Annotated in this window: 64 protein-coding genes and 1 other RNA gene (1 of these 65 cut by a window edge); 34 read left to right on the top strand and 31 right to left on the bottom strand. The window is 30.5% G+C overall.

Annotated features, from left to right (window positions below; genetic code table 11):
• From FMM56_RS08695 to FMM56_RS03875, 8 genes are all read left to right on the top strand, one after another.
• Positions 1 to 815 carry the 3' portion of a hypothetical protein gene (locus FMM56_RS08695; RefSeq protein ID WP_190319015.1) on the top strand. The gene continues 19 nt to the left of window position 1, outside the view, so 815 of the gene's 834 nt are visible here — the last part of the coding sequence; its start codon lies off the left edge, out of view; its stop codon occupies positions 813 to 815.
• A 115-nt stretch (positions 816 to 930) separates the two neighbouring features.
• Positions 931 to 1,797 (top strand): substrate-binding domain-containing protein, encoded by an 867-nt coding sequence (locus FMM56_RS03905; protein ID WP_150140159.1) that lies wholly within the window; start codon positions 931 to 933, stop codon positions 1,795 to 1,797.
• 2 nt (positions 1,798 to 1,799) lie between these two features.
• On the top strand, positions 1,800 to 2,645 hold the full coding sequence (gene pstC, locus FMM56_RS03900; RefSeq protein ID WP_150140157.1) for a phosphate ABC transporter permease subunit PstC: 846 nt from the start codon (positions 1,800 to 1,802) through the stop codon (positions 2,643 to 2,645).
• The gene (pstA, locus tag FMM56_RS03895) at positions 2,642 to 3,469 is read left to right on the top strand and encodes a phosphate ABC transporter permease PstA (RefSeq protein WP_150140156.1); all 828 of its coding nucleotides are present in this window, start codon (positions 2,642 to 2,644) and stop codon (positions 3,467 to 3,469) included. The genes pstC and pstA overlap by 4 nt, the downstream gene beginning before the upstream one ends.
• Before the next feature lie 2 nt (positions 3,470 to 3,471).
• Positions 3,472 to 4,227, top strand: coding sequence for a phosphate ABC transporter ATP-binding protein PstB (gene pstB / locus FMM56_RS03890; protein WP_150140154.1), 756 nt, complete (start codon positions 3,472 to 3,474; stop codon positions 4,225 to 4,227).
• Positions 4,227 to 4,775 (top strand): PhoU domain-containing protein, encoded by a 549-nt coding sequence (locus tag FMM56_RS03885; protein WP_150140152.1) that lies wholly within the window; start codon positions 4,227 to 4,229, stop codon positions 4,773 to 4,775. Before pstB ends, FMM56_RS03885 begins: the two co-directional genes overlap by 1 nt.
• Before the next feature lie 31 nt (positions 4,776 to 4,806).
• Positions 4,807 to 5,469, top strand: coding sequence for a response regulator transcription factor (locus tag FMM56_RS03880; protein WP_150140150.1), 663 nt, complete (start codon positions 4,807 to 4,809; stop codon positions 5,467 to 5,469).
• A complete protein-coding gene (locus FMM56_RS03875) occupies positions 5,466 to 7,124 on the top strand; it encodes a sensor histidine kinase (RefSeq protein ID WP_150180368.1) in 1,659 nt (552 codons plus the stop codon). Before FMM56_RS03880 ends, FMM56_RS03875 begins: the two co-directional genes overlap by 4 nt.
• Here the strand turns inward: FMM56_RS03875 and FMM56_RS03870 are convergent.
• From FMM56_RS03870 to gltX, 11 genes are all read right to left on the bottom strand, one after another.
• A complete protein-coding gene (locus FMM56_RS03870; protein ID WP_150207841.1) occupies positions 7,113 to 8,147 on the bottom strand; it encodes an ATP-binding protein in 1,035 nt (344 codons plus the stop codon). The two genes, FMM56_RS03875 and FMM56_RS03870, sit on opposite strands and share 12 nt — an antisense overlap.
• Positions 8,148 to 8,906, bottom strand: coding sequence for a type I methionyl aminopeptidase (gene map / locus FMM56_RS03865; RefSeq protein ID WP_150140144.1), 759 nt, complete (start codon positions 8,904 to 8,906; stop codon positions 8,148 to 8,150). It abuts the gene before it with no gap.
• A 9-nt stretch (positions 8,907 to 8,915) separates the two neighbouring features.
• Complete coding sequence (murI, locus tag FMM56_RS03860) at positions 8,916 to 9,656, bottom strand: glutamate racemase (RefSeq protein WP_150207840.1); 741 nt, start codon at positions 9,654 to 9,656, stop codon at positions 8,916 to 8,918.
• Positions 9,656 to 10,138 (bottom strand): C40 family peptidase, encoded by a 483-nt coding sequence (locus FMM56_RS03855; protein WP_150140141.1) that lies wholly within the window; start codon positions 10,136 to 10,138, stop codon positions 9,656 to 9,658. Before FMM56_RS03855 ends, murI begins: the two co-directional genes overlap by 1 nt.
• Positions 10,139 to 10,160: 22 nt before the next feature.
• The gene (gene nhaA / locus FMM56_RS03850; protein ID WP_150140140.1) at positions 10,161 to 11,324 is read right to left on the bottom strand and encodes a Na+/H+ antiporter NhaA; all 1,164 of its coding nucleotides are present in this window, start codon (positions 11,322 to 11,324) and stop codon (positions 10,161 to 10,163) included.
• Positions 11,321 to 12,472, bottom strand: a complete 1,152-nt coding sequence (gene nhaA / locus FMM56_RS03845; RefSeq protein WP_150140138.1) for a Na+/H+ antiporter NhaA — start codon at positions 12,470 to 12,472, stop codon at positions 11,321 to 11,323. The genes nhaA (FMM56_RS03850) and nhaA (FMM56_RS03845) overlap by 4 nt, the downstream gene beginning before the upstream one ends.
• A 177-nt stretch (positions 12,473 to 12,649) precedes the next feature.
• Entirely contained in the window at positions 12,650 to 12,856 is a 207-nt protein-coding gene (locus tag FMM56_RS03840; protein WP_150207839.1) for a hypothetical protein, read from the bottom strand.
• 242 nt (positions 12,857 to 13,098) lie between these two features.
• On the bottom strand, positions 13,099 to 13,776 hold the full coding sequence (locus FMM56_RS03835) for an MqnA/MqnD/SBP family protein (protein ID WP_150207838.1): 678 nt from the start codon (positions 13,774 to 13,776) through the stop codon (positions 13,099 to 13,101).
• A gap of 1 nt (position 13,777) precedes the next feature.
• On the bottom strand, positions 13,778 to 14,407 hold the full coding sequence (gene upp / locus FMM56_RS03830) for a uracil phosphoribosyltransferase (protein WP_150140135.1): 630 nt from the start codon (positions 14,405 to 14,407) through the stop codon (positions 13,778 to 13,780).
• Positions 14,404 to 15,639 (bottom strand): malic enzyme-like NAD(P)-binding protein, encoded by a 1,236-nt coding sequence (locus FMM56_RS03825; RefSeq protein ID WP_150207837.1) that lies wholly within the window; start codon positions 15,637 to 15,639, stop codon positions 14,404 to 14,406. Before FMM56_RS03825 ends, upp begins: the two co-directional genes overlap by 4 nt.
• Positions 15,623 to 17,023, bottom strand: a complete 1,401-nt coding sequence (gene gltX, locus FMM56_RS03820) for a glutamate--tRNA ligase (protein ID WP_150140132.1) — start codon at positions 17,021 to 17,023, stop codon at positions 15,623 to 15,625. Before gltX ends, FMM56_RS03825 begins: the two co-directional genes overlap by 17 nt.
• A gap of 66 nt (positions 17,024 to 17,089) precedes the next feature.
• Here gltX and FMM56_RS03815 point away from each other — a divergent pair, with 66 nt between their 5' ends.
• The 5 genes from FMM56_RS03815 (at position 17,090) to FMM56_RS03795 (ending at position 20,638) form a co-directional block, all read left to right on the top strand.
• On the top strand, positions 17,090 to 17,911 hold the full coding sequence (locus FMM56_RS03815; RefSeq protein ID WP_150151541.1) for a hypothetical protein: 822 nt from the start codon (positions 17,090 to 17,092) through the stop codon (positions 17,909 to 17,911).
• 82 nt (positions 17,912 to 17,993) lie between these two features.
• Positions 17,994 to 18,254 (top strand): RNA-binding S4 domain-containing protein, encoded by a 261-nt coding sequence (locus FMM56_RS03810; RefSeq protein WP_150140130.1) that lies wholly within the window; start codon positions 17,994 to 17,996, stop codon positions 18,252 to 18,254.
• Positions 18,251 to 18,661: a tRNA (adenosine(37)-N6)-threonylcarbamoyltransferase complex ATPase subunit type 1 TsaE gene (gene tsaE, locus FMM56_RS03805; protein WP_150140129.1), complete on the top strand. Its 411-nt coding sequence runs from the start codon at positions 18,251 to 18,253 to the stop codon at positions 18,659 to 18,661. The genes FMM56_RS03810 and tsaE overlap by 4 nt, the downstream gene beginning before the upstream one ends.
• On the top strand, positions 18,654 to 19,382 hold the full coding sequence (gene lptB, locus FMM56_RS03800) for an LPS export ABC transporter ATP-binding protein (RefSeq protein WP_150140128.1): 729 nt from the start codon (positions 18,654 to 18,656) through the stop codon (positions 19,380 to 19,382). The genes tsaE and lptB overlap by 8 nt, the downstream gene beginning before the upstream one ends.
• Positions 19,382 to 20,638 carry an RNA polymerase factor sigma-54 gene (locus tag FMM56_RS03795; protein ID WP_150140127.1) on the top strand — a complete coding sequence of 419 codons (1,257 nt, stop codon included), beginning with the start codon at positions 19,382 to 19,384 and terminating at the stop codon, positions 20,636 to 20,638. Before lptB ends, FMM56_RS03795 begins: the two co-directional genes overlap by 1 nt.
• 108 nt (positions 20,639 to 20,746) lie before the next feature.
• Here the strand turns inward: FMM56_RS03795 and FMM56_RS08690 are convergent, their stop codons facing one another.
• From FMM56_RS08690 to nifJ, 9 genes are all read right to left on the bottom strand, one after another.
• Positions 20,747 to 20,908, bottom strand: coding sequence for a hypothetical protein (locus FMM56_RS08690; RefSeq protein WP_190317929.1), 162 nt, complete (start codon positions 20,906 to 20,908; stop codon positions 20,747 to 20,749).
• Positions 20,909 to 20,919: 11 nt separating this feature from the next.
• The gene (locus FMM56_RS03790) at positions 20,920 to 22,107 is read right to left on the bottom strand and encodes a type II secretion system F family protein (RefSeq protein ID WP_150140126.1); all 1,188 of its coding nucleotides are present in this window, start codon (positions 22,105 to 22,107) and stop codon (positions 20,920 to 20,922) included.
• Positions 22,104 to 23,708 carry a GspE/PulE family protein gene (locus tag FMM56_RS03785; RefSeq protein WP_150151538.1) on the bottom strand — a complete coding sequence of 535 codons (1,605 nt, stop codon included), beginning with the start codon at positions 23,706 to 23,708 and terminating at the stop codon, positions 22,104 to 22,106. The genes FMM56_RS03790 and FMM56_RS03785 overlap by 4 nt, the downstream gene beginning before the upstream one ends.
• The gene (locus FMM56_RS03780; RefSeq protein ID WP_150140124.1) at positions 23,705 to 24,319 is read right to left on the bottom strand and encodes a transformation system protein; all 615 of its coding nucleotides are present in this window, start codon (positions 24,317 to 24,319) and stop codon (positions 23,705 to 23,707) included. The genes FMM56_RS03785 and FMM56_RS03780 overlap by 4 nt, the downstream gene beginning before the upstream one ends.
• Positions 24,316 to 24,918 carry a hypothetical protein gene (locus FMM56_RS03775; RefSeq protein ID WP_150140123.1) on the bottom strand — a complete coding sequence of 201 codons (603 nt, stop codon included), beginning with the start codon at positions 24,916 to 24,918 and terminating at the stop codon, positions 24,316 to 24,318. The genes FMM56_RS03780 and FMM56_RS03775 overlap by 4 nt, the downstream gene beginning before the upstream one ends.
• Positions 24,919 to 24,931: 13 nt before the next feature.
• Entirely contained in the window at positions 24,932 to 25,561 is a 630-nt protein-coding gene (locus FMM56_RS03770; protein WP_150140122.1) for a hypothetical protein, read from the bottom strand.
• A gap of 83 nt (positions 25,562 to 25,644) precedes the next feature.
• Positions 25,645 to 27,054, bottom strand: coding sequence for a pilus (MSHA type) biogenesis protein MshL (gene mshL / locus FMM56_RS03765; protein ID WP_150207836.1), 1,410 nt, complete (start codon positions 27,052 to 27,054; stop codon positions 25,645 to 25,647).
• Positions 27,032 to 27,367, bottom strand: coding sequence for a transformation system protein (locus FMM56_RS03760; RefSeq protein ID WP_150140120.1), 336 nt, complete (start codon positions 27,365 to 27,367; stop codon positions 27,032 to 27,034). Before FMM56_RS03760 ends, mshL begins: the two co-directional genes overlap by 23 nt.
• On the bottom strand, positions 27,336 to 30,893 hold the full coding sequence (nifJ, locus tag FMM56_RS03755; protein ID WP_150140119.1) for a pyruvate:ferredoxin (flavodoxin) oxidoreductase: 3,558 nt from the start codon (positions 30,891 to 30,893) through the stop codon (positions 27,336 to 27,338). Before nifJ ends, FMM56_RS03760 begins: the two co-directional genes overlap by 32 nt.
• Before the next feature lie 224 nt (positions 30,894 to 31,117).
• Between nifJ and FMM56_RS08945 the strand changes: the two genes are divergently transcribed.
• From FMM56_RS08945 to FMM56_RS08930, 4 genes are all read left to right on the top strand, one after another.
• Entirely contained in the window at positions 31,118 to 31,327 is a 210-nt protein-coding gene (locus FMM56_RS08945) for a hypothetical protein (RefSeq protein WP_223810189.1), read from the top strand.
• A gap of 126 nt (positions 31,328 to 31,453) precedes the next feature.
• The gene (locus FMM56_RS08940; protein ID WP_223810441.1) at positions 31,454 to 31,705 is read left to right on the top strand and encodes a nucleotidyl transferase AbiEii/AbiGii toxin family protein; all 252 of its coding nucleotides are present in this window, start codon (positions 31,454 to 31,456) and stop codon (positions 31,703 to 31,705) included.
• Positions 31,702 to 31,923, top strand: a complete 222-nt coding sequence (locus FMM56_RS08935) for a nucleotidyl transferase AbiEii/AbiGii toxin family protein (RefSeq protein ID WP_223811466.1) — start codon at positions 31,702 to 31,704, stop codon at positions 31,921 to 31,923. Before FMM56_RS08940 ends, FMM56_RS08935 begins: the two co-directional genes overlap by 4 nt.
• A 28-nt stretch (positions 31,924 to 31,951) precedes the next feature.
• Positions 31,952 to 32,119, top strand: coding sequence for a hypothetical protein (locus FMM56_RS08930; RefSeq protein ID WP_223810182.1), 168 nt, complete (start codon positions 31,952 to 31,954; stop codon positions 32,117 to 32,119).
• A gap of 106 nt (positions 32,120 to 32,225) precedes the next feature.
• On the opposite strand, the gene FMM56_RS08680 is transcribed toward FMM56_RS08930, so the two are convergent.
• From FMM56_RS08680 to flgE, 5 genes are all read right to left on the bottom strand, one after another.
• The gene (locus FMM56_RS08680) at positions 32,226 to 32,369 is read right to left on the bottom strand and encodes a hypothetical protein (RefSeq protein WP_190319014.1); all 144 of its coding nucleotides are present in this window, start codon (positions 32,367 to 32,369) and stop codon (positions 32,226 to 32,228) included.
• A gap of 41 nt (positions 32,370 to 32,410) precedes the next feature.
• Positions 32,411 to 32,896: a Fic family protein gene (locus FMM56_RS08925; protein ID WP_223811470.1), complete on the bottom strand. Its 486-nt coding sequence runs from the start codon at positions 32,894 to 32,896 to the stop codon at positions 32,411 to 32,413.
• A 63-nt stretch (positions 32,897 to 32,959) separates the two neighbouring features.
• On the bottom strand, positions 32,960 to 33,106 hold the full coding sequence (locus FMM56_RS08920; protein WP_223811465.1) for a hypothetical protein: 147 nt from the start codon (positions 33,104 to 33,106) through the stop codon (positions 32,960 to 32,962).
• Positions 33,082 to 33,384 carry a hypothetical protein gene (locus tag FMM56_RS08915; protein WP_223811464.1) on the bottom strand — a complete coding sequence of 101 codons (303 nt, stop codon included), beginning with the start codon at positions 33,382 to 33,384 and terminating at the stop codon, positions 33,082 to 33,084. Before FMM56_RS08915 ends, FMM56_RS08920 begins: the two co-directional genes overlap by 25 nt.
• 241 nt (positions 33,385 to 33,625) lie before the next feature.
• Complete coding sequence (flgE, locus tag FMM56_RS03740; RefSeq protein ID WP_150207835.1) at positions 33,626 to 36,148, bottom strand: flagellar hook protein FlgE; 2,523 nt, start codon at positions 36,146 to 36,148, stop codon at positions 33,626 to 33,628.
• A 412-nt stretch (positions 36,149 to 36,560) separates the two neighbouring features.
• On the opposite strand from flgE, the gene FMM56_RS03735 reads away from it, so the two are divergent.
• From FMM56_RS03735 to FMM56_RS03725, 4 genes are all read left to right on the top strand, one after another.
• Positions 36,561 to 36,827 (top strand): hypothetical protein, encoded by a 267-nt coding sequence (locus FMM56_RS03735; protein WP_150207834.1) that lies wholly within the window; start codon positions 36,561 to 36,563, stop codon positions 36,825 to 36,827.
• Between the two features lie 8 nt (positions 36,828 to 36,835).
• Entirely contained in the window at positions 36,836 to 36,997 is a 162-nt protein-coding gene (locus tag FMM56_RS08675; protein ID WP_190319013.1) for a hypothetical protein, read from the top strand.
• 240 nt (positions 36,998 to 37,237) lie between these two features.
• Positions 37,238 to 38,200 (top strand): alpha/beta hydrolase, encoded by a 963-nt coding sequence (locus tag FMM56_RS03730; RefSeq protein ID WP_150207899.1) that lies wholly within the window; start codon positions 37,238 to 37,240, stop codon positions 38,198 to 38,200.
• A gap of 90 nt (positions 38,201 to 38,290) precedes the next feature.
• The gene (locus FMM56_RS03725) at positions 38,291 to 39,262 is read left to right on the top strand and encodes an aldo/keto reductase (RefSeq protein ID WP_150207897.1); all 972 of its coding nucleotides are present in this window, start codon (positions 38,291 to 38,293) and stop codon (positions 39,260 to 39,262) included.
• A 1-nt stretch (position 39,263) separates the two neighbouring features.
• On the opposite strand, the gene FMM56_RS03720 is transcribed toward FMM56_RS03725, so the two are convergent.
• Genes FMM56_RS03720 through FMM56_RS03710 form a run of 3 tightly spaced genes read right to left on the bottom strand, consistent with a single transcriptional unit; the run spans position 39,264 to position 42,754 of the window.
• Complete coding sequence (locus FMM56_RS03720) at positions 39,264 to 40,211, bottom strand: asparaginase (RefSeq protein ID WP_150140114.1); 948 nt, start codon at positions 40,209 to 40,211, stop codon at positions 39,264 to 39,266.
• A 3-nt stretch (positions 40,212 to 40,214) separates the two neighbouring features.
• The gene (locus FMM56_RS03715; RefSeq protein WP_150140113.1) at positions 40,215 to 42,122 is read right to left on the bottom strand and encodes a mechanosensitive ion channel domain-containing protein; all 1,908 of its coding nucleotides are present in this window, start codon (positions 42,120 to 42,122) and stop codon (positions 40,215 to 40,217) included.
• Positions 42,119 to 42,754 (bottom strand): carbonic anhydrase, encoded by a 636-nt coding sequence (locus tag FMM56_RS03710; protein ID WP_150140112.1) that lies wholly within the window; start codon positions 42,752 to 42,754, stop codon positions 42,119 to 42,121. The genes FMM56_RS03715 and FMM56_RS03710 overlap by 4 nt, the downstream gene beginning before the upstream one ends.
• 123 nt (positions 42,755 to 42,877) lie before the next feature.
• Here FMM56_RS03710 and FMM56_RS03705 point away from each other — a divergent pair, with 123 nt between their 5' ends.
• From FMM56_RS03705 to FMM56_RS03675, 7 genes are all read left to right on the top strand, one after another.
• A complete protein-coding gene (locus tag FMM56_RS03705) occupies positions 42,878 to 43,564 on the top strand; it encodes a Bax inhibitor-1/YccA family protein (protein WP_150140111.1) in 687 nt (228 codons plus the stop codon).
• Positions 43,565 to 43,668: 104 nt separating this feature from the next.
• Complete coding sequence (secG, locus tag FMM56_RS03700) at positions 43,669 to 44,043, top strand: preprotein translocase subunit SecG (protein ID WP_150140110.1); 375 nt, start codon at positions 43,669 to 43,671, stop codon at positions 44,041 to 44,043.
• Between the two features lie 2 nt (positions 44,044 to 44,045).
• Positions 44,046 to 44,603, top strand: coding sequence for a ribosome recycling factor (gene frr, locus FMM56_RS03695; protein WP_150151529.1), 558 nt, complete (start codon positions 44,046 to 44,048; stop codon positions 44,601 to 44,603).
• A 3-nt stretch (positions 44,604 to 44,606) separates the two neighbouring features.
• A complete protein-coding gene (pyrE, locus tag FMM56_RS03690; protein ID WP_150207833.1) occupies positions 44,607 to 45,218 on the top strand; it encodes an orotate phosphoribosyltransferase in 612 nt (203 codons plus the stop codon).
• Between the two features lie 5 nt (positions 45,219 to 45,223).
• Entirely contained in the window at positions 45,224 to 45,655 is a 432-nt protein-coding gene (locus FMM56_RS03685; RefSeq protein ID WP_150207895.1) for an RDD family protein, read from the top strand.
• Complete coding sequence (locus FMM56_RS03680; RefSeq protein WP_150140107.1) at positions 45,627 to 46,649, top strand: ribonucleotide-diphosphate reductase subunit beta; 1,023 nt, start codon at positions 45,627 to 45,629, stop codon at positions 46,647 to 46,649. Before FMM56_RS03685 ends, FMM56_RS03680 begins: the two co-directional genes overlap by 29 nt.
• Complete coding sequence (locus FMM56_RS03675; RefSeq protein ID WP_223810438.1) at positions 46,636 to 47,997, top strand: nicotinate phosphoribosyltransferase; 1,362 nt, start codon at positions 46,636 to 46,638, stop codon at positions 47,995 to 47,997. Before FMM56_RS03680 ends, FMM56_RS03675 begins: the two co-directional genes overlap by 14 nt.
• On the opposite strand, the gene gyrB is transcribed toward FMM56_RS03675, so the two are convergent.
• From gyrB to dnaA, 3 genes are all read right to left on the bottom strand, one after another.
• Positions 47,994 to 50,303 (bottom strand): DNA topoisomerase (ATP-hydrolyzing) subunit B, encoded by a 2,310-nt coding sequence (gyrB, locus tag FMM56_RS03670; RefSeq protein WP_150140106.1) that lies wholly within the window; start codon positions 50,301 to 50,303, stop codon positions 47,994 to 47,996. The genes FMM56_RS03675 and gyrB overlap by 4 nt on opposite strands.
• 12 nt (positions 50,304 to 50,315) lie before the next feature.
• Positions 50,316 to 51,383 carry a DNA polymerase III subunit beta gene (gene dnaN / locus FMM56_RS03665; protein WP_150140105.1) on the bottom strand — a complete coding sequence of 356 codons (1,068 nt, stop codon included), beginning with the start codon at positions 51,381 to 51,383 and terminating at the stop codon, positions 50,316 to 50,318.
• Positions 51,384 to 51,531: 148 nt separating this feature from the next.
• On the bottom strand, positions 51,532 to 52,863 hold the full coding sequence (dnaA, locus tag FMM56_RS03660) for a chromosomal replication initiator protein DnaA (protein WP_150207832.1): 1,332 nt from the start codon (positions 52,861 to 52,863) through the stop codon (positions 51,532 to 51,534).
• 120 nt (positions 52,864 to 52,983) lie between these two features.
• Between dnaA and ruvC the strand changes: the two genes are divergently transcribed.
• From ruvC to ffs, 6 genes are all read left to right on the top strand, one after another.
• Entirely contained in the window at positions 52,984 to 53,460 is a 477-nt protein-coding gene (ruvC, locus tag FMM56_RS03655) for a crossover junction endodeoxyribonuclease RuvC (RefSeq protein ID WP_150140103.1), read from the top strand.
• 82 nt (positions 53,461 to 53,542) lie between these two features.
• Complete coding sequence (gene rplM / locus FMM56_RS03650) at positions 53,543 to 53,968, top strand: 50S ribosomal protein L13 (RefSeq protein WP_150140102.1); 426 nt, start codon at positions 53,543 to 53,545, stop codon at positions 53,966 to 53,968.
• Between the two features lie 2 nt (positions 53,969 to 53,970).
• Positions 53,971 to 54,360 (top strand): 30S ribosomal protein S9, encoded by a 390-nt coding sequence (gene rpsI / locus FMM56_RS03645; protein WP_150140101.1) that lies wholly within the window; start codon positions 53,971 to 53,973, stop codon positions 54,358 to 54,360.
• A gap of 93 nt (positions 54,361 to 54,453) precedes the next feature.
• The gene (locus tag FMM56_RS03640; RefSeq protein WP_150207830.1) at positions 54,454 to 55,470 is read left to right on the top strand and encodes an OmpA family protein; all 1,017 of its coding nucleotides are present in this window, start codon (positions 54,454 to 54,456) and stop codon (positions 55,468 to 55,470) included.
• Entirely contained in the window at positions 55,470 to 56,108 is a 639-nt protein-coding gene (locus FMM56_RS03635; protein WP_150207828.1) for an HAD family hydrolase, read from the top strand. Before FMM56_RS03640 ends, FMM56_RS03635 begins: the two co-directional genes overlap by 1 nt.
• Positions 56,109 to 56,331: 223 nt before the next feature.
• Positions 56,332 to 56,422, top strand: an RNA gene (gene ffs, locus FMM56_RS03630) — signal recognition particle sRNA small type; the annotation flags it as partial.

Below are 56,422 nucleotides of genomic sequence, written 5' to 3'. Positions count from 1 at the left end.
CCATTGCTGATTATGATAATAATGGCAAGATAGAAAATAAAGAATTTTATAGCCTTAAAAATTCTGTTAAAGACGTGGCTAAAAATCAAAATTTGAGTAGATTTTATGAAGCTGTTACTTTAAAAAAGGCGATAAGTACACAAGGATATCAAGCTTCAAGCCCTTATAAAGAAAGCATAAGTATAAATGGAAACTTAGATAGTAGAACTAAGCAAGGAAGTTTTAATTATTCAAGTTCTAAACAAAGCCTTAGCCTTGATGATTTGATAAATGAAAGCATAAGAATGGATAAAAATCTAGACGGGACAATCACTCGTTTAGAATATGTAGCAAATGGACAAAGTGATGAAAAGGGCTATGAAGAATGGGCTACAAAGGCTTTATATGAACTTTTAGATGAAGATTCAAGAAAGAAAATTCAAACCTTAGTAGTTGACCACGACCATACTATAACACAAGCCTTTGATGGAATGTATTCAGAAGATATTAGAAATTATTATGATAGCAATGGTTTAAGAAATCTTAGTGGGGCAAGTGGTTTAGGCTTAGAAAATTTAGCATCTCAAACTGATAGAATCGAAACAGAAAAAATTGATAACATGTTAGATACTGATTTAGTTGATGAAAAAGATAGTTTAGTTAATGAATTCCCTGAATTTAAAACCTTAATAGAAAATAATGAAAATATAAGTAGAAGTGAGCTTTTAAAGCTTAGAGAGCAAAACAAGGCTAGTAAAGAATATACTAAAAATTCCCAAGACAATTTACAAACTCAATTTAATAAGGCTATGTTTCAAACTGATTTAAACATTTAAATTTTCTTTCAAAACACATTTTTTCAATCTTTAAATTTTACAAATTTTTTACTTTTTTAAGTTTTTAATTTTACAAGTTTTTTTTACACTTAATTCAAAATTTAAAGGAGAAAAAATGAAAGTTTTTGACAAAATCGTAGCCGCTTTATTTGCCGTGCTTGTTGTAAGTGCGTTAAGTGCTATTAGTTTAACTTCGATGAAGGCACATCAAAGTGAAAATATACAAATTATTTCAAGAGAAGAAGGTTCGGGCACAAGAGGGGCCTTTGTAGAACTTTTTGAAGTTTTTGAAAAGATTAATAATAAAAAAATAGACAAAATTGACCAAAAAGCAGAGATTACAAATTCAACTGCTGTTATGATAACAAGCGTTGCAAATAACGAATCAGCCATTGGTTATATATCGCTTGGCACACTAAATAACTCGGTTAAAGCCCTTTTAATAGATGATATAAGACCAAGTGTGGCTAATATAAAAAACAAAGAATACACCATAGCTCGCCCCTTTAATGTAGTAACCATAAAGGAAAATGCTTTAATTAATGATTTTTTAAATTTCACTAATTCCTTACAAGCACAAGAGATTATAACCAAGGCTGGATATATTCCTTATGAAAGTAAAGAATACACGCTTACAAAGCCTAGTGGCAAAATCGTTATAGCAGGGTCAAGTTCTATAAGTCCTCTTATTGAAAAGCTAAAAGAGGCTTATCTAAAAGAAAATAAAAATGCCACAATAGAAATTCAACAATCTGATTCTTCAACAGGCATAAATTTAACCCTACAAGGCATAGCAGATATAGGAATGGTAAGTAGAGAATTAAGTCAAAGCGAGTTAGCAAAGGGTTTAAATACTCATATTTTAGCAATTGATGGCATAGCTATAATTGTAAATGTAAAAAATAAGATCAACAATCTTTCAAAGGCTCAAATCAAGGCTATTTTTGAAGGCAAAATCACTAAATGGAGTGAGTTAAAATAAATATGAATTTTAAGGAAAAATTTTTTCAATTTTTATTTTTATTTAGTGCCTTTTTATGCGTTGTAGCACTTTGTTTAATATGCTTATTCTTAGTGCTAAATGCTGTTCCAAGCATAGCTAAAATAGGCTTTTTTGATTTTATATTTGGGTCAATTTGGCGTCCAAGTGCAGAATTTTTTGGAATTTTTCCTATGATTATAGGAAGTTTGTATGTAACAGCCTTTGCTGTATTTTTTGGTACCATTTTAGGAATTTTATCAGCCATTTATCTAGCCTTTTTTGCTAGAGGTAAGATGAAATTTTTCTTAAATTCATCAGTAGAATTATTAGCAGGAATTCCTAGTATAGTTTATGGTTTTTTTGGACTTATCTTAATAGTGCCAATACTTGCAACTATACTAAATACTAGTGGCAAGGGCTTACTGGCTGCTTCTATTTTACTTGCTATTATGATTTTACCAACTATAATCTTAGTTTCAAAAACTAGCTTAGAAAGTGTAAGCCATACCTTTTTTGAAGCAGGTTTAGGGCTTGGGGCAAGTAAGGAAAGAGTTATTTTTTTCATTATGCTAAGGGCTGCAAAAAGTGGGGTTTTAGCAAGTGTTATTTTAGGGCTTGGCCGTGCTATAGGCGAGGCAATGGCTGTTATAGTAGTAGCTGGTAATCAAGCCATTATTCCACAAAGTATAAAAGATGGGGTTAGGACCCTAACTACAAATATAGTTTTAGAATTAGGCTATGCCACTGATTTACACAAAGAAGCCTTAATTGCGTCAAGCTTTGTTTTATTTGTCTTTATTTTATTAATTAATCTTTTATTTAGCACCTTAAAAAAGGCAAAAGTATGAAAAAAGATTTTCTTTCTTTGTTTTTAAATTTTATAGTGCGTTTATCAATGTGTGTAAGCATTGGTGTTTTTTTATTAATAGTGTTTTATATATTAATTAATGGGTTGCAACATTTAAATTTAAGACTCTTTGAACTTCATTATAATAGCGAAAATGTGTCTATGTTTTCAGCTATAATTAATACCTTTACCCTAATCATACTTTGCTTGTTAATTTGCACCACAGTAGCTATTTTTGGTGCAATTTTCTTAGAAGAATATGCAAACTCAAATTCCTTTTTTGTACGCTTAATAGTAGTAGCCACCGAAACACTAGCTGGAATTCCTAGCATAGTTTATGGTTTATTTGGGTATTTAGCCTTTGTGTTGTATTTAAATTTAGGACTTAGTCTTATTAGTGGGGCTTTAACACTTAGTATTATGATTTTACCTTTAATTTTAAGAAACACTCAAGAAGCCATAAAAGCAGTTGATGAGTCCTATAAAGAAGCTTCCTTTGGTTTAGGGGCAAGTAAATTAAGAACCATTTTTTGCGTAGTTTTACCTTGTAGTTTAAGTGGAATTTTAGCAGGTATAATACTTAGCATAGGCCGCATAATAGGAGAAAGTGCTGCCCTTTTATATACCTTTGGCACGGTGGCACAAACTGCGTTTTTAACAGATTCAGGACGTACTTTAAGCGTTCACATGTACGCCCTTTTAAGCGAAGGTCAATTTATAAACCAAGCTTACGCAACTGCTGTCATTCTTTTAATAATGGTTATTTGCATAAATTTTTGTTCTAATTATGTAATCAATCATTTTAACCCATTTAAAAAAGGATAATTATGGATAATATAAGCTTTGAGCTAAATAAGGTAAATTTATTTTATGCAAATTTTCATGCCTTAAAAAATATAAATTTAAAATTAATGAAAAATGAAGTAAGTGCCTTTATAGGACCTAGTGGGTGTGGAAAATCCACGCTTTTAAAAAGCCTTAATAGGCTAAATGATTTGATAAGTTCTTGTAGGATAGAGGGGCAAATTTTATTTAATCAAGAAGATATTTATAAAAATTACAATGTAAATTTGCTTAGAAAACGCGTAGGAATGGTATTTCAAAAACCTAATCCCTTTCCTATGAGTGTTTATGAAAATATAGCCTTTGGACCTAAAACGCATGGCATTAAGAAAAAGGCCTTGCTTGATAAGATAGTTCAAACTTGTCTGCAAAAGGCACATATTTTTGACGAGGTTAAGGATAGATTGCACAAATCAGCCCTTGGTTTAAGTGGGGGACAACAACAAAGATTATGTATAGCAAGGGCTTTGGCTGTTAAGCCAGAAGTTATTTTAATGGACGAGCCAACTTCTGCACTTGACCCTATTTCTACCTTAAAAATAGAAGATTTAATCAATGAATTAAAAACTCAATACACTATAATAATAGTAACGCACAATATGCAACAAGCTGCGAGAATTTCAGATAAAACGGCATTTTTTTTAATGGGTGAGATGATAGAATTTGGGGTTAGTAAGGATATCTTTTCTTCTCCTAAAAAACAAAAAACTCTTGATTATATTACAGGAAGGTTTGGATAATGCGTGATTTATACGAAAAAGAATTAAAAGATTTAAAAGATAAATTTGACAAAATGAAAGAATTAACTGACAATATTTTAAATGAAAGTCTTGATTTTAATTTAAAAGATGTAGCTAACATAAAAATAAAGCTAAAGCAGATTAAAGGGCTTGAAAAAGAACTTTTTCAAAATTGTAAATTACTTATCATAACCCAGCAACCAATCGCTAATGATTTAGAATTTATAACAAAGATTATGAAAGAAGCAGCGAAGTTAAAGGCTATTGCAAAGTCAAGTTTTAATTGTGCTAAGATTATTAACAAAACTCCAAAATCTTATTTTTTTAATATGCTTATTGATATGGCAAATATGCTTTTAACTATGCTTAAAGCCCATGAAAATAAAAACTTTGAAGAGGTTAATAGGCTTGAAAGTGCTATAAATTCACAATTTAAGCAGATAAAAAAGGAATTAATGCTACTTGCAGATAAAGAAAATGTTAGCTACTTATTTGAACTTTTACTTTTGTCAAAATATTTTGAAAAAATAGCTGATTATATTAAATAAGCTATAATTTTAAAAAATTTTGGAGTAAATTTTGATTTTTGTACTTGAAGATGATGAAAAGCTTTTAAATCTCATACTTTATGCCTTAAATTCAAGCAATCTACAAGCAAAGGGCTTTTCTACTCCCTTACAATTTTGGAAAGAATTAGAAAAACAAATACCAAAATGTATTATACTTGATATTATGCTACCAAATGAAAGTGGTTTGCAAATTTTAACTAAGTTAAGGACCATGAGTAAGACTAAACATTTACCTATAATGCTACTAAGTGCTTTAAGTACCGAACTTGATAAGATCACAGGGCTTGATATGGGGAGCGATGATTATCTAAGTAAGCCCTTTAGCACCTTAGAATTAATAGCTAGGATTAAGGCACTTTTAAGAAGAACTAGCGATGATGAAGTATTAAGTTACAAAGGCTTAAAATACTCAAAAAATACTCACTTGGTAAGCATTGATGATGAAAATATAACTTTAACTTTAAAGGAATTTGACTTGCTTGGCTTGTTAATGAAAAATTACGGGCGAGTTTTTAGTAGGGATGAGCTTTTAGAACTAGTTTGGGGCTATAATGTATCTTCAACTCGCACCGTGGATATGCATATTAATACCCTTAGATTTAAGCTTAAACAATATGGCAAGGCTATTAAAACAATACATGGACTTGGCTATAAATTTAGCATAGATGAATGAAGAAAAAAATCTTTTATGTAATCTTTTTTGGCATTATTAGCATACAAATTTTAAGCATTTTTGGCATAGTTTTCATAGTTGATAATCAAAAATTTACAAAATTAAAAGAACAAATAACCTTAATCACCCCAAAGGACATTGAAAAAATTTTAAATGATAATATGCAAATTTTAAGTCCTTATAGGCTTAGCATTATAAATTTAAAAGGAGAGGTTTTATACGATAATAAAGCTAGTATAATGGATAATCACTTAGGGCGGCAAGAGGTTGAAATTCTAAGCAAAAATTTAAACAATGAAAAGATTGTTTTTACTCAAAGAATTTCAAAGACTCTAAACATAGAAAGCCTTTATGCAAGTAAGCTTATTAAGATAAATTCAAATAAGCTTATATTAAGGGTAAGTCAAGAAAAGCCAAGTTTCTTCTTTGTTTTATTAAATTTAAGCACCTTTATAGGAATTTTTTTAATTATTTCTTTGATATTTAGCCTAATTTTAGCCTTAATGCTTAGTAAAAAAATCATAGCCCCTATTGAAAAAATCAATCTTTCAAATCCTATAAAAACAAATCCTTACCCAGAACTTGATATTTTTATGAAAAGAATTTTAAAACAAAAAAGCAAGATAAAAAAGCAGTTAAAAACCATAAAGGTTAAAAACAAAGAATTTGATATGATTGTTGATAACATAAGCGAGGGCTTTTTACTTATAAATTCAAATTTTGACATAATTTCAAGTAATTTTATAGCAAGAAAATATTTAAATTTAAACAATGCCTTAAATTTAAGCACTTTAACAGAGCTTAAAAATTTCAATGAAGAATTATTATATTTAATAAAACTTTGCAAGGATAAGGGCAAATTTACTCACAGCTTTGAATTTGAACTAAATGGGCGTTTACTTTTTGTATTGTCCTTGCCAGTTTATGTAAAAAATAATCTAAAAAATATCTTATTAATCTTGCTTGATAAAGGTGCAAACGATGATGAAGATTATAAAAGAAATTTTAGTGCAAATGTAACACATGAGCTTAAAACGCCATTATCAGTAATCATGGCAAGTAGCGAGATGCTTTTAAATAATCTTATAAAAAAAGAAGATGAAAAAAATTTCATTCAAAATATTTTCACAGAATCAAAGCGTTTGCTAACATTGATTGATAACATCTTGCTTTTGTCCTTTTTTGATGAAAATAAAATTGAGCTTAAAAAAACCCCTGTAAATTTAAGGCAAATTGTAGAAAATGTAAGCACAAATATACACTCACTAGCCCTTGAAAAAAATATAAAATTAGTGCTTAACTTAGAAGAGGTAGATGAAATTTATGGGCTTTCTTCTTTGATTGAGGATATGATTTATAATTTAGTAGAAAATGCCATTAAATACAGCTTTGAAAATAATATAGTTAAAATCACTTTAAAGCAAAGTAAAAATTTGATTTATTTAAGTGTTAAGGACAAAGGAATTGGCATAGCCTTAAAAGAACAAGAAAATATTTTTAAACGTTTTTACAGAGGCAATAATCAAAACGAGGGCAGTGGTTTAGGACTTTGCATAGTTAGTCACATTGCAAAACTTCACAAAGTACGAATTTCTTTACAAAGTGTTTTAGACAAGGGCACAAATATAAGCCTTATTTTTAACCTAAAAGCTTAATGCCCATTTATCAAAGGGGGCAATCTCAAATTTAACACCTCTTTCATAAAAAATTTCCTCGCTTGAAAGGGTAATAAAAATTATATGGAAAATATTAAGTTCTAAGGCCTTTGGTAAAATTTTTTTAATGCGAAGCTTGATTAAATCAATATCAAGGGTGGGAGTGGAAATATAGGCTATTTTAAGTTCTTTTGAATAAAAAGAAAAAAATTTATTATAAAAAAATTCAGTTTCTAGCTTAAAAAGTTCATTTAAAATAAGATTTTCAAACAAATGCGTAAAATCCTTTTTAATACAAAGGGCATTTTTAAAGCCAAAATCCCTAAAATAAAGCTTTTTAAGCCTTTTATCATCATTATAAATACTTTTTATAATAAAATTATTTTCAAGTTCTTTTACCTCTTTATAGACGCTGTCTTTTGAAGTTTTCGATATTCTTTTAAGCTCTAAAAAAAGCTTATTTATACTAAGTTTAAAGCCCAAATTCTTAGCTAAATATTTTAAAATTTCAAGCTGCAAGGGACTAAAGCTTTGCCTTAAAAGTTCTTGACTAAAAGATAAATTTGAACGACCGCTTTGTAAGTAAAGACCTAATAAATTTGCTATGGGTAAGTTTTTATTAATGCTAATAAATTCTTCAAAGTCTAAAAAATCTAAATATAACTCATTAAAATTTGCTAAGCTTAAATCATTACAAGTTGAACTAATGATAAGGGGTAAATTAAGGCTAGAAAAATCAAATTCTTCGTTTAAATTACACAAAAAAACTATTTTAATCTTATTGTTTAATTCTAAAAACTTAACTAAATTAAACAAGCTATTTTTTTCAAACCTTAAATCAAGCATATCTAAGAAAAGTACTTCTTCGCTTTTAAAAGTTGTAGCAAATTTTAGCATTAAGCTTTTTTTGCCACTATTTTTTGGACCCTTAATTAGAGTATTTTTAAATTCTAAATTTTGCTTTCTTTCATTAAAAATATCAAATTTAGGTGGATTTTCATAAAAAAAAGCAAGATTTTTCATTTAACTTTGAGATAAAATTTCAGCCCGTCCATTAATAACAGCTACGCAGTGTTCATAGTGTGCGGTATTTAAGCCATCCACACTTCCTGCGTTCCATTTTCCCCTATAATGCTTTGGAGTGCCATCCTTTTGACAAATCATAGGCTCAATGCAAAAAACCATACCATTTTTAATCTTCGGTCCAGCCTTAGCATTTACTCCCTTTTCTAAATAATTTAAAATTTCAGGTTCTAAATGAGGCTTATGTCCTATGCCATGCCCACAATAACCACGAAGTGGCACAAAACCCCTTTTAGTAATAAACTCACCCAATGCAGCAGAAAGTTCTTTAAAACGCAAACCCTCTTTTATAAAGTCTATACCATAATAAAGGGCATCCTTTGCACAAGCAATTAATTTTTTATTTTCTTCTGAAATTTCACCTATACCAATGGTCCTTGCTGCATCGCCATAATATCCATCTATAACGCTTCCTATATCAAGCCCTACTATATCTCCATCTTTTAAAATGCTATCATCAGGGATTCCATGTATACAAATTTCATTTAAAGATATGCAAATAGCACCTTCAAAGCCATAAAGCCCCTTAAATGCGGGTTTTGCTCCTTGACTTAATATAAATTCTTCTGCCATCTTATCAACTTGCTTTAAACTCATACCCACTTTTATCTCTTTTTCTAAATAATCAAGCGTACGGGCTACTATTTGATTAGCCTTTCTTATCTTTTCAATCTCAACTGGTTTTCTTAGTTCTATCATTTTTTATCCTTAATTTAGCCAAATTTTAGCAGTATTTTTAAGACTTTTAATATCACTTGAAGCGTAAAATTCAAGCCTTGCTTTGTATTTTAAACTTTGTAAATTATTATGAGTTTTTAAAAACTCAACTATAGCCTCTCCTGAATGAATCAATCTTGTTTTTTTCCCAAAATATTCTTGTAAGGACTTTGAAAGCAAAGGAAAATGCGTACAAGCTAGTATTAAAGCATCGGGGCTTTTAATATCTTTAAAATAGTAATTAAAGGCACTTTGAAGTAATTCCCCACTAAAAATTCCATCTTCTACCATAGGCACAAAAAGCCCTGTAGCTAAGGCTTTTACATTGTTAAAACCTTCTTTTTTTAATCTTTTTTGATATTCTTTTGAATTTATAGTGGCCTTTGTAGCTATTACTAAAATTTCTTTGTTTTTATCGCTAATTACCTTTTTTGTCGCCCAAACTCCAGCATCAATTACCCCATAAACGCTAAAATTTGCCCTGTCTTGCAAGGCCTTTAAAGCATAAGCACTAGCTGTGTTACAAGCGATAATTAACATTTCAATATTAAATTTATTAAAAAATTCCAAGGCCTCGAGGCAAAATTTTATAATAGTATCCTTATCTTTCACCCCATAAGGCACCCTAGCAGTATCACCATAATAAATAATCTCATCAAACAACCTAGCCTCGTACAAGGATTTTAAAACGCTAAGTCCTCCAACCCCACTATCAAAAACGCCAATTCTCATTAACGTTTAGCCACATAACTTTTAAAATTCACTCGTCTAGCCCCGATATATCTTTTTTTCCAATAATCCGAATTTAAAGAAACCTCTTTTACCCCACCCTTTGTAGAAAGATGAACAAATTTAAAATCACTTAAATAAATGCCTACATGCATACCATTTGGACCTCTGCCTGTCCTAAAAAAGACTAAATCACCTGTTTGAAGATTTTGTTTAGAAACCTTTGAACCAGCTTGATACTGCATTGTGGTATTGCGTGGAATGGCTGTATTAAATTCAGCAAACACACTTTGAGTAAAGCCAGAACAATCAGAACCTTTTTTTGTCTTACCACCTAAAACATAAGGCGTTTTTTTCCAACCTGATGCTATATTTTTAATCCTTGATTCAAGTAAGCTTTGAGTAGCATCAGTACTAGAATTTTGATAAAAACTACAACCTGAAATAAAAAATCCAAGCAAAATCACCAAAACATAATGTTTCATTTGTCCCCTTTAAAAATTAGTATTAACGATTTGCAAAAAATTTCAAATAAATATAGCCAAAAATGCCCGAACAAAACGAGGCTATAAGTATGGCTAAATTATCTGCATAATTAAAGATATCACTCACCTCATAAGCTAAACCATCTATAAACAAACTCATAGTAAAGCCAATACCTGTTAATATACATACCCCATAAAGTTGTTTTAAATTTGAATCAACAGGTAATTGTGCCATTTTAAATTTAATAGCTAAATAAGAAAAGGCAAAAACACCTACTTGTTTTCCTATGAAAAGCCCTAAAAATATACCTATGCTTACGCCTGAAAATAAGGATTTTATATCTATGTGAGAAAGATTAACCCCGGCGTTTGCAAAGGCAAATAGTGGTAAAATTATAAAGGCTGTCCAAAACCTTAATCCATGTTCTATTTCTTCTAAAAAAGGTCTTCCATCCTTTCTATACATAGGTATAAAAAATGCTGTAATAATACCTGCTAGGGTCGCATGAACTCCACTTTTTAAAACGCTTACCCATAAAATCAAAGAACAAATAAAATAAAAGGATTTTCTAGTTATACCAAATAAATTTAAAAACAACATAGCAACTATGGTACAAGCCACTACTATAAAGGCTAGTGTTGAAAGCTGGGTTGTATAAAAAATAGCTATGATTAAAATAGCCCCCACATCATCAAAAATAGCTAAGGATAATAAGAAAATTTTCAAAGAACTAGGAAGACTTTTTCCTACCATTATCAAAATAGCTAGAGAAAAAGCAGTATCAGTAGCAGTAGGGATTGCCCAGCCTCTAAGCGTGTAAGAATCACCAACATTAACTATGGAAAAAATCAAGGCAGGTACTAAAATGCCTCCAAGTGCTGCCATAAAAGGTAGGGTAATATTTTTTGGATTTTTAAAATCCCCTTCTAAAAATTCCTTTTTTAATTCAAGTCCTATGCAAAAGAAAAATATAGAGATTAATCCATCATTTATCCACAATAAAAAGGGTTTATTAAGCTTAAATTCACCTATATTTACGCCCACATCTAAATTTAAAAATTCCCTATAATATACATTATAAGAACCGTTTTGTACAAGTAAGGCTAAGATAGTAAAAATAATTAATAGCACTCCACCAAAGGCTTCATTGCTAACAATATTTTTAAATTTTAAAAAGATATTCATCTAACTAGCTTTAAATAAACATAACCAATAATTGCACTAATAAAACTAGCAAGTAATATAGCAAGTCTATCAGCATGACCATAAATATCGCTATTTTGATAAGCAAGGGCGTCTATAAACAAACTCATAGTAAAGCCTATGCCTGTTAATATACAAATTCCATAAAATTGTCTATATCTAACATTATCTGGCATTTTTGCAAGTTTAAATTTAATAGCTAAATAAGAAAAAATAAAAACGCCTATTTGTTTTCCTACAAAAAGACCTAATAAAACGCCTAAACTTACAGGGGCAAAAAGGGTACCCAAAGACATATCTCTTAAATCAATACCAGCATTTGCAAAGGCAAAAAGTGGAAGTATAAAGTAATTTACCCAAGGCGTTAAACTGCCCATAACCCTATGCAAATAAGATTGGCCTCCTTTTGTATCAAGTGGTATAAAAAGGGCGATTATTACACCGGCTAAGGTTGCATGAACCCCACTTTTAAGCATGGCTACCCATAGACAAACGCCTACTAGTACATAAAGTGAAAGATGAGTTACATGAAAATAATTTAATAAAAATAAAAAGAAAATACACATTAAGGCAATTATCAAGGCAAGGGCTGATAATTTGCTTGTGTAAAAAAGGGCGATTATAATAATAGCACCCAGGTCATCAAAAATAGCTAAGGAAAGTAAAAAAAGCTTTAAGCTTGTTGGAATTCTACGTCCTAAAAGTAGTAAAATTCCAACAGCAAAGGCTATATCAGTAGCAGTAGGGATTGCCCAGCCTTGCATAGCAAAGCTATCTTTAAAATTAATCACAGCAAAGATTACAGCAGGCATTATCATTCCACCAAGTGCCCCAAAAATAGGCAAAGAAACAGAGCGTATATTTTTTAATTGCCCTCTTAGAATTTCATATTTTAATTCAAGTCCTATAGATAAGAAAAAAATAGCGATTAAACCGTCATTTATCCATAAATCAAGAGGCTTTGTTACATTAAAATGTTCAAAACCCACGGTGAAATTTTCACGCAAAAAATCAGAATAAATAGCACTTAGAGAAGAGTTTTTGCAAAGTAAGGCCAAAATGGTAAAAAAGATTAGCAAAATTCCAGGAAAAGTCTCGTGCAAAATAAGATTTTTAAATGCTTGCCTCATAAGATCTCCTTTGTGTGAAAATTAAATTTTTTAAGATTATTTAAAAGTAATTTTCATTATAGCAAAAAAACATTAAAAAATACGAAGTTAAGGGCTAATAATCGTAAAAAAAAATAAAAATTTGTTAGAAATTTGTTTAAAATTTTAATACTTGGTGCCAAAAGACACCAAGTAATTTTAAGCGTAAAGGTCTAGTTTTGATGAAGAACTAACGCTAGAATCTGTTGGTTTACTAACTACCTCAGGGGCTGGGCTTGAAACTGCTTGAGATTGATTAACCCCTGTTAATTGTCCTACTAAATTACTGCTTGAGTCAATTGACTTTTTTAGAGCAGATGTACTTGCACTCATCATTACAGATGAATTACTTGAATCTATTGTCATTTTTTCCTCCTTTTTACTACATTATATAAATCGGCAAACTAAAAAGTTTAAGAATACATTATAGGACAAAAAAACAAAAATAAACTTAAAAGTTAAAATAATTCATCGAATAAATTTAAAAATAATTGATAAATTTCTTTATCTCTATTTAAATAAGGTTATTCTATTATTAAAAGTATTAAAGATTGTTAATGTATTTTCTTTAATCCATAACATTTAATAGTTAAATTTATAAAAATACTTTAAAAATTTGTAAATTTATACATTTTAAAAAAGAGCTTTAAAGCCCTTTTTTCCTTGAAAGAAATTTTATGATAAATGATATTTTGTAGATAAAATTTAATATTTTTAACACTTATTTGCCTTGTTTTTGCGTATTTTTCAAGTATATAATAAGGAATTTTTAATTTTGTTTTTTGTGAGTGTTGATAGTTTTTAAAAATCCTTTCATAAAAAATTTTATGCTTAATGCAAGAAAAGCGTCCAAAAACAAAAGGCAAACCCGTTTTTTCAAACCATACAGAACAAAGGTCAATATATGCCTTTTCATTTTCTATATAATATTTTAAAGCTTTATCGCCTATTACAACTTGTCCCTGAACCTTTAAAATTTTAGCTAAGGCATTTGAACTTGCCGAACTAGGATCTTGTAAATTTTGTGTATTTTTTTTAACCAAAACACTCATAACCCTTTTATTTGCACAAATTCCTATATCTAAATACTTATATTTTTTCTTGGCACTTTGTATACTAGAAATCACCCCTGCATCAATTCTTTTATAAAAAAGGTCCTTATTTAGCTTACTAGGCACACCTTTTTTATACTCCATAGCCCTTTTAATACCATTTGGCAAAGGATATTTTTTAAGATAGATATGCAAGGGTAATAAATTTATATAATCAATCTTTCCAAAAAGCATATTAACTCATAGTATTAAAAATTCTATCACCAGCATCGCCAAGCCCTGGTAAAATATAGCCTTGTGAATTTAATTTTTCATCTATACTAGCTACAAAAAATTCTATATCACTATGTGCACTACTAAATGCTTCAAGTCCTTCTGGGGCCGCGATTATAGAAAGATAAATTATTTTTTTAATGCCTTCTTTTTTTAAAAAATCACAAGCATTTATAGCAGTTCCTCCGGTAGCTAACATTGGGTCTATTACTATACAGGTTCTATTTTTGGCATCATTTGGAAAATTATGAAAATAAAAATCAGGCTTTAAACTTATCTCATCTCTTTTAAAGCCTAAAAAGCCCACACTTGCATTTGGGATTAAATTTAGAGCACTATCAAGCATGCCAAGCCCTGCCCTTAAAATAGGACAAAGCATGATTTTTTCATTAAGCACAAGGACCTTTGTTTTGCAAAGTGGAGTTTGTATAACACTTTCTTTTAAGGTTAAATTCCTAGTTGTCTCCATTAATAAAAAGCAAGTTAACTCATTTATTAGCATTCTAAACTCATTTGGCTTAGTTAATTCACTTCTTAAAATGCTAAGCTTATGAGAAACTAATGCGTGATTTATAAGATGAACATTTTTCATTTTAAACTTTCAAAATAGCTTTTTTCATCAAAATTTTTAATCTTAGTTATGCCCTCTTTAACAGCTTGGGTAGCCACTGCACAAGAAACAACTGCCTTTACTCTTTCATCAAAGGGCTTAGGTATTATATAATCTTTTCCAAAGCTTAAATTTTCTACATTATAAGCCTTTTTAACATTATCGCTAACCTCTTCTTTTGCTAAATTTGCAAGGGCTTTCGCTGCTGCGATTTTCATATTTTCACTAATCTTAGTAGCCCTTACATCAAGTGCTCCTCTAAATATAAAAGGAAAGCCCAAGACATTATTTATTTGATTAGCATAATCGCTTCTTCCAGTGCCCATTATAGCATCACTTCTTAGCCTTGCTACAATCTCGGGCCTAATTTCAGGTACTGGATTAGCTAGGGCAAAAATCACAGGATTACTAGCCATACTTAAAACCATTGCCTCGTCTAAGATATTAGGGGCACTTAGCCCTAAAAATACATCAGCATTTAGCATAGCATCTTTTAAGCTTTTATCCTTTGTATCAATGGCAAATTCTTGCTTTTGTTCGTTTAAATCAGTTCTATCCTTGCTTACTACGCCCTTACTATCAACTAAAACTATATTTTCAACACCTAATTTTCTATACATTCTAGCACTAGCAATTCCAGCAGCCCCTGCCCCACTTATAACTACCTTGATATTTTCAAATTTTTTATTACTAAGTTCAAGGGCGTTTATAATGCCCGCTGCTGTAATAATAGCAGTTCCGTGCTGGTCATCATGCATTACTGGAATTCCTAAATCCTGCAAGGCTGCTTCTATTTCAAAGCATTTTGGGGCTGATATATCTTCTAAATTTATGCCACCAACGCTTGGGGCTATTGCCTTACAAAAGGCTATAATCTCATCGCTACTATGTGCGTTTATCTCTATATCATAAGCATTTACATTTGCAAATTTTTTAAATAAACAAGCCTTTCCCTCCATAACAGGCTTAGCTGCAAGTGCACCTATATTACCAAGTCCAAGCACGGCTGAACCATCGCTTATTATAGCTACTAAATTTGATTTATTTGTATAAGTATAAGCAAGTTCGCTATTTTTTGCTATTTCAAGGCAAGGAGTAGCAACTCCTGGACTATAAACAAGGGATAAATCCTTAGCCGAATTTAATGGCTTTGTAGGAGAAATTTCAACCTTGCCGCCTAAATGATATTTTAAAGCTTCATTTTCTAAGCTCATTTTTTCCTTTCAAAAATAAATTTATACGTTCCTTACTTTCATTAACACCCAAAAACTCAAGCATTTCAAAGATACTAGGGCTTACTGCACTACCTGTTAGGGCTATTCTTATAGGCTGGGCTAATTCTTTTAAATTAGTTTTATTTTCTTCTAAAAAAGCATTTGTAAAATCTTCAAATTCCTTTGTAGTGCTTTCATTTTTAAGCCTTAAAGAAAATTCGGTTAGCAATTTTATATTATTTTCGTTAATGAATTTAGCTACTGCTTTTTCATTATAGCTTTTTGGCCTATTTACTATGGTATTTGCCGAATTAATAATATCTAGCAAGTTCTTTGCCCTAGGTCTTAATAAATCTAACAAAAAACCAGCCTTTTCAAATTTGCTTAAATCAAAGTTAAATTCTTTTAATTGCTTGTTAAGTTCATCAAAGGGCAGGGTCTTAATATAATGTGCGTTAAGCCATTCTAGTTTTTTAAAATTATAAGAAGAAGCAGATTTTCCTATGTTATGAGGGTCAAAAATGTTTTCAAGTTCTTGCAAGGAAAAAATTTCATCATCATTATGGCTCCAACCAAGTCTAACTAAGAAATTTAGCAAGGCCTGAGGTAAAATTCCTATTTTTTTATACTCCATAACATCAGTAGCCCCGTGCCTTTTAGAAAGCTTTTTACCATCTTCTCCATGTATCATTGCCACATGGAAAAATTTTGGAATTTTAAAATTTAAGGCCTCATATAAGATAATTTGCTTAGGTGTATTTGAAAGGTGGTCATCTCCCCTAATCACATCACTTACGCCCATCAGTGCATCATCTACAACCACGGTAAAATTATAAGTAGGACTTCCATCACTCCTTGCTATTATAAAATCATCTAGTATATCTTCTACTTTAAATTTCATCTCTCCTTTTATACCATCATTAAAGCAAATTTCACCCATCAAAGGTGCTTTTATACGAACAACGGGCTTTATATCGCTTGGGGGAGCGCCTTTGAAATTTCTAAATTTACCATTATATCTTGGTCTTTGTTTGGCTGCTTCTTGTTCTTTTCTAAGTGCTTCTAACTCATCCTTACTCATATAACAATAATACGCCTTACCTTCATCTAAAAGCTTTTGAATATATTTTTTGTATATATCAAAACGTTTTGATTGATACTCTACTTTTTCATCGTAATTTAATCCTATCCACTCAAAGGCCTCTAAAATCGCCTTAGTGGCCTCTTCACTATTTCTTTGTAAATCAGTATCTTCAATGCGAAGTAAAAACTTACCCTTATTTTTCCTAGCATATAAATAATTATAAAGTGCTGTTCTTAAACCACCTATATGCAAATATCCAGTTGGAGATGGAGCAAAACGAGTTGTTATAATTTCATTCATCTTTACCTCTTTATTAAATAATTTGTTGGTATAATGCTATATTTATACTTAAATAAAGGTTTGATAATGAAAAAAATTGTGATAATTTTGCTTTTTTTAAGCACTTGTTTTAGTGCTGTTATAAACTCAGTAGCCATAGTAGTAGAAAGCGAACCTATTACAATGTATGATATAGAACATACTAAGCAAAATTTAGGGGTTTCAAGCCAAGAAGCCATTTCCTTGCTTGTAAATGAAAAAATAGAATTAATACAAATGAAACAATTTAATGTCTATGTAAATGAGCTTGAAGTTGATACAGGCATTGAAAAATTATTAGAACAAAATAGAGTTGATATGGATAAATTAAAGCAAGATTTAGCGGCTAAAAATCAAAGCTATGAAAGCTTTAGAGCTAAATTTAAAAAAGATTTAGAAAAAAGAAAGCTAAATGATAGAATTGCAAGTACTACCAAGCTTGATTTTAGCACAGAAGGGGCAAAAAAATACTTTGAACAAAATCAAAACAAATTCGTCTTTTATACCTCAATCTCAGTTTATATTTATCGCTCAAAAGATGAAAAAGAGTTAAATGATTTAGCCTTAGGTAAAATTTCAAATATCAAGCCACAAAGTGAACAGCTTAATTTAGAAAATGCAGACCCAAGGCTTTTAGGGCTTTTATCAAGCATAGAAATTGATTCTTTTGCACCAGTTTTAGATTCTGCAAATGGCTTTGAATTATATCAAGTAAAGGCAAAATCAGGAGCTCAAAATATCACTTACGAACAAGCAGAAAATGAAATTTTAAACGCTTATATAAATGACCAAAAACAAAATTATATAAAAGATTATTTTGATAAAATGCGTTCAAAGGCAAATATAAAGTATTTGTTAGATATTGATTAAAAAGCGTTTTTATAAGCATTTTTTGTTCCTATTTTTAAATTTTTGCTTTTAAAATTCATTTTTTTTTGTTAAAATTCTAGCTATGAGAGTAGATAAATTTTTAAATATAGTTAATATCACTAAAAGGCGGGCAATAGCCGAGGATATGTGCAAAAGTGGAGTTGTAAGTATTAATAATATAGTAGCAAAGCCTAGTAAAGAAGTAAAAATAGGAGATATTATAAGTTTGCATTTTACAAGCTACATACAAGAATTTAAGGTTTTAAATATACCTATTACAAAAAATATTCCAAAATCAGCTCAAAATAAATATGTTATCAAGCTTGATGAGAAAAAAATATGAAAGAATTTATACTAGCAAAAGATGAACTTAACGAGCTTTTTTCTTATTTAGGCATAAATGAAGTGATTTTATTAAATGGTGATTTAGCAAGTGGAAAGACTACTTTAGTGCAAGAATATGCTAAATTTTTAGGCTTTAAAGATGATATAAATTCCCCTACCTTTTCCATTATGCAAAGTTATAATAATAATGAATTTATCTTATATCACTATGATATTTATCAAGGTGGCTTTGAGAATTTAATCAAAAATGGCTTATTTGAAAATTTCTTAGAACCGGGCTTACATATAGTAGAATGGGGCGATGAAAAGCTAGAAAAGGCCTTGCTTAAATTTGGCATAAAGGCTTTAAAAATAGATATTAGCATTATAGATGATAAAAAAAGAAAGTACATAGTTTATGAGTAAGTTAGAAGTTTTAAATTTAGAAAAGATTATTAAAAAAACAAAGATTATACAAGGCATTTCCTTAAATGTACAAAGTGGGGAAGTAGTTGGACTTTTAGGACCAAATGGAGCTGGCAAGACTACTACTTTTTATATGATTTGTGGACTTATTTCACCAAGTGGAGGAGAGGTTTTGCTTGATGGGGTTAATATTACAAAAGAACCCTTAAATAAAAGGGCAAGGCTTGGTATTGGCTATTTACCTCAAGAAAGTAGCGTTTTTAAGGATTTAAGCGTAGAGGATAATTTATTATTAGCAGCACAAATAATTTATAAGGATAAAAAAATTTTAAACGAAAAAGTAGAAAAAATGCTAGAACTTTTAAGCATTGAACCTATTCGTTTAAGAAAGGGTTTAAGTTTAAGTGGTGGAGAAAGAAGACGTTGTGAGATAGCTAGGTCTTTAATGTGTGATCCTAAATTTTTGTTACTTGATGAGCCCTTTGCAGGAGTTGACCCCATAGCAGTGGCTGAAATTCAAGCACTCATCAAAGAACTTAAATTGCTAAATATTGGTATTTTAATCACAGACCATAATGTTAGAGAAACCTTAGCAATTTGCGATAGGGCATATGTTATAAAACAGGGTATGCTTTTAGCAAGTGGGGATGCAAAATCAATAGCACATAATGAGGATGTGAAAAAATACTATTTAGGAATAGAGTTTAAACTCTTAGATTAATGTTAAAACAAAAATTAGCCCCAAAAACGAAAATTTCACAAACACTTCGTTCGTGGTTGCCAATTTTACAAGCAAATATCGAAGACTTAAAAGAAAATTTAGAAAAATTTGCTGAAGAAAATCCTTTTTTAAGCATTCAAGATTCTTGTCAAACGCATAAAAACGGCAAAAATTACTACGACTCAATCTATACAAAAAACGCAGTTTCTGACTTTGTTGAAAACTATTCGGTAGCCAAAAAAAGCATTTATGAGGTTTTAAACGAACAAATAATACCTCCTCTTTTTCCTACACAGCATTCTCAAAATATAGCCCAAATAATAATACAATGCCTAAATAATGAAGGCTATTTTGAATACGATGAAGAACTTTTAGCAAATTTTGATAAAGATGATATTGAGACAATTAGACAAAGATTTAAATTCTTAGAACCCGTTGGCGTTGGGGCAAAGGACTATAAAGAGGCTTTTTTATTTGCCTTAGAAAGCATAGATTTGGATGATGAGTTATATGATTTTTGCAAAATGCTTATAAGGGATTTTGAAAATATACAAAATTACACAAAAAGCCCTTTGTATAAAAAGGCTATTAAGATTATTAAAAAATTTAGCATACCTCCTTTTTTAGAATATTTTGAAGATAGTAAAACAATCATTCCTGATATATTTATAGAAAGGGAAAATGGCGAGATAAAGGTTAAGATTAACGATGAGTATTATCCTGAAATTTCACTTGAGATTGATGGCTTAGAACATGAATTTTTAACTAAGTATATAAAAGAAGCTAAAAATTTAGTAGATGCTCTTTCCATGCGTAAGGCTACTCTTTATAAAATAGGGCTTATGATAGTAGAACACCAATACGATTTTTTCCTTGGCAAAGATATAAAACCCATGACCTTAAAGGACTTAGCACAAGATTTAGAACGCAATGCCTCAACTATTTCAAGGGCCATTGCAAATAAATATTTAAGCTGTGAAAGAGGCTTGATACCTTTGAGAGATTTCTTTGCCTTTGGACTTGATGAAGATACTTCAAACACTAGCGTAAAAGAATTTTTATCCCAGCTTATAAAAAATGAAAATCACGCAAAGCCACTAAGTGATAGTAAGCTTTTACAACTCATTAGGGAAAAATTTGACATTGGCATACAAAGAAGGACTATCGCAAAATATCGCTTGCAATTAAATATAGCAGGTTCAACAGATAGAAAAATACTTTATGAACTAGAGGGCAAAGGTGAAAAAAAGGAATAGTGAATTTATAAAAATTAATAATATGCTATTTTTACAATTCTTATTCTGGTTTAGGGATTGTTATATTTGCTTTAAGCAAAGCAATAAGCGTTGACTTAAATGCTATTTTTAATTCTTGCAATGCTTCCTTTTTGCTTTCTCCATCACCCAAAACAATGCAACTCCTTTAAATTCAGGCATGGTCGCACTATATCTACCACCTTCATTTTTTGAAATTTTTTCTATTGTTATTTTACAAGGCAAATTTAAATAATAATTTAAATCTTTCATTTTTTTCTTTCTTACAAATTCGCCCCACTACTTAAATCCCACATAGGTAAAAAAATTCCAAGCGCTAATAAAAGCACTAAAATAGCGACAAATAAGGTCATTAATGGCTCAATTAATGATAAAAAAATACCCATTAAATCATCTTGCTTTAAGGCATAATAATTTGCAATTTCTAGGCTCAAAAGTTCTAGTTTTGCACTTTTTAAGGCTACTGCTAACATTGATATAACCATACTTTCAAAATAAATTGACTTTTTGAAAGCCTCGTCTAAGGCAATTCCTTTTGAAAAATTTGAATAAACAAGGTCAATCTCCAAACCCAAGGCCTTATTTTTAACCCCACTTCTAGCTAGTTCAAAGGCTTGTTTTATGGAAACTCCACTCTTTAAAAGCAAGGAAAAAGTAAAGAAAAAATAATAATGTTGATTATAGATTATAAGCTTAGAAAGTATGGGAAGTTTTAAAAGCATAAAATCACAAAATAAGGCAAAAGAAAAATGCTTTTTATAGGCTAAATTTAAGGATAAAATCAAAATAACTAAGATAAAAATTAAAGGTAGGTAAAAAACACTTAAAAACTCATAACTTCCAAGCATAAAACGCGTGATTAGTGGCAGGGTTGCGTTCATATTTTCAAATAAATCCTTAAAATTTGGCACGACAAAAAGCATTAAAAAAACAAAGGCAAAGCAAAGTACAATTAAGACTATTATAGGGTAATGCAAGGTCTTTTTTAACTTTTTTTGATTTTCATAAAAACCTTGCCTGAGTTTTGAAATTTGCAAAAAAACCTTGCTAAGTTCTCCTGTATTTTCTGCCATTTTTATTAGGGTTAATTCACTAAGTCCTAGTCCAAAATTTGCCTCCTTAAAGGCAAGACTAAGATTTTGTCCGGCCCCTAAATTTGCCTTTAAAGCCTTGATTGCCTTATTTAAATGCTTTTGATTAAATGCCTTTTCAAGTTCGTTTAAACAAGCATTTATACTAAGTCCAACCTCGCTTAGCAAAGAAAGTTCTTTAAAAAATAAAATAAAATGCTTGTTTTCAATCTTTGATTCTAAAATTTTAATTTTCTTAATATTAATTACGATAAGACCTTGTTTTAAGACGGTATTTTGAACGTCGCTTAAATCATTTGCATAAATAATCTTACTTTTTTGAGTATCATTTTGCCTAAATTCAACAAGATAAAAATTCATTTTATCACCCTTAAAAGCTCATTTATGCTTATAATGCCTTGCCTTGCTTTGATAAGTCCTAATTCAAACATAGTTTTAAAGCCATTTTTCCTGGCTTGTTCTAAGAGTTCTTTTTTCGAAGAAAGATTTAATATAAGCTTGCTTAAATTTTCATCTATAAATAATACCTCAGCTACTAATTCTCTTCCTAAAAAGCCCGTTTTATTACAACGTATACAGCCACTTGGCTCGTAAAAATAATCCTTAAATTCATCGTTAAAAACCTTAGTTTTACAATAATTACAAAGTTTTCTAACCAGCCTTTGGGCTATTATCAAATTTAAAGAATGTGCGATCAAATAAGGATTTGCATTCATATTTAAAAGTCTATCAATGGCACTTAGGGCATCATTTGTATGAAGTGTGCTTAACAATAAATGCCCGGTCAAAGAAGCCTTAATGGCTATATCAAGGCTTTCTTCATCGCGTATTTCACCTATCATTATGATATCTGGGTCCTGCCTTAAAATCGCCCTTAGTGCATTGTTAAAATCAAGCCCCGCCTTTGAATTTAAAGCGATTTGCTGTACTAAGGACATTTTATATTCTATGGGGTCTTCTGCTGTGATAATCTTTTTTTCAATGGATTTTAAGGCATTTAAACAAGCATAAAGAGTGGTACTTTTCCCGCTACCCGTTGGGCCTGTTAGTAAAATCATGCCATGAGGACTAGCAATTGCCTTTTTTAACAAAGTTAAATTAAACTCATCAAAATGCAAATTATCAAGGCTTAAAAAATTTTCATCATGCCTTAAAATACGCATTACCACGCTTTCTCCGTAAAGCAAGGGTAGGGTTGAAATTCTAAAATCGTATTTTTTATCTTCTATTTTTAACTCAAAACTGCCATCTTGTGCCTTTCTTTGCTGGGCTACATTTAAGTGAGAAAGGTGTTTTATATAAAAAACTAAGGCTGTATAAACTTCTTTTTGTAAATGGCAAAAAAAGCTTAAAACCCCATCTATTCTAAATCTTATCAATGCCCCATTTTCTAAACCTTCAATGTGAATGTCACTGGCCTTTAAATTTAGGGCTTCTTTAATGATAAAATCAAAAATTTGACTTACAAAACTTTGTTCTTCTTTTAAGCCCTTTTCCCATTCTTCTTTTAATTTAAAGCTTAAAATTTCAAGCTTTTCTTTAATGGCTAATTCTTTTAAAATTTTATGAATTTTAAAAGAATCGCTTATATAAAGTTTAAGAATTTTATCCATAAAAAAAGATTGAATTCGTTCTAAATTTTCTAAATTGAAATTTTTAACACAAAGTATATAAATATTTGTTTCATCAGCCTTTAAGGGTACAAATTCTAATTCTTGCATAAAAGAAGTGGGCATCTTTGCACAAAGATTTTCATCAACCCTTTCAAAATCCATAAATTCCATATTTAAAGACCTTGCAAAGACCTTTAAAAAATCTTCATTTTTAATATTAAGTTCTAAAAGCTCGTTTAAATCTAAATTTTTTGCAAGATAATTTTCTTTTAAAAATGTGAAAAATTTATCATTTTCAAGGCTAAGTTCTTCTTTTTTAAAATTTGAAAATTTATTTTTTAAACTCATTGCAAAAGTTCTACTTCATAATGCTTTGCATAAAGTTCTAAAACCTTTTTAGCATCTTCTTCAAAGCCTTGTGCTTGTTTAGCCTTTGCAAAAAGTTTCCAAGAAGTGTTTGAAATTTTATTGATATCATTTGCCTTTAAGGACCAAAAAATCGACTTATTATAATCTTTCATATCCAAATAAGTTTGAGCCAGTAAAATAGCCTTTTCATAGCTAGGATTTTGATAAAAGGCATGTCTTAGAGTGGCTATGTTAAGGTTATTTGAACTAATTTGAATTTTTTGTTCTTGCAACATTTCAATCTGACTTTCTTGCTGGGCTAATATCTTTTTAGTTTCTTCAAGTTCAAATTCTAAAACCTTATTATTTAATTCTTTTGCAAGTTTTAATTTTTGAGCATTAATCTTTGCCTCGTTTATCCTAGCTTCTAAAATTCGCTTTTCTTCTTGGCTTTTTGCTATTAAAATTTGTTGTTCATTTTGTTTTTCAAGCATGATATAAAAGCCAGTGCAAAATATAGTTATAAGGCAAAAAAAGACAACAATTTTAAGGTATTTTTTAATAATAAAATATTTATATTTTTGTTCTAGTTCTCTTATTCTTTCATTCATAATAAACCTTGTTCAATAGCACTTAATCTAAGCTTGTAAAGTGTGCTTTTGCTTTCCTTATAAAAGCCATTTATATCCTTAAAACTTTGCAAGGTTTTATCTATATTCCTTAAATTTCCTTGATAAATTTTTCTAAGAAACCTAAATTCTTTTTCATAAAAAAATAAGTTATGCTTTTTAAAAATATAATCTTTTAACTCAATTTTATCCAAACTCTTAAGCTCACAACTAGCCACAAAACGCGTTTGAAAATGTTCTTTTTTAAAGAGTTTTAGCATCTTGTGAGAACTAAGCACAAAGGCAAATTCATCACTATGAATTCTCACACTTTCAAGTAAACTTTCTTCATACATTCCCACCTCATCAAGCAAGATAGGCTTGTTATTAACTTGCTTTTTAATAAGGCTTTCAAATTCTTTTCTATCGTTAAAAAGTTTAGAAATTTTAATTAAGTTATGTTTCTTAGCAAATTCATTAAGCAAAATGCTTTTACCACTACCACTTTTTCCCCAAAGTAAAAACATACCTTTTTTTGAAGTAAAATCATTTAATTTTGTTTGTATTAAAATTCTACTTTTGATATCAACAAAGTCTTTCATAAAAGCCTTTTTATCAGCTACCACCTATGAAGTACTTTTCAACATCGTCAAGTAATTTTTCACAAATTGCTGAATCTGTACTTTTTTCTACAATCAAATTTATATAAGTTCTAGTATCCCTAAAACTACCCGCTGATTTAACATTATCACGAGTTAAGGTTTGATTTTCTTTTGTGTATTTAATATTTATATGAAATTTAATAGCAGAAGTGGCCTCTCCTAAATTTGTTTCTATAACTACATTTAAATTTGAAGCCTTTGAAAGTGTAGCTTGAGTTTTTTGAATGATTTCTTTAAAGCGTTGACATTTGTGTATAAGTTCTGCGATAAGCTTATTGTCAACCCCTTCATAAGATACTTTTAATTTATTTTTAATATCCTTCGTGCTTTCTTTTTCAGGTGCTACAAAAACCATATAAAAGCCATTTTTAATATCTACCTTATCACTTTTTGCATCCCTACCACTTGCCATAACCTTAGCATAAATTGCATTATCTAAATAAACTCTATCAATCATAGGTCCGTAAATTTCATACTCTTTTCTACGAACTATAACCTCTCTTGCTAAAAGGTTTAACTTGACATTAATATCGTGGATAATGGGCTCCATTTCCTTTTTGATATCTAATAACTCTTTTAACATTGCATTCCTTCGATCTTGCCTTAAAATTTAAATTATATCAATTTTTCCTTAAATTATTAACAAAAAATTCTTAAAATGTAAAATCAAAGCATTTTAAAGCCTAAATCTTTTAAACTTGGCGTCATTGAAACATTATCAACTATGCTAGGTGTTATTATAAAAACAATCTCAGTTGCTACGCTCGATTCTTCTTCTCCTTGAAAAAGCAGACCAAGTAAGGGAATTTTAGATAAAAAATTTACTGATGAGTTTTCCTTTACTTCATTTTGCGAGATAAGTCCACCTAAGATTAAGCTTTGATTATTTTCCATTTGAACCACGGTTGAGAGCTTTTTTTGTATGGTATCAGGTGCTATGGTTCTTGGGTCAGTTTGTCTTCTATTATCTTCTGGGTATTTAAAATCACTAAGACTTGGATTAATCCTAAGCATAATCTTTCCATCATCTGAAATTTCAGGTAAGATATTTAATAAAATTCCTACAAAGATAGAATAATTATTATAACTTTCACTTACCGTAGTACCATTTTCCGTGCCCTTTGAGCTTTCCTTTACTTGATAATTTATAGTGTCCCCCACTGAAATAATGGCTTGTTGATTGTTAAGTGCCATTAATTTAGGATTTGATAAGACATGAGTTTTTCCACTTTGTGCTAAAAAATTTAACACAGAATCAAAGCTTAAATCTACCCTTAAGCCTAAATTTTTAACAAAACTTTCTCCACTTTGAAGCTGTATAAAGGAATTTGAACTTGAATTTGTAGACGAACTAAACCCTAAATTAAAATTTTGCCAGTTAATCCCACTAGAATGGCTTTCATTTAAACTAACTGCGATTATGCTAACATCGATTATTACTTGCTTTTTAAGCCTTGATTCAAGTTTTAATATATAATTTTTAACCCTTTCAAGCTGAGATGGCGAACCAGTAACTGTTATAATCCCTGCATTTTGATTAATAATAGCAGGTTTTATCTCCTCATTTATTTGAGTGCTTAAAAGGGCGTTTATCTCATCTTCTATATTTTTCCAAAAGTCAAATTTTTCCATACTTTTAATCATATTATCTTCTAAATCATCGCTTATTTGACTATACTCGCTTTGCTTAGGCTTAGCGTCAACTGAGGCCTTTGTTATGCTTTGACCCTCACGCACCGAGGTAATATAACTAATCTTAAAAGTCTTAGTTTGCAAGGCTGAAATTTTTAAAACCTTACCATCAAATTCATAAGCTAAATCATTTTCTGTTAAAAAAAGCTTTAAAACCTCTTCTAAGCTCATTTGTTTAATATTTACTATATTTTGAGTTTTGTTTAATTTTTCCTTTGCTAACTTATCCTTAATCACTACGCTAAAAGTACAATAATTTGCAAGTTCTTTTAAGCTTTCTTCTATTCTTAAATCATCATAAATACTTATATCAAAAAGCCGTTTTTCACAATTTAAGGCATATACAAAGATAGGAAAAAGGCTAATTAATAAGAATCTTATCATTGCTTTGTGCCTTGATTAAAATTAACTCATTATCATATTCAAGCACAATAGCATTTTCCTTAATGTCCTTAAGCTTAGCAGAATAAATTTCATCATTTATTTTATACCAGTTATCATCGATTTTAACGTGATTTAATATAATAGCTTGAATTTGTAATTTATAAATTTTTTCTAAATATGGATTAGAAAAGGGATTTTCAAGATTTGAAAAATTCACCTTTTCATTTTTTAAAGATAAAAAATCATCTGCCTTTAAAAACAAAAAAAGGCAGAAGAAAAGATTAAGCTTGTAATTCATTGCTATAATCAGCATCTGCGATACGTTTTAATTGTCTGTATCTGTGTTGTGCATCCTTTTGATTACGCAAGAATAACTCGGCAGCGTGTTCAGGATTTGCTTTTTTCAAAGAATTATAACGCACCTCATTCATTAAAAATTGTTCATACAAGCTCCAATCAGGTTCTTTAGAGAATAAATTCAAAGGATTTTTTCCTTCATGTTCTAATCTTGGGTCATAGGTATAAAGTGGCCAATAACCACATTTTGTAGCTAACTCACCTTGATCGCCTGAATAACCCAAACCTCCCTTAATACCATGTGCTATACAAGGAGAATAACACACAACCAAAGAAGGTCCCTCATAAGCTTCAGCTGCTATTAAGGCTTTGATTAAGTGGTTATAATTTGCTGAGGAGTTTACTTGTGCTACAAAGATATAGCCATAAGTCATTGCAATTTGCCCTAAATCTTTCTTTTGTATAGGCTTACCAGCAGCGGCAAACTGGGCTACTGCCCCTGTCCTTGAAGATTTTGAACTTTGTCCTCCTGTATTTGAGTAAACTTCTGTATCAAGCACTAAGATATTAACATCCTCTCCACTTGCTAAAACATGGTCTAAGCCTCCATAGCCTATATCATAAGCCCAGCCATCGCCCCCGAAAATCCAGTGAGATTTTTTACTTAGAAAACGTTTTAAATTTAATATATCATTAATGCCTTTTATGTGTTGATTTGCTTCTAAAAGTGGAATCATCTTATCTTTTATCTCAACAGAAACGGCGTGATTTTTATTAGCTATCCAGTCTTTAAATAATGCAGCTAAGCCGTTTGGGACCATATCCATATTTTCATTCATAAGCATTTCAATCCTATGCCTTGTGTTTTCAGTGGCTATTTTCATTCCAAGTCCAAATTCAGCATTATCTTCAAATAAAGAATTCGCCCAAGCAGGTCCATGTCCATTTCTAACGCTTTTTCTATAAGGAGTAGAAGGGGCACTTCCTCCATAAATAGAACTACAACCAGTAGCATTTGCAACTATCATTCTTTCACCAAATAGCCTTGTAACAAGGGTTATATAAGGCGTTTCGCCGCACCCCGGACATGCCCCGTGGAATTCAAAAAGAGGTTGAGAAAATTGAGCACCCTTGGTAGTTTGCCTATTTAAAATATAGTCCTTATAAACTATTTTCTTAAATAAATAATCAGCATTTTCTTGTTCGCCAAAGTCAATTTCTTCTTGCAAAGGCACCATAACTAAGGATTTTTCTTTAGTAGGGCATTCATGTACGCATAACTCACAGCCCGTACAATCAAGAGGAGAAACTTGAATTTTAAATTTAAGTTTTTCATCCTTAACGCCCTTTGCCTCTAAGGTATGTTCTTTTACTCCCATAGGGGCCTTATCAAATTCATCATCATCTATTAAAAATGGTCTAATAACAGCATGCGGACAAACAGAAGCACATTGATTACATTGTATACAATTTGACTCTATCCATCTTGGCACCATTACGCCAACCCCTCTTTTTTCGTACTCGGTAGTACCATGCTCAAAGCTACCATCCTCATGTCCTAAAAAGGCAGAAACTGGCAACTCATCACCCTTTGCAGCGTTCATAGGCTTAACTATCTTTTCTACAAATTCAGTACCCTTATAGCTTATTTTCTTTTCTTTTTTAACAGGGATTAATTCTTTCCAAGCTGGGTCAACTTCTACCTTTACAAGACCTTCAGCGCCCACGTCAATAGCCTTATAATTCATCTCAATTATAGCATCGCCTTTTTTACTATAAGACTTATAGGCTAATTCTTTCATATATTTTTGAGCGTCTTCATAAGGTATGATTTCAGCTAATTTAAAAAAGGCAGACTGCATGATGGTATTTGTGCGATTTCCAAGCCCTATATCTCTTGCAAGTTTTGTAGCATTTATGATATAAAATTTTACTTCTTTTTGTGCTAAAACCTTTTTAACATTATCAGGTAATTGTCTAATCGTTTCTTGTGCACTCCAAATACTATTTAAAAGGAAGGTTCCACCATGTCTAATACCTGCTAAAACATCATAAATTTCTAAATAAGCAGCGACCGAACAGGCTATAAAATGAGGGGTTGAAACAAGATAAGTCGAACGAATAGGCTTTTTAGAAAATCTTAAATGACTTCTAGTATAACCTCCTGATTTTTTACTATCATAAGCAAAATAAGCTTGTGCGTAAAAATCTGTCTTATCGCCTATTATTTTAATAGAATTTTTATTAGCACCCACGGTTCCATCAGCACCAAGTCCATAAAATAAGCACTCAATAGTACTTTCATCGCCAAGTGAAATTTTTTCACCCACCTTTAAGGAAGTATGAGTTACATCATCATCTATACCAACGGTAAAGCCATCCTTTGGTTCGTATAAATTTAAATTATCATAAACTGCGATAATTTGTGCAGGGTCAACATCCTTTGAAGAAAGTCCATATCTACCACCAACTATTATAGGCTGGTGTTTGTGTCTATAAAAGGCAGATTTTACATCTAAGTATAAAGGCTCGCCTATTGAACCTGGTTCTTTCGTCCTATCTAAAACAGCAATTTTTTCAATGCTTTCAGGTATTACTTCAAAGAAGTGTTTAAGCGAGAAAGGTCTATATAAATATACCTTTAAAAGTCCTACTTTATCGCCCTTTGAATTTAGATAGTCAACTACTTCTTCTATAGTTTGAGTAACCGAACCCATAGCTATAACTAATTTTGTAGCATCCTTTGCCCCATAATACACAAAAGGCTTATAAGTCCTACCTGTAATCTTAGAAATTTCTTGCATATAATCATTTACGATATCAGGCAAGGCTTGATAAAAGCGATTGTTTAATTCCCTTGTTTGAAAATAAATATCATCATTTTGTGCTGTTCCTCTTGTCTTAGGATTTTCAGGGCTTAGGGATGAATTTCTAAATTCTAAAACAGCCTTTCTATCTATAAGCCTATCAAAATGAGCATAATCCATAACCTCTACTTTTTGAATTTCATGGCTTGTTCTAAAACCATCAAAAAAATGTAAAAATGGAATGCGTCCTTTAATGGCTGCAAGGTGTGCAACCCCAGCTAAATCCATAGTTTCTTGCACAGAATGAGAACAAAGCAAGGCAAAGCCTATTTGTCTTGCTGCATAAATATCTTGATGGTCGCCAAAAATCGACAAGGCTTGAGAGGCAAGGGACCTCGCTGCTACATGGATAACACAGGGTAAAAGCTGACCTGCTATCTTATACATATTTGGAATTTTAAGTAAAAGTCCTTGAGAGGCTGTATAAGTAGTAGTTAAAGCCCCTGTTTGTAAAGACCCATGTACTGAACCTGCAGCACCTGCCTCGCTTTGCATTTCAACAATTTTCACAGGCATACCGAAAAGATTTTTCTTGCCCGCTGCTGCCCACATATCGGTATAATCAGCCATAGGCGAACTTGGTGTAATAGGATAAATTCCCGCAACTTCAGTAAAAGCATAAGCTGCATAGGCTGCTGCTTCATTTCCATCCATAGTTCTCATAATTTTATTCATAAAAATCCTTTCTGTTTAAAAGTATTAATAAATGTAAGTGTAGAGAATTTACACAATAAAGCCTTAAATTGTGTTTAATGGGTAAAAGTTTTATTATTTTTTTATACTTAAACTGAATTTAAACTTAATTAGTTAGTTTATAAATTTTATGCTAAAACTAAGTATTTTAAATTTAAGGAATCAAATGAGACATATTTCAGGGTGGCAAGCCTTAAATATAGTAAATGAAAAAAGGGCTAAGTGCTGATTGGCATAAAGATTTATATTTTAAGGACAATGAACCCTTAAAAATGTATACTTTAAACTCGCCCCTTGGAACAAAGGGCATCGAAAAAAGAATTTTTAATAATAAAAGGTATTTTATAGCAAATTTTGCAAGGGCTATTGCTGATTTAGTTTATGAAAATGATATAGCTGGGTTAAAAGGCTGTTAATGATTTTTTATATGAAAACGATGAAAGAGAACTTTTTGAGTATTTAAAAATCATTAACAAAGAAAAAAAACATAGAAAATTTTATAAAATTTGAACTAACAAAACTATATTTTAAGGATAAAGAAAATGCTTGAAAATTATCAAATTCAAAGAACAACTCTTATTAAAGAATTTTTGCCGTTTTTTGGTGATAATTTTGTTTTAAAGGGCGATACTGCTTTAAGCCTTTATTATGGTTTAAATCGCTACAGCGAGAATTTAAACTTTGACTCAAAAAGTAATAATATGAATTTCATAAATAGATTAAAAAAACACAATGATTTTAAACTTTGGAATATAAATATAAAAAAGACACAGATACAACCTTTCGTGCCATGATAGATTATGTTGGAAAATCTAAGCTTGGGGTCTATCCTTTAAAGGTAAAAATAAGTAATCACAACAAGCACTTTTTACAAAACAATAGCTTAAAATACGAATCAAAAAATGGCATCAATGTCTATGATATAGATGAACTTATTAAAATGAAAATTGCTGCTTTTAGTGACAGGGATAAGATTAGAGATTTTTATGATTTAGGTTTTTTGCTATCCTAAGCACTTTAGTAAAGATTCTTTATTTGTAATGTATGAAAAAATTTCTTATGCCGGGGTTGATGAGTTAAATTTATTTTTGCAAGATGAGTTTAAAAGGTATAATTTAATTAATGCTAAAAATTTAGAAAACTACGCACAAAATATTATTAAAAATATAGAAAATTTAACGCAAGAAAAGCAAAGTAAAAAAATTTAAAAGATGAAAATTTAATTTTTTTTGAAAAACCATTAAAATAGACTTTTGATTATAATTTAATACGCCATTTAAAGTGCCATTTATTATGCCGCTTTTTAAATTTATTTTATGCCAAAGCAATCTCATCCATATAACTCTTAAAATTCTTATATATTTTACCCTTACCCTTGCCACACTTTTTAATAGCTTTTAAGGTCTTTTTTGTTGGAATTTTTTCATAAGATTTATTTTTATTTATTTTAGGCTCCACAAATTCCCTTTAAAGTTTTTAGCCAACAATTATAGCACAATTTACTCATTCCAAGGCACTTCATAATATCCACTTTTCTTAGAACCCATTCTTTTTAAATATGCCTTTTCGTTTAAATTTTTTAATATTCTATTTATTGTCCTTAATGATAGATTAAATTTTATTGATAATTCTTTTTGTGTTAATTTTGGATTTTTCTTTAATGCCCTTAAAATAGCCTTTTCATTCTCATTTAATACGCCATTTAATGTGTCGTTTATCGTGCCATTTACAAGTTCATCGAGGGCTAATTTTATGATTTTTAACATAAATTCTACAAATTCAACGTTATTGCCATTTTTATCGCTTTTACTTAGCACCTTATAATAATCTTTTTGCTTTCTTGCTATTAATTCTTCAATAGATAAATAAAATATCCCATTATACTCGCCCAAAAGCTTACTTTGCCACATTCTACCCATTCTGCCATTACCATCATCAAAGGGGTGTATAAATTCTAGTTCATAGTGAAAAATGCTTGATTTTATAAGGGGTGAAGTGTGCTATTTTTATACCATTTAAATAAATTTAGCATTTGATTTTTTACAAATTTAGCAGGGTGCTAGGTGCAACAATTCATTATCCCCAAAAATCCCCACATTATCAACGCGAAAATTTCCAGCATTATGACTTAAATCTTTCATCATTATGCCATGGGCTTTTAAAAAATCACTTATTTTAAGCCCATTAAATTGCATAATCTTTTCATAAGCCTTATAAACGTTTTTACTTCTTGAATCTCTCTTGGATTGCCTAAAATTCTTTTATTGTTTATTATGGCTGTGATTTGTTCTAAATTTAAGCTATTGTTTTCTATTGCTAAACTAGCTCTAATGGTTCGTATGCGATTTTTACGAAGTATTTTTGGAATGATAGTAAATTTATTATTTAAATCAATCTTTGTTAATAGCTCACAAAGTAAGATTGTTAAATTTAATATCTTTGACGTTATTGTAAAGGATGGCTCGTAATTCATTTTATTCTTTTTTTTATTTTTTTATAATTATAACACAAAAAATCACCTTATAAAATCAAAGGGGAAAAGACATTATAAGGTGATTAGAAATTCTTAGATTGCAACGCACTCCAAAAAGAGCGCGTTAGCAATAGATTGAAGGCACCAAGCCTAATCTAGTAATACAAGACTACCAAGATAGGCTTGTAAAGCTAGATTTAAGCAAGGGTCTTTACGCCCTTGCTTTAAAAGTTAAAAACTTTTATTTAAGTTGCAATAAAGTTTGAAGCATTTCATCACTTGTAGTTATGGTCTTTGAGCTAGCTTGATAACCTCTTTGCACAACTATTAAGTTTGTTAAAGCTGTACTTAAGTCTGTGTTTGACATTTCCAAAGAAGCAGTTGCCATAGTACCTCTACCTCCAGTACCAGCCACACCAACTACTATAGAACCACTATTTGCAGTTACCTTATAAAGATTACCCCCTATTTCTTCAAGCCCTGAGTTATTTGCCACTGTTGCAACTGCTATAGTAGCTACTGCAAAGGTTAAGCCGTTTGTAAACTCGGCTAAGATATTACCATCTGAGTCAACTCTTATTTGATCAGCCAAAATAGAACCAGAAGCATAACCATCGGTTGATTGACTAGTTAAAGTTGAAGTTGAACTAGAACTTACAACCCCATCATTTGTACCACTTGTACCAAAGCTTAGTCTTATGGTTTGATTAGATGCAGCCCCGTTATTTGGTGAGAAATTTAAGGTCCTTGGTGTATAAGATGCCATTGTACCATCGTTATTAAACCTTGCAGTTCCTACCACTACATTTGAAGGGCCATCCCCTGAGGTGTTGATTACTGCAGGTTCTTCAACGCTTATTATCATTAGCCATTCATTACCACCATCTGTTGTAGTAGCTTGTTTTACCCATTGTACTTCTATGGTATGTAAGGCCCCTAATGAGTCATAAATTTCAAGTCCTACTGAAAAGGCTGAAAGTTTAAATTGTTCGCTTTCTCTTACTTGAGAACCGGTCGTAAGTATACCTTCCCAAGCTTGAAACATAGTAGTAAAGGCAGAATTTGTACTGATTGTCCCTGCTTGGTCGCTATATTCGGTTATACTTAGGGTTAAATCTTGTGCGGCAACAGCTGTAGTGACAAATGTATTATTAACATTATTCCAAATATTAACATTTGCATCTCCTTCGGATACTGATATAGCATAGTAACCATCTGAATTTACTATAACGGTTACATTTTCATTAATATCACTTGTATTAAAGCTACCACTTCCATCATAATCAACCCCATATCTTGCATCCCTTTGTATTAACTCCCTTAAATCCTCAGTGGTATGAAAGGTCCTTACAGCAGTTGTAAGTAAAGAACCATTAACAGTAGCTTCTACATAATTATTAGTTGCAGTACCAAGCGTACCTACGTCTGCTGCATTTAAACCAGCACCACCATCAGGATTATACATATCATCTAGGGTTACTGAATTTGAACTATATACATAATAATGAGCTGTTATAACTTCTACATTATTTACTGCTACACCAATCCAAGAAGAAGCAGCACCAACTCCAGCATTTATATTATAAACGCCATAAGTACCAATAACAGCATCATAATCAGTAATATTCCATAACTCACCAGCCGTATTACCACCATTTACCGTAAGATTAATATTTTTCATATTATCAGTAGTACCATCGGCATTATCATTTACAAAGTCTATACCCGTACCAGCCGCATTTATAACAGCAGTTACACCTGTACCATCTCTAGTATCGGTTGGAGAGGTATAGGTATTGATATAAGCAATGGCTTCTTCTATACTACTTATAGTTGAGTTTTGAATTCTAACCCCGTTTATTGTGATATCTAGGGTTACATTTTGTGTACTATCACCCCAGAATATTACATTATTTTGATCAACTCCAGCACTAGAGTTAAAATAGGTTAAACCAGCTGTAGAATGCGTAGAATAAGTAGCATCTGCATAGCTTATCCAAATACCTTGACCATTTCTTAAATTTAAACCTGTTCCACTTGCATTAAATAAAACAGCTGCATCAACACCCTTTTCAGTAACTTCCATAGAATTACTTGAAGTTGTGTAAAACTGAGTAGTACCTGTATCATTTTCATTTGCTTCAGTAGCTGTTCTAGTATTATAACCGTGCACTGAATCAAGAGCATATAAAGAAGTACTTGCTGTGCCTATGCTTAGACCACTATTTAAATTTGCCTTAACTGAAACTGTGGTCGATGCAACTGCTGAGATATGAAGACCTGGGTCTATAAAAATGTTAGTAGCTGAACGACTTGTATCTATGGTTTGAGTATTCCAGTCTATATTCCAACCTTGTACCACATAACCTGAATTATTAACAAAATTTCCATAAGCATCAAGTTGAAAATCACCCGAACGAGTAAGATAATCAGTCACGCCACCATCATCACTTACGATAAAGAAACCATCGCCATTAAGTGCAACGTCGGTGTTTTTATCCGTAGTTTGAATAGAACCTTGTGAGTGAATTCTAGTAGTAGAAGTAATCGTGGTACCAAGACCTATTTGCATAGCGTTTTGTCCACCTAGGGTTCCTGTTGGGGAAGTGGCGATTTTAACGGTTTGAGAAAAAATCGTACTAAAGTCTGCACGAGAGTATTTAAAACCTGTTGTGTTAACGTTGGCTATGTTGTTACCCTCAACGTCCATCGCGGTTTGATGTGCTTTTAGCCCGGATACACCAGACCATAATGATCTCATCATAGTAAATCCTTTAAAATGTATTGCTTCAAATTGCTTAGAAAAAGTTAAGCAATAAATGTGCCAAGTTTTAAAATTTTGTTTGTAATTTTGGTGAATTTAGTTTGATAAGAATTTTAACTTAATAAAAATTTTGGTATCTAAAGTACAATACGCACATAGCGAGGATTGATATATTAAAAGAAAAGTCTGATATCTTAAAATTTTGATTGGTGTATTTGTAGCTACTTTTATAGATTGCAGGTTGGATTACTACAAATTATAAAATAGAAGGAAATTCGGACTTGCTAATTGCATCTTATTTTATATGTAGCATTGATATAGTAAGTTTATATAATCAATAAAAAATAAACAGACCATTAAAAGAATATAGAAAAGGAGTAAAAATGCAAATTAATTATAAAAATACTTAAATATGAGTGAAATACAGCTTTTAAACTCACTTTTGAGTATAGATGAAAAGGTGGAAAAATTAAAAATTTCAACTCAAGAAAAGTTAAAAGATTTTAATAAATTAAGAAAATTTCTAAGAACGCAGTTAAAAAATCATATTGATAAGCCAAAATATGAGTTTATACCTTATGAAGATACTAAAACAGCGATAAAATTTAGAAAAAAATTTAATAAAATGAGCGATGAAGAAAAGGCAAAACTTGAAGCAGATGTAAAAATTGATGAATAAAAAGTACGATGATGAGTTTTAAAATAATATTTGATAGTCAAGTAGATAAATTTTTACAAAAATTGTTTAAAAAACAACCAAAAGAATATACAAAAATAGATATTTTCATTAAAACAAAACTAACCACTAGCGACAATCCTTGTACCTTACCAAATGCAAAGCACTTATAGGGCTTGTAAATTTAACTTTTTCTAACATTACATTTTATATTTTAATGTTAATTATCTAAACACACATTAAATTTCAATTTTTTTCAAATTTAACTTGACTTATACTAACTCTAATCCTTTATAATTTTAAAAATCTTTCAAAAAAGGAATCAAATGCGAAACAGAAGAACCTTTTTAAAAACTGCAAGTTTAGTTGCTGGAGTTCTAGCTTTTACAAATTTATTTTCAAAGGAAAATACAATGGAATTAACTCAAAAATGGGATAAAACCTTTAAGCTAAGCGATAAAGTAAAACATAGCAAGGTAAGCTTTAAAAATCGCTATGGAATCACCTTAGTAGCTGATATGTATGAACCAAAAAACGCTAGGGGTAAACTTAGCGCCATTGCGATAAGTGGTCCCTTTGGGGCAGTTAAAGAACAATCAAGTGGCTTTTATGCTCACAATCTAGCACAAAGAGGCTTTTTAACAATAGCCTTTGACCCATCATTTACAGGAGAAAGTGGTGGAAGTCCAAGATATGTCGCCTCGCCTGATATAAATACAGAAGATTTTAGTGCAGCAGTTGATTTTCTAAGCACAAATGAAAAGGTTGACCCTGAAAAAATAGCCATTATAGGAATTTGTGGCTGGGGTGGATTTAGTATAAATGCTATACAAAATGACCCAAGAATCAAGGTAGCAGTTGCGTCTACAATGTATGATATGTCAAGGGTAAATGCGAAAGGCTATTTTGATAAAGAAGATAGCAAGGAAGCTAGAATGGCTAAGAAAAAGGCATTAAACGAACAAAGGATTAAGGATTTTAAAAACAATAATTATGCCTTAGCCGGGGGTGTGCCTGATAAATTGCCAGGTGACGCACCACAATTTTTCAAGGATTATCACGCGTATTATAAGACAAAAAGAGGGTACCATGAAAGGTCCTTAAATTCAAATGGAGGTTGGAATGTTACTTCTACCTTATCCTTTTTAAATGTACCTATTTTAAATTACCTTGATGAGATTGATAACGCTGTTTTATTAATACATGGTGAAAAAGCACATTCTAGGTATTTTAGCGAGGATGTTTATAAAAAGTTAAAGGGCTCAAATAAAAAGCTAATCATAGTCAAAGGGGCTAATCATACAGACTTATATGATAATGAAAAATTCATACAATTTGACACAATAGCTGAATTTATCAATAAAAATTTAGGATAAAACATGCAAAATAGACGCGAATTTTTAAAATTTTCTAGCCTTGTGGCCTTTATGGCTATAAGTGCAAATTTATTTGCAAAGGATATAAAAATGCAAAAAAGGAAGTTGCGAAATTTAGAAGTTTCTCAATTTGGGCTTGGTTGTATGGGTTTAACTTATGCTTATGGAGATTATAAAAAGCTAGATGAAAATGAGATGATAAAACTTGTTCATAGGGCTATTGATTTAAGTATTAACTTTTTTGATACAGCAGAAGTTTATGGGCCTCATACAAATGAAACATTGCTTGGCAAGGCCTTTAAGGGAAAAAGAGACAAAGTAGTAATCGCTACTAAATTTGGCATTTATGAAAATGGGCTTGATAGTTCAAAAGAAAGGATTATTAAAAGTGTTGAGGGTTCTTTGAAAAGATTGCAAACTGATTATATAGACCTTTATTATCAACACAGAGTTGATAAAAATACCCCTATTGAAGAAGTAGCACAAACTATATCAGGACTTATAAAAGAAGGAAAAATTCGAAATTTTGGACTAAGCGAAGCAGGTGTTAATACCATAAAAAAGGCAAATTCAATTGTACCTGTAACGGCCTTGCAAAGTGAGTATTCTATGTGGTGGAGAGAACCAGAAGATGAAATTTTACCACTTTTAAAAGAACTTAATATAGGCTTTGTGCCATTTTCTCCACTAGGTAGGGGCTTTTTAACAGGGGTCATAAATAATAAAACCACCTTTAACAAAGATGACTCAAGGGCTAATAATCCACGCTTTACAAAAGAAGCCATTGAGGCAAATCAAGCCTTGATTGATTATATTAAAGAACTTGCAAATTCTAAAAATGCCACTCCAGCACAAATTGCACTTGCTTGGGTAAGCAATCAAGCAAATTTTATAGTACCTATTTTTGGAACTACTAAGATTAATAGGCTTGAAGAAAATATTAACGCCGTTAATATAAATTTAAGCGTGCAAGACTTACAAAACATAAATGAAAGGCTTGAAAAGATTAAAATAGTAGGCAATAGATATAATGAAAATACGCAAAAATGGATAGATAGATAAGCTAATATTTTAAAAAATATTTTTGAATTTTTTGTATATTTTTAGTCTTACTTAGGGCTAGGATAAGTAAAATTCTAGCCTTTTGAGGATTTAAATCAAGAGCTGAGATAAAGCCTAGTTTAATATCTTCTTTGCTTAAAATTACGCTACCAAAAGCAACCCTAGTACTAACAACTATGATTAAGCCCTTTTTTATTAATTCTTTTAACACATTTTTTAAATTCTTATGTATACTTCCAGCCCCACTTCCTGCAATAACTAAGCCTTTGGTACCATTTTCAAAAAGAGCTTTTGCGCTTATAGCGTTTCCATCATTTGAGTAAGAATAAAGTATATCAACCTTTGGCAAAGTAGTGATTTTATCTATATCAAAGGGTGCTTTTTTATTTTTTTCATAAAAAAATATATCATTATCCACTATATAGCCAAGTTCATTTGGCGAAGAAAAGGCGTTTAAATTTAGAGTGTGAGTTTTACTAAGCACTCTAGGGCTAAAAATTTTATCATTTATGCTTATTAAAACTCCCTTTGATTTTGTAGCTAAAATAATGGCATTATAAAGATTTTTGGGCCCATCGCTACTTAGTGAAAAAAAGGGTCTCATGGAGGCTGTAAAAATAACTGGCTTATTGCTTTTTACGCTTAATTGTATAAAATACGCACTTTCTTCTAAGGTATCACTTCCATGCGTTACAACTATGCCATCGATATCTTTTTCAAAAAGTTCGTTAATCTTTTTTGCTAATTTTATTTGAATTTCATCATCCATATCGCAACTATCGATATTTGAAATTTGATAAGTAGAAATTTTAGCATTAATCTTAGGCAAGGATTTTATTAAGCTATCAATGCTTAAAACCCCTGCCTTATAATTTAAACTTAGGTTATCTTTACTTAAACCAGCAATTGTCCCACCCGTTGCTAAAATGGCAATCCTTGGTTCTTGCATAGATTAAGCCTTGGTGCTAAATTCTAAATTCTTAGGCAAATTTTCTATATAAATACTTCTACTTGGGAAAGCAAAGCTAAGTCCATTTTTAGCAACTATACGCATAAACTCAAGCATTAATTTATGTCTAGTTTCCCTAAAATCCTTAGCTGTTACGCCCTTGGTATAAAAATAAAGTTCTATATTTATACTACTATCTCCAAAATCACTTAATGCAACATAACAAGCATTTTTATAACCTTCTAGATCATTAATAGAAACTAAATTTTGTCTATATTTTGCCCAGCTACCGGCTTTTAAGGCATTATCTTCTGGGTGAGATACCAACTCGCTAGTATTTAAAAGCTCTCTTAAATCATTCACGCAAGCATCAAGCTTTTCAGGGGTAGCATCGTATCCCACGCCTATATACATTTTTATATGTCTTCCTATACGACGTTTAGACCAATTTTTAATATTTGCTGCCATTACTGCTGAATTTGGCAAAAATACTAAGGAGTTATCAAAGGTCCTAATAGTAGTTTTTCTAAGTCCTGTTTCAACGACATTACCCTCAATACCAGCAATCTCTACCCAATCGCCTTGATTAAAACTATCATCAAATAAAAGGAGTATAGACGCAAAGAAATTTGCGATAATATCTTTTGCAGCAAGGGCAACTGCTAAACCACCTATTCCAAGTGAAGCGATAATGGCTGAGATATTAAAACCAAGCCTTGAAAGTATGAAAAGTATGGCTATTATGAAGATTATAAAATAAACTATTTTTATAACTAGGTTAATTACTTCTTTTTTGCCACTTTTTTGAGCTATTTTTGAGATTATTACCATGCCATAACCATCGATAATCTTAAAGGCTAAAAGGGCAAAGAATATTGCATAGATTATATATAAAAGATTAGTGATTGCTAAAAATACGGGTTGAGGATAAAAAATTATCGTTAAACACAAGCTAATGGCATAAACTAAAAGCAAGTATCCAACAGGCTTTTTAATACTATCTATAAAAAGTTCTTTAACGCTACTTCCATCCTTGTTTCGATAAAATAATTTAATCAAAACAATATATAAAATATTTGCTAAAAATTTTCTAAGTGAAATAAAAAATAAAATCACAATTACGCAAAGCAAGACCTTGCCTACATTTATATATTCAATATCAAAAATTTCATTTATATAATTTATCCAATCTTGAAACTTAAAGGTACTAAAAATATAATTACTTTCAAGCAAATTTGCATTATCTTTTAAGTGCATTAAAATTTCATTATAGGCCTCGACAGCATTTGCAATCATGGCTTCTTTTCTTTCTACCCTTAAAAGCTCACTTTCATTTGTAATCTTTGCCTTATTTTCACCAAGATTATTAACAGAATCTTTTTGCAAAGCGTTTAGAGATTCATCGATTACAGCTATCATTGAAGAACTACTTGCAGTTTCTTTAAACAATTTTTCAAGCTTAAATAAGGCTGAGAAAAAATCTTGTATAACTTGCATATACATTAAATCCAAGCTAGTATCCACGAAAACAAAGTGATTTTTTGTACTTCTTTCTTTAAGGCTTTCTAAATTTTGTCTAACCTCTAAGAATTTATTTACATCATCGCTATTTATCTTTTGTTGCGTTATAACGCCTGGAATTGTGGCTAAAATTTTAGCCTTTTCCCTACTAATCTCGGAATTTAAGGATTTAAAAGAACTAGAATTTATATCCTGAGTTTCTTTAGCCTTTTTTAATTTTTGATTTAATTTTACAAAGTCTTGTACTAGTAAATATATCTTTTTACCACTATCATCGCTACTTGCATTTTGTTCTTGTACTTCAAATTCTTGTGCTTCAAACTCGTTTATATTATCACCTTGCAAAAATACAACAAAGCATAAAGCAAATATTAAGATAATTTTTTTCATTTTACATTCCTATTTTGAATTAAGGTAAAAATCTGCCTTTTATAATCATACTCATAAATTTCGCCCGTTTCTATTATGTAGTACCAAGCGTGAATTTCGATTTTCTTATCTTCTAATGCCTTTAAAACTCCTGGATAAGTTAAGATATTTTGCAAAGAATTTACTAAATTTAGCTTTTCAGTAAGCCAAGAACGCATCGCAATATCATCCTTTGCAAAAGATAAAACATCATGTTTTATGGGTTCAAGCATGGTTAGCCACTTTTTAACATTTGGTAATTCCTTTAACTCCTCATCACTTGAATACAAGGCATTACAACCACCACAATTACTATGACCACAAACTACGATATTTTCAATATGCAAAGAATTTAAGGCATATTCTATAGCAGAGGTCGTAGCTAAATAATCATCCCCAACGCGATAAGGAGGGACTATATTTGCGATATTTCTTATCACAAAAAGTTCACCAGGTCCTGTATTTGTGATTAAATTTGGAATCACTCTTGAATCAGAACAGCCTATGAAAAGCGTGTGAGGATTTTGCCTATTTTTAAGACTTTCAAATAATTGTTCGTGCTCCTTAAAATCCTCTTGCATAAATTTAATAGCACCGCTGATAAGATTTTGCATTTTTAACCTTGAAAAAATTTTTTTGCATTATAGCAAAAATGTTTAATTTGTAAAATTTTTGTATGAATTTGCATTTATTAAAAAAATTGTGTTAAATTTACAAAAATCAAACAAGGAGATATAATGAATCTTTATGATAGAGACTATTCAAGAGAACTTTCAAGTGCAAAATCAGGTGCACTTGCTAATTTTATAAAACAAACCTATCAGCTTTTTGCTGCCTCTTTACTTGCTGCTACTGCTGGTGCTTATATAGGCGTTTTTAGCCTAGCACAATACTTCGTGCAATCTCAAGTAATGTTTTGGGTACTATTTGCTGTGGAACTTGGACTTTTATTTGGCTTAATGTATAAAAAAAGAGAGGCCCCTTTAAATTTAATCTTGCTTTTTGGCTTTACCTTTTGTTCAGGGCTTACACTAACTCCTCTTTTAATGTCTGTTTTAATGTTAGCAGAAGGTGGAGTTATAATAGCACAAGCCTTTGCCTTAACAACGGTAGCCTTTGCTGGACTTAGCCTTTTTGCAATGAATACAAAAAAAGATTTTAGCGTTATAGGCAAGGCACTTTTTATAGTGTTAATCGTAGTTGTGGCTGCATCTTTGATAAATATTTTTGTACAAAGTAGCGTTTTTAGCTTAGCAATTTCGGCAATCGCAGCAATTTTATTTTCATTTTACATTCTTTATGATACACAAAATATCATTCGTGGAAATTATGAAACACCTGTTGAGGGTGCGGTTGCTTTATACTTAGACTTTGTAAATCTTTTTGTGTCACTTTTAAATATTCTAAGAAGTGTAAATCGCTAGTTATAAAGAATTTGAAAGATATCTTTCAAATTCTTTTAAATTTTAAATCTTTATAAACTTAAATCAGCTACAATTTTACTCAAAATCTACATTAGGAAGCTAAAATGATTACCCTTTTAATTGTCTTACAATTTGTTATTGTTGTGATAATTTGTATCGCTGTTTTATTACAAAAAAGTTCAAGTATAGGTCTTGGGGCATATAGTGGAAGTAATGAGTCTTTATTTGGAGCAAAAGGACCGGCTGGTTTTTTAGCTAAATTTACCTTTATTATGGGTTTAGTATTAATCGCAAATACCATAGGTCTTGGTTATCTTTATAATAAAGCAAGTAAAAATTCCTTAGCTGAAAAAATTCAAATAGAAACAAATTCAAGTATTCCGGTAGTGCCATCAGCCCCACTTTCTATACCTGAACTTCCAAGTTCAAATTTAGCCCCACTAGCACCTAATATCGAAACAAATTCTACAAAGGAATAAAAATGGTTAATGAAATTTATAAAAAGCAAAAAGAACATAACGAAAAAGCACTTGAAGCCCTTAAAAAAGATTTTACTACACTTAGAACTGGCAAGGTAAATATACATATACTAGATCATATCATGGTTGATTATTATGGTAATGCTACCCCTTTAAATCAAGTAGCTACCATTTTAGCAAGTGATGCCTCAACTATTAGCATAAGTCCTTGGGAAAAACCTATGTTAAAAACAATAGAAAGCACCATAGCAGCTGCAAATATCGGCGTTAATCCAAATAACGATGGAGAAAGCGTTAAACTTTTCTTTCCTCCTATGACAAGAGAACAAAGAGAAGAAAATGTAAAACACGCAAAGGCTATGGGTGAAAAGGCTAAAATTTCAGTTAGAAATACTAGAAAAGATGCAAATGATAATGTTAAAAAACTTGAAAAAGATAAGGTTATAAGCGAGGACGAGGCAAAAAAGGCTTATGATGAAATTCAAAAATTTACTGATTCTTATGTGGCTAAAATCGATGAAAGCGTGAAAAATAAAGAAAGTGAGCTTTTAAAGGTATAAAAAATGGCAAATTTAGAAAAGATTTATAAAAAATTTGGGGCATATTTACAAGGGCATTTTTTATTAAGTTCAGGAAAACATTCTAAATTTTACCTACAAAGTGCAAAAATACTTGAAAATCCTTATCTAGCAGGAAAACTTTGTGAGAGATTATTTAAGATTATCGCAAAAAATAAGATTAAATTTGATAGCATTTGTTCACCTGCACTTGGAGGAATTTTAGCAGGTTATGAGTTAGCTAGGGTTTCTTCAAAACGTTTTATTTTCACTGAAAGAGTAGATGGGGTTATGACTTTAAGACGTGGTTTTAGTGTTAAAGAAAATGAAAAATTTATCATTTGTGAAGATATCATTACAACAGGTGGTTCAGCCCTTGAAAGCACAAAGATAATTGAGAATTTAGGTGGAAAGGTAGTAGCCTTTGCAGCCTTAGCAAATCGTGGTTTTTGTGCAGTTTCTAACCTAAAAACTCAAAGAAAAAAAGAGGCAAAATTGCCTAGTAATATACCACTTTTTACCTTGGGAAATTTTGATTTTGAAATTTATGAAGCTAGTGATTGTCCACTTTGTAAGGAAGGTACAAAGGCGATAAAACCGGGTAGTAGAGGCAATTAAAATTGATGGTAAGGGCAAGTCGCGTTGAAAGAATGAAGGCCTTTTTAATAGACCTATTCTTACTTTATGTTCCACTTTTATATATAAGTTATTTTATTTTAGGTTCTGCTGCTGAGTTTAGAAAATCTCAACTTAGCATTTTTATTTGCGTACTTGGCTTTGGTTTTTTGCAAGGCTTATTTTTTTTAAAATCAGCACAAAGTCCGGGTTTAAAAGCTTATGGACTTTACTTAATTGATTTAAAAACAGGAAAAAAGCTTAAAATTCTTAAAATTATACTAAGATATTTTGCTTTTATCATAAGTTGTGCCATTTTATTTGGTATTATTATTAGTTTATTTAGAAAAGATGGCTTAACTGCCTATGATTTGATATCTCAAAGCTGTATTGTTAAAAAGGAGAAAGATTATGAAGAGAAAAAAAATTTACAATCCTAGTTCAAGTGAAAATTTAGGAGAAAGACGCGTATTTAACGGCAATCCACATGGAATCTTAAATTTCACAAAGGCAAAATACACTTGGGCTTTAAAACTTTGGGACTTAATGGAGGCAAATACTTGGTTTCCAAGAGAGGTTGATACTACAAAGGATGCCCTTGATTATCGTTGTAATTTAACTGCTGCTGAAAAAAGAATGTATGATTTGGTATGGAGCCAACTTATTTCAATGGATAGCTTTCAAACAAATAATTTAGCTGATAATATCAATCCTTACATAACCGCCCCAGAAATTAACGCCGTTTTAGCAAGACAGGCCTATGAAGAGGCAAATCATTCAAAATCTTATGCTGTAATGGTTGAGGCCATTTGTGATGATACTGATTTAATCTATGAAATGGAAAAATACGATGAAACATTAAGGGAAAAAAATGACTTTATTTCAGGCATTTATCAAAGCCTGGCAGGGGACGTGGATGATAATAAATTATTACTTGCTATGGTTGCAAATCAAATTTTAGAAGGTATTTATTTTTATAGTGGTTTTACTGCCATTTATGCACTAGCAAGGGCTGGTAAAATGCTAGGTTCTGCTCAAATGATTCGCTTTATTCAAAGAGATGAAATCACTCATTTATTATTATTTCAAAATATGATAAATTCGGTTCGTGCCGAAAGAAGTGATTTATTTAATTTAGAAAATGAAAGAAAAATTTATGAAATGTTTACTAAGGCTGGTGAGCTTGAGATTAAATGGGGACAATATATCACCCAAAATCAAATCATGGGCTTTACAGATGATATTATAGAAGAATATATTCATTATTTAGTAGACCAAAGATTAGTTGCTATTGGTTATGAAAGATTATACAATTCTAAACACCCTATAAAATGGGTTGATGATTTTTCTAAATTTAATGACCAAAAAAGTAACTTTTTTGAAAGCAAGGTTACAAATTATTCAAAAGGCAGTATAAGCTTTGAAGACTTTTAATCTAGCCTTACTTTGCGATTTTTACGAACTTACAATGGCACAAGGCTATTTTAATAGTGGAAAAAAGGACCAAATTTCATATTTTGATATCTTTTTTAGAAGGGTGCCTGATGATGGTGGCTTTGCTATTTTTGCAGGGCTTGAAAGTGTTTTAGACTTTGTTGAAAATTTTCATTTTAATAATGATGATATAGCTTATTTAAAATCTTTAAATTATTTTAATGATGCCTTTTTAAATTTTTTGAAAAATTTTAAATTTAATGGTAGTATTTATGCTATGAATGAAGGTGAAATAATCTTTGCAAATGAACCTATTCTTTGCATTAAAGCTACTAGCATACAAGCCCAACTTTTAGAAACTTTTTTACTTTTAAGCTTAAATCACCAAAGCTTAATAGCTACAAAAACTAATCGTATAGTTCGCAGTGCTAAAAATCGCCCTGTGCTTGAATTTGGAGCTAGAAGGGCACATGGAAAAGAAGCGGCCATTAATGGGGCAAGGGCAGCAATAATTGGAGGTTGCATGGCAAGTTCTTGTACCCTTGCAGCAAAGTATTATAATATAACCCCTAGTGGTACAATGGCTCATTCTTGGGTGCAAATGTTTGATAATGAATATGAGGCCTTTTGTGAATATTTAAAACTTTATCCTAATAACCCTACCCTTTTAATAGATACTTATAATTATAAAAGTGGCCTTGAAAATGCCATTAAGGTCTTTAAAAAATTTAATATCTTAAATGGGGCAATTAGAATTGATTCAGGTGATTTAGAAAGGCTTAGTAAAAGGATTAGAAAAAAGCTTGATAAGGCAAATTTAAAATCTTGTAAGATAATAGTTTCAAATTCCTTAGATGAATATATGATTGAAAATTTACTTGATAAAAATGCTCCTATTGATGCCTTTGGAGTGGGTGAAAGATTAATAACTGCATCAAGTGAGCCTATATTTGGCTTTGTTTATAAATTAGTAGCAAATGAGATTAATAATAAGATAATACCTAAAATAAAACTAAGCGAAGATAAGCAAAAAACTATAATCCCACATTTTAAACGCGTTCTTCGTTTTTATGATAAAAAAAGTAAAAAATTTCTTTATGATAAAATCTTTGTTTATGATGAAAAAATTGATTTTAATCAACCTTACAAGGAACTTTTAAAACTTGTCTTTGATAATGGAAAAAGGCTTGTTAAAAGCCCAAATTTAAAGGATATTAGCCTATATACAAAAAAACAACTTTCCCATTTAGATAATGAACTTTTAAGCTTAAAACCAAATGTAAAATATAAGGTAAAATTATCAAAAAAATTAACAAGTACTATTAAAAATTTTAAACATTCCCTTTAAACATCAAGGTGCTTAACATCCTTTGCGTGTGCTTGTATATATTCTCTTCTAGGTTCTACCTCATCGCCCATAAAAAGATTAAAGGTATCGTTTGCACTTTGGGCATCTTCTATAGTGATTTTTAAAAGTCTTCTAATGGTTGGGTCCATTGTAGTTTCCCAAAGCTGTTCAGGGTTCATCTCACCTAAACCCTTATATCTTTGTATATAAGCTCCTTTTTTAGCATTCTTTTCAACCTCATCTAAAATTTCAAAGATATCTTTATCAAATTTTAAATCCCTTTCTTTAATCTTAGAAAAGATATGACCAGCCTCTGTATAAAAAGGATGAGTAAATAAATCATCATTTATAAGCAATTCTTCTAAGCCATTTTCAGTTTGTACAAAGATACGCAAAGAATCATTATTCATATAATAATTTAAAATATTATAATCTTGCTTTTCTAAAAATTCCTTAATAACATTAAATAAATTTTGATTTGAAAGACTTATTAAATCAGGATTTTCTATTAAATGTCTAATTACACAAATTACATTAAAACGTTTTTGAAGTTCTTTTAAGGCAGTTCTATAATTGATCACAAGTTTAAGAAAATCTTTTAAATCATTCAGCCCTATTCCTTCATAACCACCACTTTCTATACCTGTTTCTATTAAATAATCATTTAAAGCCTTTTCATCCTTTAAATAAATTTCTTTTTTTTGTCCTTTTTTATAGCGATAAAGAGGAGGTTGTGCTAGATAAATATGCCCATTTGCTACAAGTTCATTCATAAAGCGAAAGAAAAAGGTTAAAAGCAAAGTTTGTATATGACTTCCATCCACATCAGCATCTGTCATAATTATAATTTTATTATACCTTAAACGACTTATATCAAAATCATCACCTATGCCACAACCAAAGGCTGTAATCATATTCTGAATTTGTTCAGATTTTAAAATTTTATCAAGTCTTGCCTTTTCAACATTTAAAATTTTACCTCTTAAAGGCAGTATTGCTTGGTAAGCCCTTTCTCTTCCTTGTTTTGCAGAACCACCCGCACTATCACCTTCTACAAGATAAATTTCACTTTCACTTGGGTCCTTACTTTGACAATCTGCTAATTTTCCAGGTAAAGTTCCTACACTTAAACTTTCTTTTTTGCGAGTTAATTCCCTTGCTTTTTTAGCAGCTTCTCTACCCTTAGCAGCCATTAAGGCCTTATTCATAATAGCCCTAGCTTCGTTTGGATTTTCTTCAAAATATTTAGTTAAATATTCAAAACTTGCCTTATTAACTATAGGTCTAACATAAGAAGAACCTAATTTTCCTTTTGTTTGTCCTTCAAATTGAGGTTCAGGTACCTTTACGCTTACAATAGCAATTAAACCTTCTCTAACATCCTCGCCTGTAATCTTATAATCTTTTTCTCTAGTAGCTGCATTTGCCTCTATATAATTACTAATTACGCGAGTTAAACCCATTCTAAAACCAGCCTCGTGAGTTCCTCCATCAGGGGTTTTTATATTATTTACAAAAGAAAATAAATTTTCTGTATAAGTACTATTATATAAAAGTGCTACTTCTACATTAACATCTTCTTCATTGACATTAAAAAATATAGGTTTAGTTAGGGCCTCATTTTTATTAAGGTCGCTAACAAATTGTGAAATTCCTCCATTAAAATGAAAATTTTCTGCTTTATTTGTGCGATTATCTTTAAAATTTATAGTGATTTTTGGATTTAAATATGCAAGTTCTTTAAATCTTTTTATTAAAATTTCATCGTTAAATTCAGTTATTTCAAAGATAGTATTATCAGGGAAAAATTCGATTATAGTACCAGTTTTTTGACTATTTCCTATAATTTCAAGTTCACTTATAGTCTTTCCTTCTGAAAAACTTTGTTTGTAAATTTTGCCATCTCTATGAACAGTTGCTATAAGTTTTTTTGAAAGTGCATTTACTACAGAAACACCAACTCCATGAAGTCCACCTGAAACCTTATAAGTATCTTTATCAAATTTACCACCTGCATGAAGAACGGTTAAAACAACAGTTAAAGTAGGGATATTTTCAGTAGGATGAATTCCAACAGGAATTCCACGACCATTATCACTTACAATACAACTTCCTTCATTTGTAAGTTCTATGTTTATATTAGTACAATATCCAGCCATGGCCTCGTCAATTGAATTATCAACTACTTCATAAATCATATGATGTAAACCATTAATATTTGTATCACCTATATACATTCCTGGACGTTTTCTAACTGCTTCTAAGCCTTTTAATACCTTTATATTGTTTTCGCCATAATTTTGCATTTTTTTCCTTAATTATAAAATAATAGGTAGTATGATTACATTTAAATTTTCAGCATTTATAATAAATGATAAATTTGGTTCTTTAATACTTAATTTAAAAGAACTTTCTTCTATAGAATACAAAAAGTCTAAAAAGAATTTAATTTTTATAGTAAGAGAAAATTCTTCATTTATATCAAGTTCTTTTTCAATTTCAGTTTTTGCTTCTATATTATTAGTACTAATGCCTTCAAAGATAATTTTATTTTTAGTAAATTGAAGTTTTAATTTATCTGTGATTACACTAATTTTTTTTAAAGAATCTATAAAGTCTTCTGTTTGAAATAAAAATTCTTGTTTAAAATTGTTAGGAATGATAGCTTCGTAATTTGCAAATTTATCATTTATCAATTTAGTATAAAATTCAAAATTATCACTTTTTGCAATAAGTATATTTTCATCATAAAAAATTTCAATATTTTCATAAAATAATTTTTGCATTTCATATATAGCTTTTTTAGGAATACATATAGAAAACTCATTATCATTTTGTTTATCTAAGGTATAAATTGCTAGACGTTTAGTATCGCTTCCTACAAAGTCTATTTTATCGTGTTTTATATTTAAGTAAGCTCCATTAAATGAGTATTTTGCATTATTTGTATCAATACAAGGTAAAATCTTTTTTAAAGATTTACTTAAATCAGAAGAATCTATATTGAATTTATTTTTATTTTCAATGTTAGGAAATTCAGGAAAATCTACATAATTAAACATAGGTAATTTATATTTAGTATTTTTTTGTTTAATAAATAAAGAATTATCAATGGTTTCAAGTGTTATTTCTTCATTATTTAAATTTTTAATGATATCAGCTAAACTTTTCCCATTTGTAGTAGCAAAACCTGGATTATCAATATGAATTTTTTTAATATGATAGGTAAGTCCTATTTCATAATCACTAGCCTTTATGATGAGTTTATCATCTTGTGCTTGAAAAAGCAAGTGTGAAGTTATAATACTTGCATCTTTTTTATCTACATAAGAATTGCATAGGGTGATTGCAGCTTCTAGGGTATTTTTGTTAATGCTAAGTTTCATTTTCTCTCCTTATTTTTAAATTTTAAATTCATCATAATAATAAGTTTGTTGAAATTGTGAAAAAAATTTTCAAAGGGTTATTTTAACATATTTTTTTAACAAATTTTCAAACAAGCTTAAATAAATTTTTTCACATTCTTTCACAATCTTATTGTTGAGATTTAACTAAAATTTTATTTCTTAGTTCATCTATTTTGTTTTTTAACTCTAAATCTTTATTAATTAATTCATTAATTTTCTTAATATTATGAGATATAGCTGTATGGTCTTTCATGTCAAAATAAGTAGCAAGTTTTGGCATTGAGATACTAGTAAGTTCTCTTGATAAAAATATTATAATCCTTCTTACCATTACTATATTTTTCATTTTTTTATTTGATTGTACGTCACTGATTTTTATATTAAATTCTCTACAAACTAAATTTAAAATATCTTCAAAGTTTATATTTTCTTTCATCTCCTTAACATGGTCTTTTATAACAGCCTTTACTAGGTCTAAATTTATTTCTTGATTAATTAATTTAGAATGGGCATTTAAATTTGTAATCATTCCTTCAATTTCTCTAATATTATTCCCCATTGAAGCAGCTATATAATCAATAACTTCTTGCCTTAAATAAATTTCATTAAATTCACATTTTTTTTGAATAATAGCCTTTTTTGTATCAAGTTCAGGTGGAGTAATATCAGCGATTATTCCATTTACAAAACGCGTTTTTAATCTTTCAGTAATGCCTGTTAGCATATTTGGTGGTTTATCGCTAGTCATTATAATTTGCCCACTTTGATTGTGAATTTCGTTGAAGATATGAAAAAATTCTTCTTGTATTTTATCTGTTTTTCCAAAAAATTGCACATCATCAATAAGCAAGGCATCACAATTTTTATATTTTTCTTTGAATTTTTCTAAAGTATGATTTTTTAAATGCAGGGTAAAATCATTTATAAAATTTTCACTAGTTGCATAAGTTACCTTTTTTCCAAGCTCAATACACACATTCCCCACAGCTTGAAGCAAATGAGTCTTTCCAAGCCCAGTAGAACCATATATAAAAATAGGATTATAAAGCTTACCAAGTTTATCTTTATCACTTGCTGCCTTGCAAGTTGTAAAGGCATATTTATTTGAATCCCCTACTACAAAATTATCAAAGGTAAAAGACGGATTTAAAATAGTACTTTGTGCTTTAATATGCACTATATCAAGCTTTGTAGTACTTTTATGGTGTTTTAATTTATCATTATTTGTGCTTATAATATTAATTTTTGCCTTATTTCCACTTTTAGCTTCGTAAAAATAAGCAATCTTTTCTCCAAATTTTGTTTTTATAAATTTTGCCATAAATTCATTTGGAGCTACAAATACTAAATAATCGGCCTTGCTTTGTTTTTCGCTAAATTGTAAATGTGATATATAATGTTCAAAATCTCTTTGTGACAATTCGTTTTTAAGTGCTGTTAATATCTGACTTGCGTCCATTTGTCCTCTTGTAAATTTTTGGAAATTATAACCTAAAAATATAAAAAATTTAGTAAAAAAAGCTATAATTTTAGATAATTTCACATAGTGAAATTATCTAAAATTTTAAGGGTGAAAATTGTGAAAATTTTAGGGATAGACCCTGGAAGTAGGTTTTGTGGCTATGCAATTATTGAGGCGAATAAAAATAAAAATTTACTCCTTGAAGCAGGACTTATTAAGATAAAACCAAGCACCTTGCAATATCAAATAACCGAACTTTGTGAAGGTCTTGATTTGATTTTTAAACAATATCACTTTGACGAGGTGGCTATTGAGGATATTTTCTTTGCTTATAATCCAAGAAGTGTTTTAAAACTTGCCCAGTTTAGAGGGGCATTAAGTTTAAAAATTTTACAAATGCATGGAGAATTTAGCGAATATACCCCCTTGCAAGTTAAAAAGGCTATTACGGGCAAGGCAAAGGCTAGTAAAGAACAAGTTGCCTTTATGGTTAAAAGATTATTAGGAATTCAAAAGGATATTAAGCCCCTAGATATTACCGATGCAATAGCAGTTGCCCTAACTCATTGTGCAAATTTAAGAATAAGGGTTTAAATTTAATATTTACTTAAATTCAGTTTTAATTAAGTAAAAATAACTATAATCATATTTTTAAAATTTTGGCAAAAGGTAGAAAATGACTAAGATAACAAAGCCAAACGAAGTTCAAAGACAATGGATAGTTTTAGACGCTGAGGGTAAACGTTTCGGGCGTCTTTTAACAGAAGTAGCGACAATTTTAAGAGGTAAAAATAAGCCTTGCTTTACTCCAAATGTAGATTGTGGGGATTATGTAGTTATCATAAATGCTTCAAAGGCTATTTTTACAGGTGCCAATAAGGCAGAAGATAAGCTTTATCATAGGCATTCTGGTTATTTTGGAAGTGTTAAGAGTGAAAAATTTGGAGATTTACTTGCAAAAAATCCTGTTAAACTTTATAAAATAGCTGTTAGAGGTATGCTTCCTAAAACAAATTTAGGCAGGGCTATGCTTAAAAAACTTAAAATTTATGCAGGAAGTGAGCATCCTCACACCGCACAACTTGCTAAAGAAGGACAATAATTATGGCAACTACATACGCAACAGGTAAAAGAAAAACTGCCGTAGCAAAGGTTTGGATAAAACCAGGAAGTGGTAAGATAAGCGTAAATGGTATTGATTTAAATACCTGGCTTGGTGGGCATGAGTCTATTAAAATCAAAGTTGTTCAGCCTCTACTTGTAACAAAACAAGAAAGTTCTATGGATATTCGTGCTACTACCTTTGGTGGTGGTTATTCAGCCCAGGCAGAGGCTTTAAGACACGGAATTTCAAGGGCATTAGCCTTAATGGATGCAGATTTTAGGCATTTATTAAAACCACAAGGCTTGCTTACAAGAGATAGTAGAAGCGTTGAACGCAAAAAATACGGACGCAGAAAGGCCCGTAGAAGTCCTCAATTTTCTAAACGTTAATAGTAAATTCTCATTAAATATCCACAAATTTAGTAACATATTTTTTAAAATATGTTACAATCTTGTTCTTTATTTTATAAGAAAGGATATTTTATGAAAAAGATATTTTTGTGTCTTGGTCTAGCAGGTGCTTTATTTGCAGCTGATAATAATGTAAAATTTGAAATTACTCCAACATTAAATTACAATGTTTTTGAAGGTAATTTAGACATGCAAGATAGGGCTGCCCCTGGCATTAGACTTGGTTATCATTTTGATGAAGGTGCTTGGATTGACCAAGCTGAACTTGGCTTTGAGTATTATACTCGCGTAAAATACGATGATATAGGCGATAGTACAAGAGTAGTAAGAACCTTTTTAAATCTTATAAAAGGTGCTGATTTAGGTGAAAGCTTTTATCTTTATGGCTTATTAGGTGGTGGATATGAAGCTATTTCTAATCCACAGCTTGAAAATGATGATGATGGCTTTGGGCAATACGGCATAGGTCTTAAATATAGACTTAGCGATTCTCTTGCTTTAAGACTTGAAACAAGGGATCAAATAAGCTTTAATTACGCTAATCATAGCTGGGTTTCAACCTTAGGACTTAGTTTTGGTTTTAATGGTGGTAGTTCTAAACCTGTACCGGTTAGTTCTCCTAAGCCTGTAGCACAAATCTCTAAAAGCACCCCTGTAGCTACCCCTGTTGTAGTCCCTATCATAGAAGAGACAAAATCAACTTGCTCAGTTCCAAGAGAAGGTGCCTTGCTTGATGAAAATGGTTGTGAAAGAACCATTTCTTTAGAAGGACATTTTAGCCTTGATAGTGCTAGTATTAACCCATCTTTCCAAGCTCAAATTAATGGGGTTGCAAAAATTTTAGATGAACATAAAAAATATAAAACTCGCCTAGAAGGACATACAGATAATACAGGTCCAAAAGTACACAATCAAAAATTATCAGAACAACGTGCACAAAATGTTGCTAATGAGCTTCAAAAACAAGGCGTGGAAAAATCGCGTATTGAAGTGGTAGGTTATGGAGCTGATAGACCTCGTTCAAGTAATGATACTGAAGAAGGTCGTGCTGATAACAGAAGAGTAGAAGCTAAATTCTTCTTACAATAATGCAAAAAACAATTTTATTTGACCTTGATGGCACTTTGATTGATTCAACTCCTGCCATCTTGGCTTCTTTTTACTATGCCTTTGAAAAACTTTCTTTAACCAAGCCAAGCCAAAGTGATATTAAGCAATTAATAGGATTTCCCTTAGATGAAATGTTTATACAGCTTACTCAAAGAAAGGATTTAGCACAGCTTTTTATAAGTACTTATAGAAGTCGTTATAAAGAAATTTATTTAGAACAAACCACGCTTTTACCACTTGTAAAAGAGGCATTAAGCTTAGCTTGTGGGTTTAGCGACCTAGCTATAGTTAGTACAAAAGGAAGTGCCTTTATATCACCACTACTTGAACATTTAGAGATTAGAAACTTTTTTAAGGCTATCATAGGAAGAGAAGACGTTGACAAGCCAAAACCAAGTGCACAGCCCATTTTAAAGGCATTAAGTGCTTTAAACAAAGACAAAGAAAATGCCTTTATGATAGGTGATACAAAGCTTGATATAATGGCTGCAAGGGCTGCTAGGATTGAGATTGTAGCCATTAGTTGTGGTTATGAAAGCGAAAACGAGCTTAAAGAATATACAGATATTATAAAGACTAATGCTTACGAGGCTGTTAAATTTATACAGACCTTGTAAGCACATAAAGTAGCAACTAAAAGTCACCCTCACGTAGGGGACTAGAATCAAAGTAGGGAGCCTTTCATAGCTATAAAGTGATTATATACAAAAAAAAAAAAAACGCAAGATGAAATTTAAGTAAAATTAAAATTTCTTAAAATTATTACAAAATTAAAGCTTATAATAAAAATTTTTAGTTTAAATTTTTAACAAGCTTTTTTTGTTATAATTCTTTCGCCTTTTTTCAGACCTGTGCAATATTATTTTTAAGCACAGCTTCAGGGTGGGAACACAGCAGAGCACTTGATTTTAGTATGTGCCGCAGTCATCTG

The sequence above is a fragment of the Campylobacter sp. LR264d genome, assembly GCF_008633895.1.
Taxonomy (GTDB): domain Bacteria; phylum Campylobacterota; class Campylobacteria; order Campylobacterales; family Campylobacteraceae; genus Campylobacter_D.
This window is presented reverse-complemented; position numbering and strand designations above follow the sequence as displayed.

What these genes read in the sequence shown, in the direction of transcription:
- FMM56_RS03635 (WP_150207828.1), top strand. Translation starts at nt 55,470, where the DNA reads ATGCAAAAAACAATTTTATTTGACCTTGATGGCACTTTGATTGATTCA.
- FMM56_RS08690 (WP_190317929.1), bottom strand. Translation starts at nt 20,908, where the DNA reads ATGAAAGATTTAAATTATTATTTAAATTTGCCTTGTAAAATAACAATA.
- frr (WP_150151529.1), top strand. Translation starts at nt 44,046, where the DNA reads ATGGTTAATGAAATTTATAAAAAGCAAAAAGAACATAACGAAAAAGCA.
- FMM56_RS03720 (WP_150140114.1), bottom strand. Translation starts at nt 40,211, where the DNA reads ATGCAAGAACCAAGGATTGCCATTTTAGCAACGGGTGGGACAATTGCT.
- FMM56_RS08940 (WP_223810441.1), top strand. Translation starts at nt 31,454, where the DNA reads ATGCTTGAAAATTATCAAATTCAAAGAACAACTCTTATTAAAGAATTT.
- FMM56_RS08675 (WP_190319013.1), top strand. Translation starts at nt 36,836, where the DNA reads ATGATGAGTTTTAAAATAATATTTGATAGTCAAGTAGATAAATTTTTA.
- FMM56_RS03730 (WP_150207899.1), top strand. Translation starts at nt 37,238, where the DNA reads ATGGAATTAACTCAAAAATGGGATAAAACCTTTAAGCTAAGCGATAAA.
- secG (WP_150140110.1), top strand. Translation starts at nt 43,669, where the DNA reads ATGATTACCCTTTTAATTGTCTTACAATTTGTTATTGTTGTGATAATT.
- pstC (WP_150140157.1), top strand. Translation starts at nt 1,800, where the DNA reads ATGAATTTTAAGGAAAAATTTTTTCAATTTTTATTTTTATTTAGTGCC.
- gyrB (WP_150140106.1), bottom strand. Translation starts at nt 50,303, where the DNA reads ATGCAAAATTATGGCGAAAACAATATAAAGGTATTAAAAGGCTTAGAA.
- FMM56_RS03780 (WP_150140124.1), bottom strand. Translation starts at nt 24,319, where the DNA reads ATGAATGAAAGAATAAGAGAACTAGAACAAAAATATAAATATTTTATT.
- pstB (WP_150140154.1), top strand. Translation starts at nt 3,472, where the DNA reads ATGGATAATATAAGCTTTGAGCTAAATAAGGTAAATTTATTTTATGCA.
- FMM56_RS03885 (WP_150140152.1), top strand. Translation starts at nt 4,227, where the DNA reads ATGCGTGATTTATACGAAAAAGAATTAAAAGATTTAAAAGATAAATTT.
- FMM56_RS08935 (WP_223811466.1), top strand. Translation starts at nt 31,702, where the DNA reads ATGATAGATTATGTTGGAAAATCTAAGCTTGGGGTCTATCCTTTAAAG.
- nifJ (WP_150140119.1), bottom strand. Translation starts at nt 30,893, where the DNA reads ATGAATAAAATTATGAGAACTATGGATGGAAATGAAGCAGCAGCCTAT.
- FMM56_RS03905 (WP_150140159.1), top strand. Translation starts at nt 931, where the DNA reads ATGAAAGTTTTTGACAAAATCGTAGCCGCTTTATTTGCCGTGCTTGTT.
- dnaA (WP_150207832.1), bottom strand. Translation starts at nt 52,863, where the DNA reads ATGGACGCAAGTCAGATATTAACAGCACTTAAAAACGAATTGTCACAA.
- FMM56_RS03735 (WP_150207834.1), top strand. Translation starts at nt 36,561, where the DNA reads ATGAGTGAAATACAGCTTTTAAACTCACTTTTGAGTATAGATGAAAAG.
- tsaE (WP_150140129.1), top strand. Translation starts at nt 18,251, where the DNA reads ATGAAAGAATTTATACTAGCAAAAGATGAACTTAACGAGCTTTTTTCT.
- rpsI (WP_150140101.1), top strand. Translation starts at nt 53,971, where the DNA reads ATGGCAACTACATACGCAACAGGTAAAAGAAAAACTGCCGTAGCAAAG.
- flgE (WP_150207835.1), bottom strand. Translation starts at nt 36,148, where the DNA reads ATGATGAGATCATTATGGTCTGGTGTATCCGGGCTAAAAGCACATCAA.
- FMM56_RS03815 (WP_150151541.1), top strand. Translation starts at nt 17,090, where the DNA reads ATGAAAAAAATTGTGATAATTTTGCTTTTTTTAAGCACTTGTTTTAGT.
- lptB (WP_150140128.1), top strand. Translation starts at nt 18,654, where the DNA reads ATGAGTAAGTTAGAAGTTTTAAATTTAGAAAAGATTATTAAAAAAACA.
- gltX (WP_150140132.1), bottom strand. Translation starts at nt 17,023, where the DNA reads ATGAATGAAATTATAACAACTCGTTTTGCTCCATCTCCAACTGGATAT.
- pyrE (WP_150207833.1), top strand. Translation starts at nt 44,607, where the DNA reads ATGGCAAATTTAGAAAAGATTTATAAAAAATTTGGGGCATATTTACAA.
- upp (WP_150140135.1), bottom strand. Translation starts at nt 14,407, where the DNA reads ATGAAAAATGTTCATCTTATAAATCACGCATTAGTTTCTCATAAGCTT.
- dnaN (WP_150140105.1), bottom strand. Translation starts at nt 51,383, where the DNA reads ATGAAACTTAGCATTAACAAAAATACCCTAGAAGCTGCAATCACCCTA.
- FMM56_RS08945 (WP_223810189.1), top strand. Translation starts at nt 31,118, where the DNA reads ATGAAAAAAGGGCTAAGTGCTGATTGGCATAAAGATTTATATTTTAAG.
- FMM56_RS03760 (WP_150140120.1), bottom strand. Translation starts at nt 27,367, where the DNA reads ATGCTGATTATAGCAATGAATTACAAGCTTAATCTTTTCTTCTGCCTT.
- map (WP_150140144.1), bottom strand. Translation starts at nt 8,906, where the DNA reads ATGATAGAACTAAGAAAACCAGTTGAGATTGAAAAGATAAGAAAGGCT.
- FMM56_RS03810 (WP_150140130.1), top strand. Translation starts at nt 17,994, where the DNA reads ATGAGAGTAGATAAATTTTTAAATATAGTTAATATCACTAAAAGGCGG.
- FMM56_RS03785 (WP_150151538.1), bottom strand. Translation starts at nt 23,708, where the DNA reads ATGAGTTTAAAAAATAAATTTTCAAATTTTAAAAAAGAAGAACTTAGC.
- FMM56_RS03870 (WP_150207841.1), bottom strand. Translation starts at nt 8,147, where the DNA reads ATGAAAAATCTTGCTTTTTTTTATGAAAATCCACCTAAATTTGATATT.
- FMM56_RS03790 (WP_150140126.1), bottom strand. Translation starts at nt 22,107, where the DNA reads ATGAATTTTTATCTTGTTGAATTTAGGCAAAATGATACTCAAAAAAGT.
- FMM56_RS03685 (WP_150207895.1), top strand. Translation starts at nt 45,224, where the DNA reads ATGGTAAGGGCAAGTCGCGTTGAAAGAATGAAGGCCTTTTTAATAGAC.
- FMM56_RS03840 (WP_150207839.1), bottom strand. Translation starts at nt 12,856, where the DNA reads ATGACAATAGATTCAAGTAATTCATCTGTAATGATGAGTGCAAGTACA.
- FMM56_RS03680 (WP_150140107.1), top strand. Translation starts at nt 45,627, where the DNA reads ATGAAGAGAAAAAAAATTTACAATCCTAGTTCAAGTGAAAATTTAGGA.
- FMM56_RS03875 (WP_150180368.1), top strand. Translation starts at nt 5,466, where the DNA reads ATGAAGAAAAAAATCTTTTATGTAATCTTTTTTGGCATTATTAGCATA.
- mshL (WP_150207836.1), bottom strand. Translation starts at nt 27,054, where the DNA reads ATGATAAGATTCTTATTAATTAGCCTTTTTCCTATCTTTGTATATGCC.
- FMM56_RS03725 (WP_150207897.1), top strand. Translation starts at nt 38,291, where the DNA reads ATGCAAAAAAGGAAGTTGCGAAATTTAGAAGTTTCTCAATTTGGGCTT.
- FMM56_RS03705 (WP_150140111.1), top strand. Translation starts at nt 42,878, where the DNA reads ATGAATCTTTATGATAGAGACTATTCAAGAGAACTTTCAAGTGCAAAA.
- rplM (WP_150140102.1), top strand. Translation starts at nt 53,543, where the DNA reads ATGACTAAGATAACAAAGCCAAACGAAGTTCAAAGACAATGGATAGTT.
- FMM56_RS03855 (WP_150140141.1), bottom strand. Translation starts at nt 10,138, where the DNA reads ATGAAACATTATGTTTTGGTGATTTTGCTTGGATTTTTTATTTCAGGT.
- FMM56_RS08930 (WP_223810182.1), top strand. Translation starts at nt 31,952, where the DNA reads ATGTATGAAAAAATTTCTTATGCCGGGGTTGATGAGTTAAATTTATTT.
- nhaA (WP_150140138.1), bottom strand. Translation starts at nt 12,472, where the DNA reads ATGAGGCAAGCATTTAAAAATCTTATTTTGCACGAGACTTTTCCTGGA.
- FMM56_RS03795 (WP_150140127.1), top strand. Translation starts at nt 19,382, where the DNA reads ATGTTAAAACAAAAATTAGCCCCAAAAACGAAAATTTCACAAACACTT.
- FMM56_RS03825 (WP_150207837.1), bottom strand. Translation starts at nt 15,639, where the DNA reads ATGAGCTTAGAAAATGAAGCTTTAAAATATCATTTAGGCGGCAAGGTT.
- FMM56_RS03835 (WP_150207838.1), bottom strand. Translation starts at nt 13,776, where the DNA reads ATGCTTTTTGGAAAGATTGATTATATAAATTTATTACCCTTGCATATC.
- FMM56_RS03710 (WP_150140112.1), bottom strand. Translation starts at nt 42,754, where the DNA reads ATGCAAAATCTTATCAGCGGTGCTATTAAATTTATGCAAGAGGATTTT.
- nhaA (WP_150140140.1), bottom strand. Translation starts at nt 11,324, where the DNA reads ATGAATATCTTTTTAAAATTTAAAAATATTGTTAGCAATGAAGCCTTT.
- murI (WP_150207840.1), bottom strand. Translation starts at nt 9,656, where the DNA reads ATGAGAATTGGCGTTTTTGATAGTGGGGTTGGAGGACTTAGCGTTTTA.
- FMM56_RS08915 (WP_223811464.1), bottom strand. Translation starts at nt 33,384, where the DNA reads ATGAATTACGAGCCATCCTTTACAATAACGTCAAAGATATTAAATTTA.
- FMM56_RS08920 (WP_223811465.1), bottom strand. Translation starts at nt 33,106, where the DNA reads ATGCAATTTAATGGGCTTAAAATAAGTGATTTTTTAAAAGCCCATGGC.
- FMM56_RS03715 (WP_150140113.1), bottom strand. Translation starts at nt 42,122, where the DNA reads ATGAAAAAAATTATCTTAATATTTGCTTTATGCTTTGTTGTATTTTTG.
- FMM56_RS03640 (WP_150207830.1), top strand. Translation starts at nt 54,454, where the DNA reads ATGAAAAAGATATTTTTGTGTCTTGGTCTAGCAGGTGCTTTATTTGCA.
- FMM56_RS03770 (WP_150140122.1), bottom strand. Translation starts at nt 25,561, where the DNA reads ATGTTAAAAGAGTTATTAGATATCAAAAAGGAAATGGAGCCCATTATC.
- FMM56_RS03775 (WP_150140123.1), bottom strand. Translation starts at nt 24,918, where the DNA reads ATGAAAGACTTTGTTGATATCAAAAGTAGAATTTTAATACAAACAAAA.
- pstA (WP_150140156.1), top strand. Translation starts at nt 2,642, where the DNA reads ATGAAAAAAGATTTTCTTTCTTTGTTTTTAAATTTTATAGTGCGTTTA.